Below are 57,671 nucleotides of genomic sequence, written 5' to 3' on the forward strand. Positions count from 1 at the left end.
GGCTCGCGACGGGCCTCGCCGCCAGGCCGACGGCCTCGCCGAGATCGGCGAGCGACATCCTTACCAGATCGGCGTCGTCCCGCTTCAGATCCGCCTCGTCGTCAAACCGCCCGATCGAGGTACGCAGCACGAAGAGATCGGGACCGGCGTCGCGCAGCCAGCCCCACTTGCGGCTGGAGAACGTGGCCGCCTTGATCGTCCGGCCGTCGACCGGCGGCACCAGGAAGCCGCTGCCCTCGGCGAGCGAGGCCACATCGGTGCGCCGGAAGGCCATGGTGACCAGCGCCATCGAGGCGTAGTCCACGGTGGCCAGCTCGGCGGAGGCTGCCGGGGCCCCGGCAGCCAGCAGCCGGGCGGCGGCGGGCGCGGGCACCGCCAGCACAATGGCGTCCGCCGCCAGCACGGTGGTCTCGGCCGCCACCACCGCCGGGCCGCCGGTGCCGTTCGTGCCACCCACGCCGCCCGTACGGCCGGTGCTGCCCGCACCGCCAGTCCCGTCCGTGACGCCCGCGCCGTCCGTGCCGTCGGTGACGCCCGTAAGGCCCGCACCGTCCACGCCGCCCGCGCCACCCGCGCCACCCGTACGGCCCGTACCGCCAACGCCGCCCGTACCGCCCACCGTGACGACCCAGCCGTCGGCCGTGCGCCGCAGCTCCCGTACGGGCGCCCCGGTGCGGATCTCGCCGCCCGCGGCCCGTACGGCGTCGGCGACCGCCAGCGGCAACCGCCCGATCCCGCCGTCGATGCCCATGAACACGGGACCGTCCTGCCGTCGCGCGGAGCGCTCGGCCAGTTCCCGGACGCCTTCGGTCAGCGGGCGGCCGGACTGCGCCACCTCGAAGAGGGTGGGGACCGACGCGCGCATCGAGGTGCGGTACACATCGCCCGCGTACACCCCGCCCAACAGCGGTTCCACCAGCCGGTCCACGACCTCGCGGCCGAGCCGCTCCGCCAGATACCCGCCGAGCGCCACGTCCTCGCCGACCGGCGTGGGCGGCAGCTCGCGGTCGCGGGCGATCCGGGCCAGCCCCTCCTCCGAGATCACGCCGGACGCGGCCAGCGGCTCCAGATCGCCGGGGACGCCCATCACATGCCCCTTGGGCATCGGGCGCAGCCCACCGCGCGTCCAGAGGGAGGCGGTGGCGGTCGCGGGCGGCCGCAGCCGGTCGCCGAGGCCCACGGCGCGCGCCAGCTCGACCGCCTCCGGGCGGCGAGCGAGCATCGACTCGGCGCCCAGGTCGACCGGTACGCCCTCGATCTCGCCCGAGCGCAGCTTGCCGCCGAGCCGTCCCGACGCCTCCAGGACCGTCACCCGCGCCCCGCCGTCCAGCAGCCGGTGAGCCGCCGCGAGGCCCGCGATTCCGCCGCCGATGACCACGACATGGCCGGTGCGCCCTGCCCCCGGGGTGTTCGCCGCTCTCATGCCCCCACTCTCTCACCCGCCCCCAGGGCGTGCTGCGCCGAGGCCGTGGCCAGGTCGGCCTCGATACGGGCCGCGGTGGCGCGCAGCGCCGGGAGGAGCTCGCCGCGGGCGCTCTCGGCGGTGCCGCGACCGGCGTGGGTCGCCACGTTGAGCGCGGCCACCACACGTCCGCGCGCGTCCCTGACGGGCACGGCGAGCGACCGCAGACCCTCCTCCAGCTCCTGGTCGACCAGGGCGTGCCCCTCCGCCGCCGCGCGCTCCACGACGCGCGCCAGTTCGGCCACGTCGGTCACGGTGTGCCGGGTCAGCGGCTCCGGCCGCACCCCGGCGAGGTGGGCGGCGCGGGCGTCGGCGTCCAGGCCCGCGAGCAGCACCCGGCCCATGGAGGTCGCGTAGGCGGGGAAACGGGTGCCGATGGTGATGTTGACGCTCATGATGCGGACGGTGGGGACACGTGCGATGTAGCGGATGTCGCCGCCGTCGAGGACTGCCAGGGACGCCGACTCATGGACGGTGCGGACCAGTTCGCGCATGTGCGGCTGGGCGATGTCGGTGAAGCCGAGCTCCGCCAGGGGGGCGTAGCCGAGCTCCAGCACGCGCGGCAGCGGCCGGAAGGTCCGGCCGTCGACCTCCGCGTACCCCAGCTCGACCAGGGTGAGCAGCGAGCGCCGGGCGGTGGCCCGCGCCAGCCCGGTGGCCTCCGCGACGGCGCTGAGCGTCATCCCCCCGCCCCGGCCGCCACCGGGCCCCGCGCCGACGAGGCCGTACGTCATGCCCCCGGTGGCGCCGGACGCGCCGCGCGCCGCGTCCTCCACCGCGCGGGCCTCGCCCTGGCCCGGGCCCTGTGTCCCGCCCGAGCCCTGTGTCCCGCCCGAGACCTGCACCCCGCCCGGGGCCGCCCCGCCCAGGGCCCGCAGCACGGCCAGCCCGCGCGCGAGGGACTGCAGGAAGCCCGCTCCCAGCTCCCGCTTGGCCATCCGCGCGGGGTCCTCGCCCACGGCCGTGCCGGAGTCCCCCGTAACCGGAACGACCGAAGCGACCGAGGCGACCGAGGCAGCTGAAGCGACCGAAGCACCCAAAGCGGCCAGCCGTGGCCGCCGGGCCGTCAAAGCCGCCTCCATCGCCGGGAGTTCCGCACCCAGCGGCCCCAGCACCGCCGCCCGCAGCGAGTCCACGTCATGGCGGCTGGTGTGGCTGACCACGTTGACCGCGCAGACGATACGGCCCGAGGCATCCCGCACCGGAACCGAAACCGCCACCAGGCCCGGTTCGATCAGCTGGTCGTCGACGGCCCAGCCGTCCCGGGCGGCCTCCTTGACGCGGGCCTCGAAGTCCTCGCCGGAGGCGGGCCGATGGCGGGGCGGGACGCCCGGGAACGCGGTGTCCAGGGGGTCCTCGACGCGGCGGGCGCGCCAGGCGGCCCAGTCGGCCCCGGACCACTCGGCGGCGAAGAGCGCGCCGGGCGAGCAGCGCTCGGCGGGCAGCAGATCGCCGATCCGGAAGGCGAGGGACATGGTGCGGCGGCGGGTGACCTGGACGACGAAGCGCACCCCGCCACCGTCGGGGACGGCGACCGAGACCGACTCGTCGAGCCCGTCCGCGAGCCGCTCGGCGAACGGGCCGAGCGCGGCGGGCAGTCCGCTCGCGGCCAGATACGCGTTGCCCAGCTCCATCAGCCGGACCGCCAGGCCGATGTCGCGGCCGTCGAGCGTGACGTAACCGAGCTGTTCGAGCGTGCCCACGACGCGGTCGACCACGGACCGGGCGAGCCCCGTGCCGCGCACGAGATCACCGGGCCGGACGGTGGTCCGTCCCTCGTGTGCGGCCAGCCGGGTCAGCTCGCGCAGCACGGCGAGGCCGCGCTCGAGAGGCCCGACGGGGCCATTGACAGGTGGTGGCACCGGGCTGAAACTCATCACCAGTCGATTATGAACGAAGTTTCACTCAGCGAACAAGTGGCGAAGGTGAAGCGGGCCGCATGGATCACCACGGCGGCATGGACCACCACAGCAAGGGGACGATGTGATGCGCACGACCGTCGGCATCATCGGCGGGGGGCCCGCCGGGCTGCTGCTCGCCCGGCTGCTGCACCGCGCCGGGATCGACTGTGTGGTGCTGGAGAGCCGGGACCGGGCGTATGTCGAGCGGCGCCAGCGGGCCGGGATCCTGGAGCAGGGCACCGTGGATGTGCTGCGGGAGTGCGGCGCCGGCGGGCGGCTGGACCGCGAGGGGCTGCCGCACCAGGGCGTCGAGCTGCGCTTCGAGGGCCGCGGCCACCGCGTGGACTTCCCCTCCGCCACCGGCGGCAAGTCGGTGATGGTCTACGCCCAGACCGAGATCGTCAAGGATCTGATCGCGCTCCAGCTTGAGGAGCCGGGCGGTCCCCCGCTGCTGTTCGAGGCCGAGGCGCTGGCCATCGAGAAGCCGGACTCCGCCGCGCCGGTCATCCGCTTCCGTCACAAGGGCCGCGAACAGAACCTGAGCTGCGACTACGTGGCGGGCTGCGACGGCTTCCACGGCATCGCCCGGCGCGCGATCCCCGCCGACCGGGTGCGCGCCTTCGAGCACACCTACCCCTACTCCTGGCTCGGAGTGCTGGCCGATGTGGCGCCGTCCTGCGAGGAGCTGATCTACGCCCGCCATCGGCGCGGCTTCGCCCTGCACAGCATGCGCTCTCCCCATGTCTCCCGGCTCTACCTCCAAGTGCCGGGCGGCACCAACCCCGACGCCTGGTCCCATGAGCGGATCTGGGACGAGCTGTCGGCCCGCTTCGCGCTCGACGGGGACTGGACGCTGGAGCGCGGCCCGATCACCGCCACCTCGGTCACCCCGATGCGCAGCTTCGTCCAGGAGCCGATGCGGCACGGCCGGCTCTTCCTGGCGGGCGACGCGGCGCACATCGTGCCGCCGACCGGCGCCAAGGGGCTCAATCTGGCGGTCACCGACGTGATCACGATGGCCCGGGCCCTGATCCACCACCAGGAGACCGGCTCGTCCGAGCTGCTGGACGGCTACTCGCGGACCTGTCTGCGCCGGGTGTGGCAGGCCGAGCGGTTCTCGTACTTCATGACGGACACGCTCCACCGCCGCCCGGACGAGACCCCGTTCGAGGACCGGGAGCGGATCGCGCGGCTGGAGCGGATCGCCTCCTCCCCCACCGCGTCCGCCGAGCTCGCCGAGAACTACGTCGGCCTCCCGCTGTCATGACCGCCTCCGGCCCCCTCACCCCCATCAGCCCACCGGGCACCCGCGCCCCCGACGGCCGGGACGGCGGCCGCTCGGTCGCGGGCCGGATGCTGGCGGTCCTCGACGCGTTCGACGCCTCGCACCGCTCGCTGTCCCTCACCGCCCTCGCCCGGCGCGCCGGGCTGCCGCTGGCCACCGCGCACCGGCTGGTCGCCTCGCTCACCCGCTGGGGCGCCCTGGAGCGCGACGCCACCGGCGCGTACCACATCGGGCTGCGGCTGTGGGAGGTGGCGACCCTCTCCCCGCGCGGGGTCGGGGTGCGCGAGGCGGCCCTGCCGTTCATGGAGGACCTGTACGAGGCCACCCATGAGAACGTCCAGCTCGCCGTGCGGGACGGCCTGGAGGTGGTCTATGTCGAGCTGATATCGGGTCACTCGGCGGTCCAGGTGCGCACCCGGGTCGGCAGCCGCTGGCCGCTGCACGCCACCGGCGTCGGGCTTGTGCTGCTCGCGTACGGGCCGCCACGGCTGTACGAGCGGGTGTGCACCCGCCCGCTGCGCCGCTACACCGAGATGACGATCCAGGACCCGCACCGGCTGCGGGCCGCCCTGGCCGAGGTGCGGCGCACCGGGATCGCGGTCAGCGACCGGCAGATCACCATGGACGGGCTCTCCATCGCCGCCCCGGTGCGCGGGCCGGGCGGGGAGGTGGTGGCCTCGCTGTCGGTGGTGGTCCCGGCCGCGGAGGGTCGGGCCCCGGGGCTGATCCCGGCCGTACGGGTCGCCGCGCACGGCATCTCCCGTACCCTCGCCGCCGCCCTGGGGCAAGACTCCGTCGCGGAGGCTTCCGGTCGGTGAAAGACCCGCGAACACGCCTTGCCGCGCCCGATGTCCGGCCACATTCTGTGTGGCACCAACCGCGCCGCCGGCCGACACGCCCAGGCCCGAGAGGGGACATGGAGACATGCCCGAAGTGACCGCAGAGCCCACCGCGCAGGGCCGGGAGGCGCCCCGCGGCGGCTGGCAGCCGTATCACACCCTGTGGGCCATGCTGCTGGGCGGCTGGCTCTTCAGTTACGCCGACCGCACCATCACCGGCCCGGTCGTCACCTGGCTGATCGAACACGACCACGGCATGCTGGGCTCCGCCAGCCATCCGCATGCGCTCGGCGGTCTGATCGGCAGCCTCTTCTTCGCGGGCTACATGCTCACCCAGTTCCCCGGCGGCTATCTCGGCGACCGCTTCGGGCACCGCACCATGCTCGCGGTCTCGCTGCTGTGGGCGGGGGTCGCGACGCTGGCCAGCGGCATGATGAGCGGGCTGATCGCGTTCGTGGTGCTACGGGTGCTGACCGGGCTCGGCGAGGGCGTCTTCTACTCCAACGACCGCTCGCTGATCGCCCAGCGCACCCCGCCCGCGAAGGCCGGTCTCGGCATGGGCGTGGCCATCACCGGGCTGTCCATCGGGCTGACGATCGCGACCATCAGCGCGCCGTACCTGATCGACTGGGGCGGGGAGGTGTTCGGCGAGGAGGACGCCTGGCGGATGCCGTTCCTGGTGCTGGGCGCGGCGACCCTCGCGTTCGGCTGGGCCACGGCGGTCTATATGCGCCGCATCGGCGGCCCGCTCAAGGCCACCGGCTCCACGCTGCGGCTGCTGGGGATCTCGGCGGTGCTGTGCGCCGCGGTCATGGCGGTCTATCTGATCGCCGACGGGGCGGGGATGCCGAGCTGGGGCGTGGCCATCCTCGAGTGCGTGCTGGCGTTCGTGCTCATCGGGGCCATCTTCGCCCGGCGGAGCGGCCGGCTGGGCGCGGTCTCGCGGAACCGCAATGTGCTGCTGCTCAGCTTCGCCTTCATCGCGGTCATGTGGAATCTGTGGTTCTTCAGCTTCTGGTCGGTGTCGATCGTCGCGGACGCCGCCCACAGCTCGTTCCAGAACGCCGCGCTGGTGGCCACCTTCAACGCGGGCGCGGGCATCCTCGGCTTCCCGGCCGGGGGCATGCTCTCGGACCGGGCGAAGGCCCGGGGGTGGGGGCGGCGGCCGCTGCTGATCGCGTTCACCGTGGTCCAGGGGGTGCTGGTGCTGGTATTCGCGGCGTATCTGCACACCCATGAGAAGCCCTCCCTCTGGGTGATGTCCATTCTGCTCTTCGTCTCCAGCCTGTTCTTCAACGCGCTCCAGCCGATGGCGCACGCGCTGCTGAACGACGTGGTGGACGCGGCCGAACGCGGCGCGGCCTTCGGGCTGTTCAACCTGGTCGGGGAGATCGGCGCGGTGGTCAGCCCGGCGCTCAGCGGCACCCTCTTCGACCACTACGGCAGCTGGACGAACGCGGTCTACATCGACGGCGCGCTGATGCTCGTCAGCGCCGTGCTCTACACGCTGATCCGGGAGCGGACCTCGCGCGCTTAACTTGGTGCCCTATAGCCGGACATCCAGTGGCGGAGGGGCATACATGACGGCGGCACGGCGCATGGTGGTCATCGGAGGCGACGCGGCGGGCATGTCCGCCGCGTCGCGGGCGCGCAGGCTCAGGAGCCGGGGCGAGCTGGAGATCCTCGCCTTCGAGCGCGGCCAGTTCACCTCGTACTCGGCCTGCGGCATCCCGTACTGGGTCGGCGGGCTGGTGAACGGCCCGGACGAGCTGGTCGCCCGGACGCCCGAGACCCACCGGGGCCGCGGGATCGACGTACGGACCCACACCGAGGTCGTCGAGATCGACCTCGCCGGGCAGCGGGTCCTGGCGCGGGACCTCGATCCGCGCGGCGAGGGCGAGCAGTGGTACGGCTTCGACGACCTGGTCATCGCGACCGGCGCCCGGCCGCGCCGCCCCGGGATGCCCGGGATCGACGCCCCGGGGGTCCACGGGGTGCAGACCCTGGACGACGGGCGGGCGCTGCTGGAGTCCCTGGAGGCCACCCCGGTCGAGCGGGCGGTGGTGATCGGCGCCGGGTACATCGGGGTGGAGATGGCCGAGGCGCTCATGCAGCGGGGCGCCCAGGTGACCGTCCTGGAACGCGGTGAGCAGCCGATGTCCACGCTCGACCCCGACATGGGGCGGCTGGTGCGCGACGCGATGTCGGGGCTCGGGATCGACACCGTGACCGGCGCGGAGGTCGCCGAGGTGGTCACGGGCGAGGACGGCCGGGTGCGGGCGGTGGCCACCAAGATGAGCGAATACCCCGCCGATCTGGTGGTCCTGGGCCTCGGGGTGGCCCCGGAGACCGGACTCGCCCAGGAGGCGGGGCTTCCGGTGGGCGAGTACGGCGGGCTGCTGACGGATCAGGCCATGCGGGTGCGCGGTTACGACAACGTCTGGGCGGGCGGTGACTGTGTCGAGGTTCTCGACCTGGTCTCCGGCCGCACCCGGCACATTCCGCTGGGCACCCACGCCAACAAGCACGGGCAGGTCATCGGCTCCAATGTGGGCGGCGACTACGCGACCTTCCCCGGTGTCGTCGGCACGGCCGTCAGCAAGGTCTGCGATCTGGAGATCGCCCGCACCGGACTGCTGGAGGCCGAAGCCGCCGCCGTGGGGCTCCAGTTCGAGGCGGTCACGATCGAGGCGACCAGCCGCGCCGGGTACTACCCGGAGACCCGGCCCATGACGGTGAAGATGCTCGCCGAGCGGCGCACGGGACGGCTGCTCGGCACGCAGATCGTCGGCCGCGAGGGTGCGGGCAAGCGGGTGGACGTCGCGGCGGTGGCGCTGACCGCCGGAATGACGGTGGAGCAGATGACGGCACTGGACCTGGGCTACGCCCCGCCGTTCTCACCGGTGTGGGACCCGGTACTGGTGGCGGCACGCAAGGCGGCGGCAACCGTAAGGACGGCGGAACGCCGCTGAGCCCGCCGTGCGCTCTTTTGGGTGCCCGCTGGGTGCCCGCCGCGTGTCAGGGGCCCCGCCCCTGGCCCGGGGTCTGGGGCGCAGCCCCAGGTCGGGTCCGGGGCGCAGCCCCAGTTGTGGGAAGGGGCGGGGAGGGGAACAGCCCGCCGCAGGCGGCAGGCCCCGTCGCCCCCCGCGTCGCCGATCAGCTCGCGCCGTCGATGATCCGCAGCGTCTGCCGGACCCGCTCGGCCACATGGCGGGGGCAGCCCCACTCCTCGGGGCCGAAGGACGGCTCGGGCGTGTCGTACTCCCCCGGCGCGTACAGATGGTTGAGATGGGCGCCGTAAGGATCCTCGTGGAAGCCGAAGTGACGGCGTCCCGCCAGCTCGGCCAGCACCTCCCACGGGTGCGCGTCCCCGTGCGGGCAGGCCCCGGCCGCCAGGCCGGTCCGCACCGCGCCGAGGATCGCCCGCAGATCCCGGTGGACGGCCTCGGGCGGGGCCTCCTCGCCCGAGGTCACCGACCAGCAGGCCACCAGCAGCAGCACCAGCCGCTCGCGCGGATCGGCCGGGCCCGCCGCGAACCGCCGCGCGGCCCACAGCCCGGCGTCCTCCGCGGCCTGCCCGTCCCGGCAGCGGAAGCGCACGGCGTGGGTGAGCCGTTCGATGTCGAGCCGTCCGTCGGGTCGCAGCAGCGTCTCGTCCAGGTGGGCGGTGTCCCGGAGGCCGAAGAGCCGCTCACGGCCGGAGCGCAGATGGTCCAACGCCTCGCGGGCGATCGCGGCGAGGAACGCGGGGCACAGCCATGCGTCCAGCGGCGCCGTCTCCAGCTCCTCGCGGTGCCAGTGGCAGTAGACGCCCCGGCCACCGGGGCTGAGCAGATGGATGCCCACGGTGGCCTGCTCCGCGGTGTCCCGGCCGACCTCGGGATGCTCGCCCTCGCCGTGCGCGCAGGAGGCGCCGCCGAGACCGGGCAGCACCGCCTCCAGGGCGTCCACCATGGTGTCCAGGACGCGCCGGTCGCGGATCCGGCCGCTGGCGGCGTACCAGCAGGCGGCGTGCAGGACGACCACGAGCCCGGCGCGGTGATAGCCCAGAGGGTTGGCGACCAGGTTCCTGGCGTAGGCGGACAGCTCCTGGGCGGGGTCCACCGCCGCGCTCGGGTAGTCCCAGACGATCGAACGCAGATCCTCGGCGCGGCGCGCGTCGCGGACCGGGAGCCGGGGCGGGATGCCGCCCACGCTGCCGGGGGCGATGATGTCGATGGCGACCCGCGCGTACCCGGCGATGTCGCGCGGGCACAGCCACTGCTCCTTGGTGGCGTCGTCCTCCCAGTCGGGGTCCTGGTCCTCGGCCAACCCGTTGGTGAGCAGCGGCAGATCGTCCACGAAGTGGTCGATCCGGTCGTCCAGATCGCTCTCGTACGGATGCGTCCGGTGGGCGCAGGGGGCCTCGCGCAGCCGCCGGTCCGTGGCGTGGAGCGCCTCCAGGGCCGCCGCCGCGACGTCCTTACGGGAGAACCGGCCGATGTGTGCGGCCATCATGACCAGCCCGAGCGTCCAGGCGTACGCCTCCTCGCCCGCGGGATCGGCAACCAGCCGCCTGGCACAGTCCAGGGCGACCCGGTCCGAGTCGCCGCCATAGGTCTCGTGGAGGATGCCGTGCCAGTCGTCGACGAAGTGGACACACTCCGGCTCCGGCGACTCCTGCGGGGCTGACAGCGCGGTGGCGGGCATGTCGGTCATGCCCCTCACGACGCCACGGGAGGCACGCGGGTTCCCGCTTGGTTCAGACCTTCACAGAAGGTGCGCGCGATGCGCTCTGGGTGTGCACATACTCGACGAGCCGGGTGAGCGCGTCCGGATCGGTGCTGGGCGGCACGCCGTGGCCGAGGTTGAAGATATGCCCCTCCACCCCCCGGGCCGCCTCCAGCACCTCGTCCGCCTTGGCCTCGACGGCCGTACGCGGGGCGAAGAGCACCGCGGGGTCGAGATTGCCCTGGAGCGCCTTGCCGGGGCCGACCCGCCGGGCGGCCTCGTCCAGCGGCACCCGCCAGTCGACGCCGACGACGTCCGCGCCCGCCTCGCCGAGCAGCCCGAGCAACTCACCGGTGCCCACGCCGTAGTGGATGCGCGGCACGCCGTATCCGGCGACGGCGGCGAAGACCTTCGAGGAGGCGGGCAGCACGCTGCGGCGGTAGTCGACGGGGGCCAGGGCGCCCACCCAGGAGTCGAAGAGCTGGACGGCCGACGCGCCCGCCTCGATCTGCACCTTGAGGAAGGCGACGGTGATGTCGGTGAGCCGGTCGAGCAGCGCGGCCCAGAGCGCCGGGTCGCCGTACATGAGCGCCTTGGTGTGCTCGTGGTTGCGCGAGGGGCCGCCCTCCACCAGATAGCTGGCGAGTGTGAAGGGGGCGCCCGCGAAGCCGATGAGCGGGGTCGCGCCGAGCTCACCGACGAGCGACCCGATGGCCTCGGTGACGTACTTCACATCGTCCGGGTCGAGCGGGCGCAGCCGCTCCAGATCGGCGCGGGTGCGGATCGGCCGCTCGACGACCGGCCCGACACCGGGCTTGATGTCGAGGTCGATGCCGATGGCCTTGAGCGGTACGACGATGTCGCTGTAGTAGACGGCCGCGTCCACCCGGTGGCGGCGCACCGGCTGGAGGGTGATCTCGGTGACCAGGTCGGGCCGCGTGCAGGACTCGAGCATCGCGATGCCCTCACGCAGCTTGCGGTACTCCGGAAGCGAGCGCCCCGCCTGCCGCATGAACCACACAGGCGTGTGGGGCACCGGCTCTCGGCGGCAGGCCCGCAGAAAGGCCGAATCGGCTGTGGAACTGGCCGCTGCACGGCCGGTCTGCTGCTGGCCCGAGGGCCGCTCGTTGGCGCTCATGCCCCAGATTTTCGCACGGGCCGAACGAGTGACCCGCCAACCCGGGTGTTCCTCCCCGGTTAGGGCCCTCAGTGCGCCTAGTCTTCCGGGCATGGCAGCGGTTCAAGGACACCTCTCGAACGGTGCTGACGGCCCTGACGGCACGGACGCGGGCGGTGAGGACACTCCTCCCGCCTTCCGGCATGCCGTCACCGCGCTGCGCGGTGTGCGGGTGCGGCCCGAGGTGGAGCTCGATCCGACCCCACCCCCGCGTCGGCTCGCACCCTACTCGTACGCGCTGGAGGCGGTGGTCACCGGCGCGGCGGGCGATGACGAGGAGCTGGCCGAGGGGCGGCTGATCCTGCTGCACGACCCGGCCGGACACGACGCCTGGCGCGGCACCTTCCGCCTGGTCACGCTGGTCCACGCGGACCTGGAGCCGGAGATCGCGGCGGATCCGCTGCTGCCCGAGGTGTGCTGGTCCTGGCTCACCGGCGCGCTGGAGGCACGCGGGCTGCCCTACGGGGAGCCCAGCGGCACGGTCACCCGGGCGAGCTCGCACTACTTCGGCGCGATGGGCGAGCGGGAGCCGTCCACCCGGATCGAGATCCGCGCCTCCTGGACCCCGTCCGACCACCCATCCCCCGAACCGGCCCATCCCGGCCCACGCCGCCCGGAGCCGGCGGGAGAGGGCGCCACCGAACGGCTGGGCGTGCCGGACACCGCGGGACACCTGGCCGCGTGGTGCGACCTCCTGTGCCAGATCGCGGGCCTGCCTCCGGTCGGCGCCGCGGAAGCGGGGGTCGTCTCGCTGCCGCAGCGGAGGGGCCCTCAGGCGCGTTGAGTTTCGGGATGTTCGGGATGTGATGTTCGGGGTGTCCGGAAAGAGATGCCGAGCTTCCGAATGTCCTGAAAAAGATCAGGCACGATCGATCAGTCGTCCTAATTGCCCGAATTGTTACTCACCAAATCGTGATCATTCCCTAAAGCCAGGCCGTATCGGTGCCGAAGGACGTGGTGACCCGTCCCACAACTCCCAGGAGGCCTGGTGTCTGTTCTCCTCGAGCAACCGTCCAGCCTGGTCGCCTACCGCCCGAACAAGCCGACGGCCATGGTCGTCGTCGCCGACCCCCGTGTACGTTCCACCGTCACCCGCCATCTCTGGGCCCTCGGGGTGCGCGACGTCATCGAGGCGTCGTCCATCGCCGAGGCCCGTCCACGCATCGGAAACCCGCGCGACATCTGCGTCGCCGATGTCCACCTTCCCGACGGCTCCGGCCTCACGCTGCTGTCCGAGACCCGCGCCGCGGGCTGGCCCAACGGGCTGGCCCTGTCCGCCGCCGATGACATCGGCGCCGTACGGAACGCACTGGCCGGCGGCGTCAAGGGCTATGTCGTCACCGGCACCCGCACCAACCTCGGCATCCCGGGCCGCCCCGGCGCCGCCCCGCTCGGCGCCGCCGCCCGGATGCACCGCCGCCCGCCGGGCGCCCCCGGCCATCCGGGTGGCTACCGGGAGCTGTCGGGCCGCGAGGTCGAGGTGCTGAGGCTGGTTGCGGAGGGCCAGTCCAACAAGGCCATCGGCGTCTCGATGGGCCTGTCCGCGCTCACCGTCAAGAGTCACCTCGCCCGGATCGCCCGCAAGCTGGGCACCGGAGACCGGGCGGGAATGGTCGCGGTCGCGCTGCGGACCGGGATCATCCACTGACCCGTACCGCCCGCCCGGCCGCCACGCCGCCGCCCACCACCCCCCGCGCCCGTCGACGGAACGTTCCGTCGACGGGCGCCCTGCGTACTCCCCGCACACAGCTACCCTTGACAGGTGACCGACGCCCAAGAGACCGCAGCAGAGACGACACTGCGAACCACCGGGGGCGCTCCTCCGGACGACCTCCCCCCGGCGCCGGTCCCCTTGCTGGAGCCGCGCGAGGGCATCCCGCCCGTCACCGCCGACACGGACACGCTGGCCGAGGTCATCGCGACCTTTGCCGCGGGCCACGGCCCGGTGGCCGTCGACGCCGAGCGCGCCTCCGGCTACCGCTACGGACAGCGGGCCTATCTGGTCCAGCTGCGCCGGGCCGGAGCGGGGACCGCACTGATCGACCCCGTCGGCTGCCCCGACCTCTCGGGTCTGGGCGCCGCGATCGCCGACGCCGAATGGGTCCTGCACGCCGCGACCCAGGATCTGCCCTGTCTGCGGGACATAGGCATGGTCCCGGCCCGGATCTTCGACACCGAACTCGCGGGCCGGCTGGCCGGGTTCGCCCGGGTGGGGCTCGGCGCCATGGTCGAGAACATCCTCGGATACGCCCTGGAGAAGGGCCACTCCGCCGTGGACTGGTCCACCCGCCCGCTGCCCGAGCCCTGGCTGCACTACGCCGCGCTCGACGTCGAGCTGCTGGTGGACCTGCGCGACGCGCTGGAGGACGAGCTGGAGCGGCAGGAGAAGCTGGAGTGGGCGCACCAGGAGTTCGCGGCCATCGCCGCGGCCCCGCCCGCCCCGCCGCGCAAGGACCCCTGGCGGCGTACGTCGGGGATGCACAAGGTCCGGCGGCGCCGGCAGATGGCCGTGGTGCGCGAGCTGTGGACGGCCCGGGACCGGATCGCCCAGCGCCGCGACGTCTCACCGGGCAAGGTGCTCGGCGACGCGGCCATCGTCGAGGCCGCGCTGGCCCTGCCGGGCGACGTCCGGGCACTGTCCGCGCTGAACGGTTTCGGCCATCGGATGAACCGGCGCCAGCTGGAGCAGTGGCAGGCCGCGGTGGACCGGGCGCGGGCGCTGCCGGAGGCCGACCTCCCCCAGCCGGGCCAGCCGGTGGCCGGTCCGCCCCCGCCACGGGCGTGGGCCGACAAGGACCCGGCCGCCGCCGCGCGGCTCTCCGCGGCGCGTGCGGCCGTCACCCAGCTGGCCGAACAGCTGAATCTCCCGCAGGAGAACCTGATCGCCCCGGACACCGTCCGGCGGCTTTGCTGGGAGCCGCCCGCCGAGCCGACGACGGATGCGATCGCGTCCGTTCTCGCAGGTCACGGCGCCCGGCCCTGGCAGATCGACCAGGTGACCCCGGTGCTGACGGCCGCCTTGCTGACGCCCCCGGCGTGATGTGACGCGCGTGGACTGGCGGCCCCGCCGCCGGTCCACGGCTGTGACCTTCAACCCTCCGGCGGTGGGGACTGGGCAGCTTGGTTACTCATAAGTAGCATGAGGGTGTGACGGCGCGCCCCCGGCGTGCCCGCAGCAGTGCCATCCCGCACCTGGAGGAGAGCCAACGTGCCTCGTACCGCTAGGGACGTCGTCTTCGTCGACGGCGTCCGGACCCCATTCGGCAAGGCGGGCCCGAAGGGCATCTACCACGAGACCCGCGCCGACGACCTGGTCGTCAAGTGCATCCGGGAGCTGCTGCGCCGCAACCCGGATCTGCCGCCGGAGCGCATCGACGAGGTGGCCATCGCCGCGACGACGCAGATCGGCGACCAGGGCCTGACCATCGGCCGCACCGCGGGCATCCTGGCCGGGCTGCCCCAGTCCGTCCCCGGCTACGCGATCGACCGGATGTGTGCCGGCGCGATGACGGCCGTGACCACCACCGCGGGATCCATCTCCTTCGGCGCCTACGACGCCGTGGTCGCGGGCGGTGTCGAGCACATGGGCCGCCACCCCATGGGCGAGGCAGTCGACCCCAACCCGCGCTTTGTCTCGGAGAAGCTGGTCGACGAGTCGGCCCTGTTCATGGGCATGACGGCGGAGAACCTCCACGACCGGCTGCCGCACATCTCCAAGCAGCGCGCCGACGAGTTCGCGGTGCGCAGCCAGGAGAAGGCCGCCAAGGCGTACGCCAACGGCAAGATCCAGCAGGACCTGGTGCCGATCTCGGTGCGCCGTACCTCCCCCGAGGGCGGGGAGCTGGGCTGGGGCCTGGCGACGGCCGACGAGCCGATGCGCCCGGGCACCACGCTGGAGGGCCTGGCCACGCTGAAGACCCCGTTCCGCCCGCACGGCCGGGTCACGGCCGGTAACTCCGCGGGGCTCAACGACGGCGCCACCGCCTCGCTGATCGCCTCCGAGGACTTCGCCCGGGAGCTGGGCCTGCCGGTCAGGATGCGCCTGGTCTCGTTCGCCTTCGCGGGCGTCGAGCCCGAGGTGATGGGCTACGGCCCGGTCCCGGCCACCAAGAAGGCCCTGGCGAAGGCCGGTCTGTCCATCGAGGACATCGGCCTGTTCGAGATCAACGAGGCGTTCGCCGTCCAGGTCCTGTCGTTCCTGGACCACTACGGCATCGCGGACGACGACGAGCGCGTCAACCAGTACGGCGGCGCGATCGCCTTCGGCCATCCGCTGGCCTCCTCCGGTGTCCGCCTGATGACGCAGCTGGCACGGCAGTTCGAGGAGCGCCCCGAGGTCCGCTACGGCATCACGACGATGTGCATCGGCTTCGGCATGGGTGGCACCGTGATCTGGGAGAACCCGCACTTCGAGGGGAACAAGTGACCAACACCGCAGAGCTTCTCAAGGGAGCGGCAGAGCTCTTCCCGGGCGAGGTCGTGACGCAGGCGCACGTCCGCCACCTCGATCTCCCCCAGGGCGCGGGCCGCTTCGCGCTCATCACGCTGGACAACGGCCTGGACCACACCAAGCCCACCACCTTCGGCCCGGCCTCGCTCGCCAACCTCAACACGGCGATCGACCAGGTCGAGAAGGAGGCCGCGGACGGCGAGATCACCGGCGTCGGCATCACCGGCAAGCCGTTCATCTTCGCCGTCGGCGCCGACCTCAAGGGAGTGGAGCTGCTGAAGCGCCACGAGGACGCGCTGGCCATCGGCAAGGGCGGCCATGACGTCTTCAAGCGGCTGTCCACGCTCGCCGTGCCCACCTTCGCGTACTACAACGGCGCGGCGATGGGCGGCGGGGTCGAGGTCGGGCTGCACTGCGCCTACCGCACCGTCTCCGCGGCGCTGCCCGCCTTCTCGCTGCCCGAGGTGTTTCTCGGCCTGGTGCCCGGCTGGGGCGGCTGCACCCTGCTGCCGAACCTGATCGGCGCCGACCGCGCGGTCTCCGTCATCATCGAGAACTCGCTCAACCAGAACAAGCAGCTCAAGGGCGAGCAGGTCTACGAGCTCGGGATCGCCGACGCGATCTTCGAGGGCGCGGACTTCCTCGAGCAGTCGCTGATCTGGACCGCCGCCGTCCTCAAGGGCGAGATCGAGGTCGTACGGCCCGAGATCGACCGCGGCGACGCCTGGCACGAGGCCGTGGTGCGCGGCCGCGCCATCGCCGACGGCAAGGTGCACGGGGCGGCCCCGGCCGCCTACCGCGCGCTGGAGATCATCGACGCCGCGCGCAACGGCGACCTCGCCCTGGGCTACGAGGCCGAGGAGAAGGCGCTCGCCGACCTCATCATGGGCGGTGAGCTGCGCAGCGGCATCTACGCCTTCAACCTGGTGCAGAAGCGCGCCAAGCGCCCGGCCGGCGCCCCGGACAAGTCGCTGGCGCGCCCGGTCTCCAAGGTGGGCGTCGTGGGCGCGGGGCTGATGGCCTCGCAGCTGGCGCTGCTGTTCGCGCGCCGTCTGGAGGTGCCGGTCGTGCTGACCGACATCGACCAGGAGCGCGTCGACAAGGGCGTCGGCTACGTCCACGACGAGATCGACAAGCTGCTGCTCAAGGGCCGCATCAACCAGGACAAGGCCAACCGCCTCAAGGCCGCGGTGACCGGTTCGCTGGACAAGGCCGCCGCCTTCTCCGACGCCGACTTCGTCATCGAGGCCGTCTTCGAGGAGATGGGCGTCAAGCAGCAGGTGTTCGCCGAGGTCGAGGCGGTCGTGCCGGAGCACGCCATCCTCGCCACCAACACCTCCTCGCTGTCGGTCTCCGAGATGGCGTCCCAGCTCAAGCACCCCGAGCGGGTCGTGGGCTTCCACTTCTTCAACCCGGTCGCGATCCTGCCGCTGCTGGAGATCGTCCGCGGTGAGAAGACCGATGACGCGTCGCTGGCCACGGCCTTCGGCGTGGCCAAGAAGCTGAAGAAGACCGCCGTCCTCGTGAAGGACGCCCCGGCGTTCGTGGTCAACCGGATCCTGACCCGCTTCATGGGCGAGATCCAGAACGTGATCGACGAGGGCACCCCGGTGGACGTCGCCGAGCGCGCCATCGAGCCGCTGGGCCTGCCGATGTCCCCGCTGGTGCTGCTGGAGCTGGTCGGCCCGGCGATCGGTCTGCATGTCTCCGAGACCCTGCACGGCGCGTTCCCGGACCGCTTCACGGTCTCGGAGAACCTCAAGCGCGTGGTCGAGGCGGGCAAGCGCGGCTTCTACGTCCACGACTCCGGCAAGCCGGAGCTGGACCCGGAGGTCGCCGCGCTGCTCCAGCAGGGCGACACCGTCCTGACCGAGGAGCAGGTGCGCGCCCGGGTGCTGGACGCGGTCGCGCAGGAGATCGGGCTGATGCTCGAGGAGGGCGTCGTCGCCGAGGCGCAGGACATCGACCTGTGCCTGATCACCGGCGCGGGCTGGCCCTTCCACCTGGGCGGCATCACGCCGTACCTGGACCGCGAGGGCGTCTCGGAGCGGGTGAACGGGAAGACGTTCCTGGCGCAGGGCGTGGCGAGCGTTCCCGCGTAGCGTCGGCGGCGCATGGCGTACCCGGGTGCCGGGCGGGCGAAGGCCCGTCCGGCACTTGGGCGTTCCGGGGCCCGCGCCACCGGCGGCGCCGCCCCCGCGCCCCGGCGAAGGGCGCCCGCCCGCGCCACCCGCCGCCGGGCCGCCGCCCGGCGGCGAGCACCCCCTGACGCCGTCGGTCGAACGCCGCGGTGCCGGCCAGCAGCTCGGGTGCGGTCCACACGTACCCGGGGCGGGTCACTCCCGACGGCCGGGCCACTCCCCGGGACGGGCCACTCCCGACGGCCGGGCCACTCCCCGGGACGGGCCACACCCGACGGCCGGGCCACACCCCGGGACGGGCCACACCCGACGGCCGGGCCACACCCCGGGACGGGCCACACCCGACGGCCGGGCCACACCCCGGGGCGGGAAACCGACCGGCTCCGCCTTCTCCGGGCGCCGGGCCGCCGCGCCGAACGGGCTCTCAGCGGGGCTGTGGCGCCGCTCAGCCGCTCCCCACGCGGGTCCAGGCCTGGAGTGCCAGCCCTCGTTCGTCGGTCTTCTGACGGGCCACCAGGAGCTTTCCGTCCAGCGCCAGTGCGGCCAGCACCACCCGGCCCTGGTCGTCCAGCGCCAGCGCCGGGGTGTGGGCGCCCTGCTCTCCCGAGGGCGTCCACCACACCCCCGCCGCCTCGTCCTCGCAGGGATGGGCGGCGACGGCCAGCCCGCCCGTCGCGGGGTCCTGGTGGGCCAGGACGGTGCAGTCGTGACCGTCCACCATGGCGCGCACCGCGGCGACCGGGCCGGTGCCCGTGGCCCCGCCCAGCGGCGCGGGGGCCGGGGCGTCCGGCCGCCAGGCCATGACCTCACCGCTGCGGGCGTCGCGCCAGTAGTGGGTGAGGGTGCCGGGGCTGCTCTCCACCATGGACGCCGAATCCGGCCGTGCGTCGGCGGGGACATCCTCGCCCCGCTTGGGGGCGGCGCCGGGCTTGGGCTGGTACCAGCGCAGCGCGGCGCCCTTCCCGGCCGGTGCGAGCAGTTCGAGACGGCCGTCGGCGGTCGCGGCCGCCGACATGCCGCCCATTACGTGCGTGCCCTTCCAGTCGGTCCAGCGCTCCCACGTGCCCTTGGGGTCCTGCCGCCGCGCGCTCACCCCACCCCCGGCGTTGCGCACGAAGACGCGGAGGGCGCCGGAGGAGTCCACCGCGGCGGCCGGGGGGCCGGTGCGCTCGGCCTTGCGGGCGTCCCTAGGATGCGGGGTGCCCAGCGAGTGCCACGCCGTCAGCGGGCGACCGGACTGGAACTGGGTGGCGTGGACGATGTCCACGCGCGCCGGTTCCCCGGCGCCGCCCGGCCGGTGCCGAAGCCCCACCAGATGGGCATAGCCCTCGGGGCTCTGAACGACGGTCAGCCCGGCCAGGCGGCCGGACACCTCGATCAGCCACGGCCCCGACCACTCCGCCCCTCCGGGGCGGTCCTCGGTCCAGCGGGCGACACCGCCCGTCACCGGTGCGTAGGCCGTGAGCCTGCCGTCCTTGCCGCGGAGCAACCGCAACGCCATGGCCCGCTGCCAACCCTTCCCCGAGCCCTTCCACCTGATCGAACGATGTCCATAGTAATTTGCCTGGACTATGGATGGGGTTGTGGTCGTGGACGCCGCCAATGTGGTCGGCTCGGTCCCGGATGGCTGGTGGCGTGACCGGCACGGCGCCGCCGAGCGGCTCCGCGACCGGCTGGCCGTCCTCGCCGGGGCCGGGCTCCCCGGCCGTCCGGGCGTGCCCGGCTGGGCCACCGAACCTCCGGTGGACATCGTGATGGTGGTCGAGGGCGCGGCGCGGGGCGTCGAGCCGGTGGCAGGCGTACGGGTGGAGAGCGCGCCGGGCAGCGGCGACGACCACATCGTGGCCGTGGTGGCGGCCCGTGAGGAGGGCCGCCCCTGCCTGGTGGTGACGGCGGACCAGGGGCTACGGGCGCGGGTCACGGCGCTGGGCGCGGAGACGACGGGCCCCCGGTCGGTCCGCCCGGACGGTTCGGCGTCCTAGGCCCTGGCCCTGTCAGGGCTTAGGAGATGTCCGACGGACCGTGGCGCCTGCGGCGAGCCGCTCCCCTCCCCGCCCCTCCCCGCGACCGGGGCTCCGCCCCAGACCCCGGCCAGCCGCTCGGCCACCGCGTCGCACGTGGCGTGGTCGGCGCCCCGGCCGGTGAGCCAACCGCGGCGGCGGTCGGCTCTTCCACCCCCGGGGGTCCAGGGGCGGAGCCCCTGCCACGCGGCGGACGCCCTCGCGGCCCTACCCCGTACGCGTCCCCGCCTCCGTCACCCGGCTGTGGCGGCGCCCGTAGAGGAAGTAGACGAGGAGGCCGATGGCCATCCACACCCCGAACCGCACCCAGGTCTCGGCGGGCAGGTTGAGCATCAGCCACAGCGACGCGGCCACCGACAGGACCGGCAGCACCGGGACCCAGGGTGTGCGGAAGGCGCGGGGCAGATCGGGCCGGGTGCGGCGGAGGATGATGACGCCGAGCGCGACCACGACGAAGGCGAAGAGCGTGCCGATGTTCACCAGGGCCGCCAGCTCGGAGATGGACGTGAACCCGGCGACCACGGCGATGACCACGCCCAGCACGATCGTCGAGCGGTACGGCGTCCCGAAGCGCGGATGCACCCGGGAGAAGACCCTGGGCAGCAGCCCGTCGCGGCTCATCGCGAAGAACACCCGGCTCTGGCCGAGCAGCAGGATCATGGACACGGTGGTGAGTCCGACGGCGGCGCCGAAGCTGATGAGGCCCGCGTAGAACGGATGGCCGGTCGCCTTGAAGGCGTCGGCGAGCGGGGCGTCCACCGACAGCTTGGTGTACTTCTGCATGCCGGTGACCACGATGGACACCGCGACGTACAGCACCGTGCAGATGAGCAGCGAGCCCAGGATGCCGCGGGGCATGTCCCGCTGCGGATTCCGGGTCTCCTCCGCCGCGGTCGCCACGATGTCGAAGCCGATGAAGGCGAAGAAGACCACGGCGGCGCCGGTGAAGATGCCCTGGACGCCGAAGGTCGTCGGTTCGTAACCGAACATCAGCTGGATCAGCGGCGCCTTCAGCCCGGAGCCGGAGATCGAGCCCTGGGCCTCGGGGATGAAGGGGTGGTAGTTCTCCGGGTGGATGAAGAAGGCGCCCGCGATGATGACGAGCAGCACCACGGCCACCTTGATCGCCACCACCGCGGAGGTGACCCGCGCGGACAGCTTCATGCCGAAGACCAGGATCGCGGTGATCACCAGGACGAGCAGGAAGGCCAGCAGGTCGAAGGAGAAGCCGTGCGCGGCATCGGGCCCGGACAGGGCGTCGGGCAGATGCCATCCGGCGTTGTCCAGCAGCGAGCGGATGTACCCCGACCAGCCCACCGAGACCACGGCGCAGGCCAGCGCGAACTCCAGCACCAGGTCCCAGCCGATGATCCAGGCGGGCAGTTCGCCGAGCGAGGCGTACGAGAAGGTGTACGCGGATCCCGCGACCGGAACCGTCGAGGCGAACTCGGCGTAGCACAGCGCGGCCAGGGCGCAGGCGATACCGGCGGCCACGAAGGACAGCGCGGTGGCGGGCCCCGCCTGCTCCTTGGCGACCGAGCCGGTGAGCACGAAGATGCCGGTGCCGATGATGACGCCGACGCCGAAGACCGTGAGGTCCAGGACGGACAGGGACCGGGTGAGGGCGTGGTCGGGCTCCTCGGTGTCCTGGATGGACTGCTCGATGCTCTTCGTCCGCAGGTAGCGCGGCCGGACTCTGCCTCCGGTGCCTCCGCCTGGTTCCGATACGTTCACCGGTGCCACCTCCACGCCTGCCGTGCGGTTCATGCTTCTGGTTACCGATCGGCGGCGAGGTATGCACGCTCAGGGCCGTCCCCGATTCACCCGATGGGGGCGGGCGGCGCGACGCACGCTGGGCCGGTCGGAGCAGGAAGCGCTCCGGCCGGCCCAGGCGGAAAGGGGCGGTGGCTCAGTCGCGCACCGGTTCGGCCGTCGTCGACCGGGTCACATCGGCGCCCCGGGAGCCCGCGTCCGCGGACTCGTGTCCGTAGCGGCCGCCGATCCTGGAGACCAGCCCGGTGACCTGCCGGGCGATGTCCGGTGCGGTCAGCCCGATCTCCGCCATGACCTCCTTACGGGAGGCATGGTCGAGGAAGCGCGGCGGGATGCCGAAGTCGCGCACCGGCATGTCGACGCCCGAGTCGCGCAGCGCCTGGGCGACGGCGGAGCCCACCCCGCCGACCCGGCTGTTGTCCTCGACGGTGACGACGACGCGGTGGCGCTCGGCGAGGGCGGGCAGCTCCTCGTCGACCGGCTTGACCCAGCGGGGGTCCACCACCGTTGTGGAAATGCCCTGTTTGTCGAGAAGGTCGGCGACCTCCAGACACATCGGGGCCAGCGCGCCCACCGAGACCAGCAGCACATCGGGCCGCTCGCGGTCGGCCGCCGCGGGCTCCCGCAGTACGTCCATGCCGCCGATCCGGCCGACGGCCGCGACCGCCGGGCCCACCGCGCCCTTGGAGTAGCGCACCACGGTCGGCGCGTCCTCCACCTCCACGGCCTCGCGCAGCTGGGCGCGGACCTGGTCGGCGTCGCGCGGGGCGGCGATCCGCAGACCGGGCACCACCTGAAGGAGCGACATGTCCCACATGCCGTTGTGCGAGGCCCCGTCCGTGCCGGTGATACCGGCGCGGTCCAGGACGAAGGTGACCCCGCATTTGTGCAGCGCCACATCCATCAGGACCTGGTCGAAGGCGCGGTTGAGGAAGGTGGCGTAGACCGCGAAGACCGGGTGGACGCCGCCGGTGGCCAGGCCCGCCGCCGAGACGGCCGCGTGCTGCTCGGCGATGCCCACGTCGTAGACCCGGTCCGGGAAGCGCTTGGCGAACTCGGTGAGCCCCACCGGGTGCAGCATGGCCGCGGTGATCGCGACGATGTCCTCGCGCTCCTCGCCGAGCTTGACCATCTCCTCGCCGAAGACCGAGGTCCAGTCGGCGCCGGAGGCCGAGATCGGCAGCCCGGTGTCCGGGTGGATCTTGCCGACGGCGTGGAAGCGGTCCGCCTCGTCCTGGAGGGCGGGCTGGTAGCCGCGGCCCTTCTCGGTGAGGCAGTGCACGATGACCGGCCCGCCGAAACGCTTCGCCCGTTGCAGCGCCGACTCCAGCGCCTCGATGTCGTGGCCGTCGATCGGGCCGACGTACTTCAGCCCCAGATCCTCGAACATGCCCTGCGGGGTGATGAAGTCCTTCAGCCCCTTCTTGGCCCCGTGCAGCGTCTCGTACAGCGGCCTGCCGACGACCGGGGTGCGCTCCAGCAGATCCTTGCCGCGGGCCAGGAAGCGCTCATAGCCGTCGGTGGTGCGCAGGGTGGCGAGGTGGTTGGCCAGGCCGCCGATGGTCGGGCCGTAGGAGCGCTCGTTGTCGTTGACGACGATGACCAGCGGGCGGTTCTTGGCGGCGGCGATGTTGTTGAGCGCCTCCCAGGCCATACCGCCGGTCAGCGCCCCGTCGCCGATCACGGCGACCACATGGTCCTGCTTGCCCAGCAGCTCATTGGCCTTGGCGAGGCCTTCGGCCCAGCCGAGGACGGTCGAGGCGTGGCTGTTCTCGATGACGTCGTGCTCGGACTCGGCGCGCGAGGGATAACCGGACAAACCGCCCTTGCTCTTGAGCTTGGAGAAGTCCTGGCGGCCGGTGAGCAGCTTGTGCACGTAGGACTGGTGGCCGGTGTCCAGCAGCACCTTGTCCCGGGGCGAGTCGAAGACCCGGTGCAGGGCGATGGTCAGCTCCACCACGCCGAGATTGGGGCCGAGATGACCACCGGTCTTGGAGACGGCGTCGACGAGGAAGGAGCGGATCTCCGCGGCCAGCTGGTCCAGCTCCTCCGGAGTGAGCCGGTCCAGATCGCGCGGTCCCGTGATGCGGGTCAGCAGCACCCGTGCCTCCTTGCTTCGAGCGTCTCCATGGAGCTTGCCGTCCGCCCGAGTCTAATGTTCCGCCCTCCGGCGCAGACCTCCCCCCATGCGATCTCCGTCACGCGTGTTCTTTTCAGACAGCTGCCCGGTGCCTTCCGTGAAGGCACCGGGCAGCCGGGTGAGCGGATGAGGCGTCCGGGGTCAGCCGCGACCCGCGGACCGCTGTGTCCTGCGCGACACCGAGTCGATGACGACGGCGGCCAGCAGCACGCCACCGGTGATCATGTACTGGACGGAGTTCGCGACGCCCAGCAGGTTCATCCCGGACGAGATCGAGCCGATGACCAGCATGCCGAGCAGCGCCGACCAGACCGAGCCCCGGCCACCGAAGAGGCTGGTGCCACCGATGACCGCGGCCGCGATGGCCTCCATCAGCAGGTTGCCGGTGCCGGCCTGCTGGCTGGCGGAGCCGATCCGGGAGGCGATCATGATGCCGCCGCACGCGGCCATCAGCCCGGCCAGCGAGTAGACCGAGATCCGGATGGCGACGACGTTGATGCCCGCCCGGCGGGCGGCCTCGACGCTGCCGCCCAGGGCGATCACCTTGCGCCCGTAGGAGGTGCGGCGGACCACGAAGTCCAGGATCACCAGGACCGCCACGAAGATCACCAGAGCGAGGGGCAGACCCTTGTACTCGTTGAGCCGCCAGGCCGCGGTGAAGAGGATCAACGCGAGCACGCCCGTACGGACCAGGATCTCGCTCAGCGGCCGCGAGGGTATGCCGACCGCCTTACGGCGCCTGCTGTCCAGGAACTGGGCGAGGAAGAAGCCCGCCGTCGCCACCGTGGCCGCCCCGTACGCGGCGATGAGCTGGCTGAAGTAGTGCGCGGTGAGATCGCGCACGAAGCTGTCGTCCGCGATGCTGATGGTGCCGGTGGTGCCGAGCACCTGGAGCATCAGACCGTTCCAGGCCAGCAGACCGGCCAGGGTCACCACGAAGGCCGGTACGCCGATCTTGGCGAAGAAGAAGCCGTGCACCGCGCCGAGGGCCGCGCCGCTGGCGAGCGCCGCGAGCACCGCGATCCCCTCGGGCACCCCGTGGTTGACGTTGAGCACCGCCAGGGTCGCCGCGGCCAGACCGCTGAGCGAGCCGACGGACAGGTCGATCTCCCCGAGCAGCAGCACGAAGACGATCCCGACCGAGATCATGCCGGTGCCGCCGAGCAGGATGGAGAGGTCGGAGAGGTTCTTGGGCGAGAGGAAGGCACTGTCCTTCGCCTGGAAGACCGCCCAGATGATGGCGATGCCGACGATGACCGGGACCGCGCCCAGATCACCGCTGCGCATCTTGCGGCCGAACTCCGTCAGATAGCCCTTGAAGCCCTCCTGACGGACCAGCAGCCGGGGGTCGACGACGGTGACCGCGTCCTTGGCGACGGGGTTGGCGTCGGCCGGGCCGCTCGCCTTGTTGGCGCCGTTCGACGGGCCGCCGTTGGTCTTGTCGACGTTCGTGGTCACTTCGCGACCTCCCCGCTACGCGCCTTGCGGCGGGTCACGGCGTTGTCCGTGGCGCCGGTGATGGCGGAAATGATCTCTTCCTGAGAGGTGGTCTTCACATCGAAGATGCCGTTGTTGCGACCCAGCCGCAGCACCGCGACCCGGTCCGCGACGGCCTTCACGTCGGCCATGTTGTGGCTGATGAGGATGACGGCGAGGCCGCGGTCGCGCAGCCGCTCGACCAGGTCCAGGACCTGAGCGGTCTGCTCGACGCCGAGGGCGGCGGTCGGCTCGTCCAGGATCACCAGCTTGGGCTCGCCGAGCATCGATCGGGCGATGGCGACGGTCTGCCGCTGGCCGCCCGAGAGCGAGGCGATCGGGATCCGCACACTGGGGATGCGGATTGACAGGGTCTGGAGCAACTCACGGGAGCGCCGCTCCATTTCGACCTCGTCGAGCACCCCGGCGCGCAGTATCTCGCGGCCGAGGAAGAGATTGCCGACGACGTCGATGTTGTCGCAGAGGGCGAGGTCCTGGTAGACGGTCGCGATGCCCAGCTGCTGGGCATCGTGCGGCCGGGTGACCTGGACGGGCTTGCCCTGCCACTCGACGACGCCCTCGTCGGCGGGGCCGACTCCGGCAATGCTCTTGACGAGGGTCGACTTGCCGGCGCCGTTGTCGCCCACCAGGGCGACGACTTCACCGGCGTGGACCTCCAGATGGATGTCGGTGAGCGCCTGGACGGCGCCGAACCGCTTGGAGATCCCGCGCAACGCCAACACGGGTCCGTTCGGCACGATGGCCATCTCCGTTCCGGGCAGGGTGGTCCCTGCTGTGTGACGGAGGGGAGAGCGCGCTCTCCCCTCGGATGGGGGGTGAGTCAGGGGGCGGGCGGGCCGTCCGCGAGGATTCGGACGGCCCTGCTCCACCCTTTGCCGGAGACCGGCCGTTACTTCAGACCGATCTCTGCGCACGCCGCCTTGATCTTGGCGGTGCAGATCTGGTCGACCTTGTAGATCCCGTCCTTGATGACGGTGTCCTTGATGTTCTTCTTGGTCAGCGAGACCGGCGTGATCAGCGTCGCCGGGATGTCCTTGGTGGTCGGGCTGTCGACCGTGTTGGACTCGTTGACCTTCTCCCCGCGGCCGAGCGCGATGGCCATCTCCGCGGCGGCGGTGGCCTCGTCCAGGTAGGACTTGTAGACGCTCATGTACTGCTCACCGGTGACGACCCGGCGCACACCCTCGATTTCGGCGTCCTGTCCGGTGACCGGGGGCAGCGGGGTGAGGCCGCCGCTCTTGAGCGCGGTGATCGCGCCGCCGGCCATGCTGTCGTTGGCCGAGTAGACGCCGACGATGTTGTCCTTGCCGAGCGAGGAGATGGCGCCCGTCATAGCCTCGTTGGCCTTGTCCGCCAGCCAGCGGTCGATGTCGTACGACTTGCCGACGTCCACCTTGCCCTTGAGGACGGACATCGCGCCCTTCTTGAACATGGCGGCGTTGGGGTCGGCCTCCCAGCCGTTGAGCATGACGATCTTGCCGCTCTTGGCCTTGTCGCCCAACGCCTCGAGCAGAGCCTTGCCCTGGACCTTGCCGACCGTCTCGTTGTCGAACGAGGTGTACGCGGAGACCGGTCCCTCGGCGAGCCGGTCGTAGGCGATGACCGGGATACCGTCCTCGTCGGCCTTCTTGACCGAGCTGGCGATGGACTTGGAGTCCACCGAGTCAAGGATGATCGCGTCGACCTTCTTGGTGATCATCGAGTCGACCTGCTGCTGCTGGACCGAGGGGTCCGACTTGGCGTTGACGTACAGAACCTTGCAGTCGGCGCAGAGTGCCTTGATCTTCTTGGTGACGAAGGGCCGGTCGAAGTTCTCGTATCTGGCCGTCTGATCCTCGGGCAGCAGCAGCCCGATCGTGAGCGGACCGGTCTTCTTCTTGTCGTCCTTCTTGTCGTTGTCGGCTTCCTTCGCCGAGCCACAGGCGGCGAGGGCTACCGTCATCGACATGACAGAAGCGGCAAGAGCGACGCGACGCATCGTTGCGTTCATTTAGGGGTGACCTCCCTGACGAGGCCGCGTCATTGCGGCCGAGGTGGCTGGAAGTCAACTCGGCCGCCCGCATGGCGTCAAGAAGTAAATCCTTAACGAGATGGCAACGGTGCCATTCGTTATCTGAGTGAACGCAGCCGGACAGGCCGGATAGACGGAGCGTGACCGGACAAAGCCTCTCAAGGCCTGCCCACGGCCCACCAGCCCCCGCCCGGTGGTCAGGTGAGGGCGGGAGCCCCCGCCGAGAGCGCGCCGTCCAGCAGCGTCGAATCGCCCATCTCGCTGAGCACCAGCGCGAGCGCGCCCAGCACCTCGGCCCGGCCGCCCAGCGCCCCCGGCATGACCGACAGCTGATGGGCCGCGCTCGGGATCGCGTACCGCGCGACCGACTCCCGGATCGGTCCCAGCACCAGCTCCCCCGCCTCGGCGAGCTGGCCGCCCAGCACCATCCGGCTCGGGTTGATCAGATTGCAGAGGCTGGCCACCCCGCTGCCGATGTGCCGGCCGACGTCCCCGATCACCCGCCGGCAGCCCGGGTCGCCCTCACGGGCGAGCTGCACCATGCGCTCCACGGTGAGGTCCGCCCCATGGCTGGAACGCAGCAGCGGCAGCACATAGCGGGCCGCGGTGAAGGTCTCCAGACAGCCGCGGTTGCCGCAGCGGCACACCGGGCCCGACTCGTCCAGGGTGATGTGGCCGATCTCGCCCGCCGTACCGCCGGGGCCGCGGTAGATCTTCCCGCTGATCACCAGCCCCGCGCCGACACCGTCGGCCACCTTGATGTACGCGAGGTCGCCGACCCCGCGGCCGGAGCCCCAGACCAGCTCGCCGAGCGCGCCGAGGTTGGCGTCGTTGTCCACGTGCACCGGCACCCCGAGCCGCTGGGCCAGGTCGTCGCGCGGATTGGTGCCCGCCCAGCCCGGCAGGATCGCGGTCGAGCCCAGCGTGCCGGTCTCCACGTCGATCGGGGCGGGCACGCCGAGCCCGACGCCGACCACCTTGTCCTGGCTCAGCCCGCTGGCCGTGATCAGCCTGCTGACCAGCTGCTCGGCCCGGTCCAGACCCTGTGAGGAGGAGGCGTCCACATCCAGCGGCTCGGCCTCCTCGGCCAGCACCTGATGGGCGAGGTTGCCAATGGCGACACGCAGATGCGTATGGCCGAAATCCACCCCTACGACAATGCCCGCGTCACCGCTGAGCGAGACGCTGCGCGCCCGGCGGCCGCCCGCCGAGGTGGGCGTGACCTCGACCGTTCCGCCGTCCTTGAGCTCGCGCACGATGTTGGAGACGGTGGCGGCGGACAGCCCGGTGGACCGGGCGATCTCCGCCTGGGTCAGCGAGCCCGCCATCCGCACCGCACGGACCACCCGCTCGAGATTGGCCCGGTGCAGCGACGACTGCGATCCCGGAGTCTCCACGCCCATCCACTCCCGCCTTCGCGGGCGGCACGACGGCCGCTCCGCCCGACCGGACCGCAGCAATGAGGCCCGGCTGTGTCTCCAACATGTGAACTCTAAGCTGAGCCGCCACGGTTGTCCCACGTCAAGCCCCCGACGGCCGTGGGAACGCTCGCGGTACCCTTCGCCGCCCACAGCGGCACGGTCCCGTCCTTTCCGCGAAACGGAAAGGACGGGACCGTGAAAAAACCCTCCGCGAGATGCTCCTATTTGAGTGCGCCCGCGGTCAGACCCGCCTGGACCTGCCGCTGGAAGAGGATATAGACGGCGAGTACGGGAAGCATGGCCAGCACCAGACCGGCGAAAAGCGCTGACCAGTCGCCCTTGTACTGCTGGCTGGCCGCGAGCTGCACAAGGCCCTGGGTGAGCACCCGCTTGTCCTCATCGGTGTTGAGCACCGTGGGCAGCATGTACTGATTCCACTGCCCGAGGAAGTTGAAGATCCCCACGCTGATCAGCCCGGGCTTCGCCATCGGCAGCATGACCTGGAAGAACGTCCTGGTATGGGACGCCCCGTCGATCAGGGCCGCCTCCGCGACCGAGGACGGCAGCGTCTTGAAGAACGAGGTGAGGAAGAAGACCGTGAACGGCAGCGAATAGGCGATATAGACCAGAATGAGCCCATGGAAGGTGTTGAGCAGGCTCATGTTCTTCATCACGAAGAACAGCGGCACCAGCGCCAGGATGATCGGAAAACTCATCCCGCCGACGAACATGAAATAGATGAACCGCTTTCCCGGGAATTCGAAGCGGGCCAGGATGTACGCCGCCATCGAGCCCAGCAGCATCGTCCCGATCAGGGAGCAGCCCACCACCAGGATCGTATTGAGGAAGAAGTCGCCGATGTTCGACTTGCTCCAGGCCCTGCTCCAGTTGTCGAAGTGCAGGGCCGAGGGCAGCCCCCAGGGCGAGGTGAAGATCTGCTTGTCGGTCTTGAGGGAGCTCATCACCGCCCACAGCAGCGGCAGCGTGACCAGGAGTCCCCAGACCACCAGGATGCCGTGCGAGAAGACGTTGAGGACCTTGCCCTCGCTGCCGATCCGGCCCTCGGGAGTGAAGCCCGGCGGCTGCTTGGCGACGGGCCCGGTGGCCGGTGCCTCGTCCTCCTTGGTGACGCCCGGGAGCTCCGAGGGCTCTGCGTGCGAGGTCACTGTGGTACCCCCAGATCGGCGGTCGGGCGGCGGTGGCCGGGTGCGGTCGGTGTGATCGGCATCAGTACTCCAGCCGTTCGCGCCGGCCGAGCCTGGTCACGATGACCGCGAAGATCAGGGTGACGATGAGCATCGCGACGCCGATCGTGGTGGCCCGTCCGGCCTGCCCGTCGTGGAAGGTCTTGGTGTAGACGTAGTAGCCCATGACCTGGGTGGAGTCGGCGGGGCCGCCCGGCCCCACGGTCATGATCTGCACCACGGCGAACGCGTCGAGCGCGATGATGCCCATATAGATCCAGCCGGTCTGGACCGTGTCCCACAACAGCGGCAGGGTGATCTTGAAGAAGGTCTCGATCCGGTTGGCCCCGTCGAGCAGCGCCGCCTCGTAGAAGTCCCTCGGGATGGAGCTCATCCCGGCGGAGAAGAGGACGACGTAGAAGCCGACGTTGCTCCAGACCATCACCGCCATCAGGCACCACAGCGCCAGCTTCGGATCGGCCAGCCACTGCTGCTGGAGCGAATCCAGGCCGACTCCGTCGAGGAAGGAGTTGATCGCGCCGTTGCGCGGGTTGTAGGTGAACTGGAACAGCAGGGCGACGATCGCGATCGACAGCACCTGCGGGAAGAAGTAGATCACCTTGTACAGGCTCGACCCGCGCACCCCGGAGATCGCCGCGTTCTTACGGCGCCGGCCGCCCACATTGAGCATGAAGGCGAAGAAGAGTCCGAGGCCGAGCGTCACCAGCGGCACCACCAGCAGCAGCACGACATTGTGCCCGACCGCTTTCCAGAAGAGGTCGTCGTGCAGCAGCCAGTTGTAGTTCTTGAACCCGACCATCTTGAAGTCGGAGCTCAGACCCGTCCAGTCCGTGAAGGAGTAGTAGATGGCCTGGACGAACGGCGAGATCACGAAGACCGCGTAAAGGATCACCGGCAGGGCCAGGAACCCCGCGATGAACCGGTACTTCCCATGCTGCATTTCTACCGACCTCGGTCTTCCCCTACGGATAATGCCGCCGGCGACGCGTGGACCCGCATCAGACGTGCTTGTACTTCTTGACGGCGTCGTCCTTGGCCGTGTCATCGGCGAACTTCTGGCACTTCTTGATCGTCTCGGCGGGGGTCATCCGGCCGGCCATCATCTCGCCGAGCGCGCCGACGCCGATCTGCTGCTTCTGCAGCGTCACGTACCAGTCCTGCATCCGCGGGTTGACCACGTTCTTGCCCGCCTTGGTCAGCGCCTCCTGCGCCGACGCCAGACCCGGCGGCAGGCTGAGCCCTTCGGTGCCGCCGTTGAGGGAGGAGAGCGAGGAGACCTGCTTGATGAAGTTCTTGGTGGACTTCTCACCGAGCATGATCCGCAGCAGCTCCATGCCGCCCTCGGGGTTCTTCGCCGACTTCGGGACGATGAAGGGCTCACCGCCGGAGGCCCACAGGGTGCCGAACGGCATCTTGTCGCTCTTGTCCAGGCTGGAGGGCGCGGCCACCGCCATCTGGAAGTCCTTCGGGGTGGTCTTCTTCGCCTCGTTCTCCACCCAGGAGCCGTTGGGGATGAACAGCGCCTTGCCCTGGTTCCACGCGGTCTGGGACTCGATGTGGGTCAGGCCCGGGGTGCCCCTGAGGATGTAGCCCTTCTTGTAGAGCTCGTAGTACGCCTCGAAGGCGGCCTTGACGGCCGGGTGCTTCCAGGCGTTCGGCTCCAGGTTGTCGATCGAGTCCAGGACGTCCCGGCCGCCGATCTTGGCGATGAAGGGGTAGAGGCTGAACGGCAGGTAGTAGGGGTACTTGCCGGGGTAGGTCCAGCCCGCGATGTTCTTCTTCTTGGCCTTCTCGCAGACCTTGAGCATGTCGTCCCAGGTCTCGGGGTACTCCACGTCGAGCTTGGCGAGGTTGCTCTTGGAGTACCAGACGCCGTAGACGGTGTAGGCGTAGTAGAGGATCCACACCGGCTTGCCGTCGAACTGGCCCATCTCCACGACACCGGGGCGCAGCGTCTCGCGCACCGTCTTGTTCGGGTCGTCGAGGGAGGGCGCGTCCAGCAGCGGGGTGAGGTCGGTCAGCTGGTTCTTGGCGACCAGGGTGCCCATGTCCATCTGCTCGGCGCCGGAGTTGTCGACGAGGTCCGGCGGGGTGCCGCCGTTGAAGCGCGGCTGGAGCACGGTCTGGATCTTCTGGGTGGCGGCGTGCTTGACCTTGCCCTTGGTCTTCGGGAAGGCCTTGGCGTACTCCGCCTCGGCGTCCTTGGCGTACTGCTGGCCGAAGCCGCCGTCGAAGATGACGACGTCGAGCGCGGCGCTCTCGTTGACCGCGAGCGGGTTCTTGGCGCTCTTCTTGCCCTTGTCGACCTTCTTGGAGTCGTCGTCACCGCCACTGGCACAGGCGGACAGCGCGCTCATCGCCGGCACGGTGATCAATCCGAGCGCCGCCGAGCGCTTGATCAGATCGCGACGGCCGACATCTGAGGTGGATCCCATGCTCAAGTCCTCGCCTTCGTCAGGACTCAGGCGGTGTAACGGTCTCCCGTACATACTCGCCTCCGGCGAGGGGCCCGACACCGCGGGTCAGTTGAAGCGTCAAGCGGAGTATTGCTGGGTGTACGCCGGGGAGAGCGGATGACCCGCCGAGGCCCTCCGATATGGGCCGCGGTGCGGCCTTCCCCCTGGGGCGACAGGTATAGTCCACTGGGCCTCATATGGGCAAGATCGAGAGGTCATCGGGTGCCAGTCTTTCCCGAGTTGAGACCTGCCCGACATACCGTAAGGGGAGACATGCCGCGCGGCACGCCGCCGTGCGCGCTCCCCGAAAGGCGGTTCCCGTGTCCCGGAAGCAGCTCACCCTCGCCACCAGCATTGTCGTGACCGCGACACTCGCGGCCACCGCGGGGTGTGGCTCCGGCAGTGGGGGCTCGTCCGCCGGGGACAGCAAGGGCGGCGCGGCGATCGGCAAGGGCATGGCCCAGCTGCCGGTGGAGCCCACCCAGGCGCCGACCGAGGAGCCCACCGACGATCCCTACGACGACCCGTATGACGAGCCGTCGGACTCCCCCACCGGCGGCTCAGGACTGGTCACCCCGGACGCCAAGATGGGCACCTGCGGTTGGGGTTCGAACGGCAAGCCCTACGCCAATGTGAAGATCAGCAACTCCGGCTCCGGCACGGCCTACTACTCGCTGCTGGTCGGCTTCGTGGACAGCTCCGAGGAGGTCGTGACCACCGGGGTGGAGTCCGACGCCTCCGTGGCGGGCGGCTCCGAGAAGACCATCAAGGTCACCGGGCTCAAGGCGGACAGCTCCCACACCGCGAAGAAGTGCCGGCTGTCGCTCGCCACCAAGTCCGACAAGGCGGGCTGACGACACGCCAGGAGCAACCTCGAGGGGCGCACGGAATCGCCCCCATGGACGCGGGCCGTACCGCCGACAGGGGGACGGCCCGCGGCGTACCACCCGCCGCACGGGCGCCCATTGAGGGTTGTCCGCAACCTTGACACCACCCTCCCCCTGCCTCCCTACTTATCTCTGCCCGAACCAGTGGACAACGTTGTCAGACTCGTTGAGAGGCTGAGTATGCGACAGAGACGACCCCAGAGACGATGGCGTGGGATCGGACGGTCGGCCGCCCTGGTGGCGGCCGTCCTGCTGGCGGTGACGGCCCAGGGCGGTGCGGTCGCCGCCCCCGCCGGCCCGGACTCCGCGCACCACGCCGACCGCACCTTCGCCTCGTCCTTCGAGTCGGGCGATCCCCAGCCCGACTGGCGGAATACGGTCGAGACCGGCCCCGACGGCAAGAAGAAGGCGTCGGGAGTCGACGGAGGCTACTCCTCCGGGATCCCCGGCAATGTCACCGACAAGGTCACCGAGGTCCGCGCGAGCGGCGAGAACACCGACGGCGGGGAGATCAAGGAGAACCTCGTCGACGGCGAGGTCACCAGCAAGTGGCTGGCCTTCGAGACCACCGCCTGGCTCGAGTTCGACCTGAGCGAGCCGGTGGAGGCCGTCCGCTACGCCCTCACCTCCGCCAACGACGCCCCCGGCCGGGACCCGAAGGACTGGACCCTCAAGGGCTCGGCCAACGGCTCCGACTGGACGACGCTGGACACCCGTGAGGACGAGACGTTCTCCTCGCGCCAGCAGACGCGGGAGTTCTCTTATCGCAATTCGACGGCCTTCAAGCACTTCCGGCTGGAGATCACCCGCAACGCCGGGGACGACATCGTCCAGCTCGCTGAGGTGCAGTTCGCAACCGGCGACACCACTCCGCCCGCGGCCTCCGACATGCGGACCCAGATCGACCGCGGCCCGACCGGCTCCCCCACCGCCAAGGCCAACGCGGGCTTCACCGGCACCCGAGCCCTGGCTTACGCGGGCACCCACAAGCCGGACGGCCGGGCGTACTCGTACAACAAGGTCTTCGACGTCGACACGGCCGTCACCCGGGACACCCAGCTGTCCTACCGGATCTTCCCGTCGATGACCGAGACGGACCTCGACTACCCGGCCACCCATGTCTCCGTCGACCTCGCCTTCACCGACGGCACCTACCTCAGCGAGCTGCCCGGCGCGGTCGACCAGCACGGCGCCCGGATGAGCCCGCAGGGCCAGGCCGCCTCCAAGACGCTGTACGTCAACCAGTGGAACCACAAGGAGTCGCGGATCGGCGCGGTCGCCGCGGGCAAGACCGTCGACCGGATCCTCGTGGCCTACGACTCCCCCAAGGGCCCCGCACAGTTCCGCGGCTGGGTGGACGACATCTCCATCGCCCCCAAGGCGCCCGAGAAGCCGCTGGCGCACCTGTCGGACTACGCGCTGACCACCCGCGGCACCAACTCCAGCGGCAGCTTCTCGCGCGGCAACAACTTCCCGGCCACCGCCGTCCCCAACGGCTTCAACTTCTGGACGCCGGTGACCAACGCGGGCTCCACCGACTGGCTCTACCAGTACGCCCGCGCCAACAACGCCGACAACCTCCCCACCATCCAGTCGTTCAGCGCCAGCCATGAGCCCAGCCCCTGGATGGGCGACCGGCAGACCTTCCAGGTGATGCCGTCCGGGGCGGGCGGCACCCCCGACGCCGGGCGCACCGCCCGCGCGCTCCCCTTCCGCCATGAGAAGGAGACCGCCCGTCCCTACTACTACGGGGTGACCTTCGAGAACGGCCTCACCGCCGAGATGGCGCCCACCGATCACGCCGCGGCCATGCGCTTCACCTACCCGGGCGAGGACGCGAGCGTCATCTTCGACAACGTCAACAACAACGGCGGGCTGACCCTCGACGCCGAGCACGGCGTCGTCACCGGCTACTCCGACGTCAAGAGCGGACTGTCCACCGGCGCCAGCCGGCTGTTCGTCTACGGCGTCTTCGACACCCCGGTGAGCGCGAGCGGCAAGCTGGACGGAGGCGGCGGCAAAGACGTCACCGGCTACTTCCGCTTCAAGCCGGGGAAGGACCGCACGGTCACCCTCCGACTCGCCACCTCGCTGATCGGCGTCGACCAGGCGAAGGCCAACCTCGACCGGGAGCTGCCCGCGTCGCGGTCGTTCGGGCAGGTCAAGCGGGCCGCCCAGGCGGAGTGGGACAACATCCTGGGCCGGGTCGAGGTCGAGGGCGCGGACCGCGGCCAGCTCACCTCGCTCTACTCCAGCCTCTACCGGCTGTACCTCTATCCCAATTCCGCTTTCGAGCACACGGGCACGGCGGCGAAGCCCCGCAACCAGTACGCGAGCGCCTTCTCGCCGGCCACCGGGGAGAACACCCCGACCCACACCGGCGCGAAGATCGTCGATGGCGAGGTGTACGTCAACAACGGCTTCTGGGACACCTACCGCACCACCTGGCCCGCCTACTCCCTGCTCACCCCGAAGCGGGCGGGCACGATGGTCGACGGCTTCGTACAGCAGTACAAGGACGGGGGCTGGATATCCCGCTGGTCCTCACCGGGCTACGCCGATCTGATGACCGGCACCAGCTCGGACGTGGCCTTCGCCGACGCGTATCTGAAGGGTGTGCGGTTCGACGCCGAGGCCGCCTACGAGGCCGCGCTGAAGAACGCCACCGCCGTGCCGCCCACGTCGGGCGTCGGCCGGAAGGGCATGGCCAGCTCGCCCTTCCTCGGCTACACCAGCACCGAGACCCATGAGGGGCTGTCCTGGGCGCTGGAGGGCTATCTCAACGACTTCGGCCTCGCCAACATGGGCAAGGCGCTCTACGCGAAGACGAAGAAGGCCCGCTACAAGGAGGAGTCCGAGTACTTCCTGCACCGTGCGCAGGGCTATGTCTCGCTCTTCGACGACAAGGCGGGCTTCTTCCAGGGCAAGGACGCCAATGGGAAGTGGCGCGTGCCCTCCGACAAGTACGACCCCCGGATCTGGGGCTACGACTACACCGAGACCAACGGCTGGGGCTATGCGTTCACCGCGCCCCAGGACAGCCGGGGCCTGGCCAACCTCTACGGCGGCCGCGCGGGTCTGGCGAAGAAGCTGGACACCTATTTCTCCACCCCGGAGACCGCCTCGCCGGAGTTCGCCGGTTCCTACGGCGGCGTCATCCACGAGATGACCGAGGCGCGGGACGTCCGCATGGGCATGTACGGCCACAGCAACCAGGTCGCCCACCATGTGGCGTACATGTACGACGCGGCGGGACAGCCGTGGAAGACCCAGGAGAAGGTGCGCGAGGTGCTCTCCCGCCTCTACACCGGCAGCGAGATCGGCCAGGGCTACCACGGCGACGAGGACAACGGCGAGCAGTCCGCCTGGTACCTCTTCAGCTCGCTGGGCTTCTATCCGCTGGTGATGGGCGGCTCGGAGTACGCGGTCGGATCGCCGCAGTTCACCAAGGTCACGGTGCATCTGGAGAACGGCCGCGACCTCGTCGTCAAGGCCCCGCGCAACAGCGCGCGGAACGTGTACGTCCAGGGTCTGAAGGTCAACGGCAAGGCGTGGAACTCCACCGCGCTGCCGCACTCGGTGATCGCCAAGGGCGGCACCCTGGAGTTCGCGATGGGCCCCGAGCCGTCGGCCTGGGGCACCGGCGCGAACGCCGCGCCGTCCTCCATCACCAAGGACGACAAGGTGCCCACCCCGCGCCACGACCTGACGGTGCCGAGCGGCGGTACAGCGCTGCTGGACAACACCTCGGGCACCGAGACCACCTTCGAGTCGGCGGAGCTGCCGGTCACGGAGCCGGGCCGCGCGGTGCAGTACACCCTGACCTCGTCGGACCGCGGCAAGGCCCCGGCGGGATGGGTGCTCCAGGGCTCCGCGGACGGCGAGAAGTGGCGGGACCTGGACCGCAGGTCGGGCGAGTCCTGGTCCTGGGACAAGCAGACCCGCGTCTTCTCGGTACGGACGCCGGGTACGTACGAGCACTACCGCTTGGTGCCGGACGACAAGTCGACACTGGCGGAGGTGGAACTCCTCGGCTGAGCCGTTGGGTGGGCCGGGCCCGTATCCGCGGACCCGGCCTGCCCGGCCCTGAGGGCGGCTCACGCGCGGCGAGCCTGGGCGGCCCGATACGGTGAGTCCATGTCACATACCCCCGCGCTCCTCGTCATCGACATGCAGAACGCCCTGGCGGCGATCTCGCACCGGGCCACCGAAACCGTCGCCGTGATCGCGGGGCTGCGCGAACGTGCCAAGGCCGCGGGCGTGCCGGTGGTGACGATTCAGCAGCAGGGCGTCGAGTTGGAGCCTGGTACGGAGGGCTGGCAGGTCGTGCCCGAACTCAGGCCCTCCGCCGACGAGGTGATCGTCCACAAGACCAGTGCGGACAGCTTCCTCGACACGGATCTCGACAAGACCCTCAAGGCGCTGGGAGTCACCGAGGTGGTCGTCACCGGGTTCGCGACCGAGATCTGCGTGGACACCACGGCACGGCAGGCGCTGAGCCACCAGTACGACGTGGTGCTGGTCGCCGACGGGCACACCACATCCGAGCGGCCCGACACCGGCGACTTCGCCTCGCCGGAGCGGTCGATCGCCCATCACAACGAGATTTTCCGGCACATCGACTTTCCGGGGCGTCGCGTCCGCGTGGTGCCCGCGGCCGAAGTGGATTTCGCCGCCGCCTAGCGCTGTCCTCGACTTGCGGCCCGCCGGACGGCAAGGGCGCGGGCCCCGCGGCGGGAACGTCATGATCATTCACCGAGGGGCGGTAGGGGCCGTCTCCGCACCGTCGTAATCCAGCCGGGCCCGCTCGACCTTGGCCAGGTTCTCGGCCGACCAGGTCGCGAGCGTGGCGAAGAGCGGGCCGAGGCTCCGGCCCAGCTCACTGATCTCGTACTCCACCCGGGGCGGGACCTCCGGGTGGTACGTGCGCCGCACCAGCCCGTCGCGCTCCATTTGCCGCAGCCGCTGGGTCAGCACCTTCGGGGTGATGGTGCCGATATGGCGTTGCAGCTCCACGAAGCGCTGACGGCCGTGTTCCCGCAGCGTCCAGAGGATGGGGGTGGTCCAGCGGCTGAAGACGATGTCGACCACCGGTGCGATCGGGCAGGCCAGTTCCGGTTCCAGTTCCTTGGACATAGCCACTTTCCTCTAGGTACCTACTATCTCCATGATGCTAGCTTCACCGTGCCGCGGCAAGGACAACGTCTGACACTGTGAGAACGGGGAGCTGCACATGATCGTGGTAACCGGAGCGACCGGGAATGTCGGCCGACCGCTGGTGGAGAAACTCGCCGCACTCGGCGAGCGCGTGACGGCGGTCTCGCGGCGGCCGTCGGCCGGGGCCGCCGGGGAGCCGCCGCAGGGGGTACGGGGCCGACAGGCCGATCTGGCGCACCCCGAAGGGCTGCGGCCCGCGCTGGAGGGAGCCGACGCGCTGTTCCTGCTCTTCGCGGGGGAGTTGCTCGCCGGGACGCCGCGGACCGGCGAACTCCTGGACGTCGCGCGGTCGGCCGGCGTACGGCGTGTGGTCCTGCTCTCCTCCCAGGCCGCCGGGACCCGCCCGGACGCGGTGTCCCACGCCCCCCTGTGGGCGTTCGAGGACGCCGTGCGGCGGTCGGGTCTCGACTGGACGATCCTGCGGCCCGGGGGCTTCGCCTCGAACGCCTTCGCCTGGGCCGAATCCGTCCGTGAGGAGCGCGTGATCGCGGCACCCTTCGCCGATGTCGCACTGCCGGTCGTGGACCCCGCGGACATCGCGGAGGTCGCCGCCGCGGCCCTGCGGGAGCCGGGCCACGCGGGACGTACGTACGAACTCACCGGCCCCGCCCCCGTCTCCCCACGCGGACAGGCGGACGCGATCGCCGACGCGCTGGGCGAGCCCGTGCGGTTCGCCGAGCTGAGCCGGGAGCGGGCGCGGGCGGAGATGCTGCGGTTCATGCCGGGGCCCGTCGCGGACGGCACCCTCGACATCCTGGGCGAACCGACGGCGGCCGAACAGCGGGTGAGCCCCGACGTCGAGGCCGTCCTGGGCCGCCCACCGCGGTCCTTCGCGGAGTGGGCGCTGGGCCATGTCGCCGCCTTCGCTTGAGCGGCGACCGTCCCCGCTCGTCCGACCGCTGCTGGGCCGGGAGCGGTTCATCGATGTCTCCCCTCCCGGGCCCGCGACGCCAACTGTCGGCGAAGAGTTCCTCCGCACGTGAGACGGTCACCGCACGGTCAAGCCACGTGTCGAGAAGGTCCCTGGGCTTCGGCCCGGGTGAAGAACTGACCACGCGTCGAACGCCGGAGAGATGAGGGCAAGTGCTGGTGGCACTTGCCCTCATATCACTCCATGGTGTGCGCCGGACTCAGCCGCGGGCGACCGCGAAGACGTGGAGATCCGCGTTGTCGGGGAGGGTGACGCTCTTGACCGTCTTGCCCTCCGGCGCCCGGAACGCCTTCGTGGCGAAGATGTAGGCGTCCACCACATCCTTGTCGCCGCCGCTGATGTTGCGGTACGGGGTCTTGGCGAGGGTCACATTGCCGTATTGGACGGTTCCGGCGCCGCCGCCCACCGTCCAGTCGGTGAAGGACAGGTCCGCCTCGTCCGAGCCGCCATCCGTGTAGGTGACCTTGGCGGTGGCCTTCTGGTTGCCGTTGACTGCGCTGCCGATGAAGGAGAGGCCGGTGGACGGGGGCAGGGCGATGGTCTGGCCGGTGGCGGAGGCGTTGTCGGGGCGGCCGGACGGGGAGGCGGGCCAGGTGTAGTCCAGGCCCTGCGTGGTCCCCTTGGCGCCCGGCTCGAGGCCGGCGGCGGCGAGGGCCTGGCGGGAGTAGCTCCAGCCGCCGCCGTCGTAGTCGCCCTCGTCGTGCTCGCCGGCGTCCTCGGTCGCGCCGACGTTGTTGTACGCGGCGAGCAGCGAACCCGGGGCGGCCACGGTCAGCGTGATCGGCTGGACGACCTCGGTGCCCTCGCTGGTCACCGTCACCTTCGCGTCGTAGAACCCCTCGGCCGTGTCCTTCCCCGCGCGCAGTGCGATCTCCGCCGTGCCGTCCGCGCCCACCGTCCCGGAGGCGGGCGAGGCGGTGATCCCGTCGGGGGCGTCGGTGGTGAAGCGCACCTCGGGGCGGTCGCCCTCGCTGACCGGGACGGCGGCCACCTTCACGGTCAGGCTGTCGCCCGGGGCGAGCGTGCCCGTGGTCGGGCCCACCCCGATCTGGTACGGCTGCTCGCCCTCGCGGAAGGAGGGCGGGGCGTCGGACGGGGCCGAGCCCCAGGCGCGGTCGGGGGCGTCGGACAGGGTGTAGTCCAGCGTTCCGCCGTGCCGTACGAAGGACTCGGGCAGCCAGGGGCGGTCGCTCGCCCGCCCGTTCACCTTCAGCGCCTGGACGTAGGGCGCGCCGGGCGCGGCCTGCGGGGCGCGGATGGAGATGTCCCGGCCGCCGCGGTCGATCTCGATCCGCGGGAAAAGGGGCGAGGCCAGCACCAGTTCGGCGCGGGAGGGTACCTGCGGATACATGCCGAGGGCCGAGAAGACGTACCACGACGACATCTCGCCGAGGTCGTCGTTGCCGGGGATGCCGTCGGACTTCGTGGTCCACAACTGGCGCATCGCGGCGCGCACGGTCTCCTGTGTCCTGTACGGCTGTCCCGCGTAGGCGTACAGATAGGGGACGTTGATCGACGGCTCGTTGTCCAGCTCGGACTTCTCGCCGCCCGCCCCCGTGAGCGCCCAGCCGCCGTCGGCGTCGTGGAAGAAGGCGTCCAGACGCTTCACCGCGGCGTCCTTACCCCCCATGGCGGCGAAGAGACCCGCGGGGTTGTGCGGGACCATCCAGGTGTACTGGGCGCTGGTGCCCTCGACGAAGCCGTTGCCGGTGGCCGGGGTGAAGCCGGTGACCCAGCTGCCGTCGGCCTTGCGGTTGGCGGCATAGCCGCCGGTCTCCGGGTCGGCGGCGGCGTTGAAGTTGTTCTGCCACCACTGGGCGCGGCGCGCGAAGGTCTCGGCGGTGTCCTTACGGCCCGCGGCCCGCGCCAGCTGGGAGAGGGCGAAGTCCGCGCCGGACATCTCCAGGGTCTCGGCCGCGCCGCCCCAGGCGTTGGAGACGGACGGCATGTAGTGCAGCTTCAGATACTTGTCGAGGGAGGGCCGCTGACCGGCCGACATGATGGGCTTGCCCGCCGGGCTGAGGTCCTTCTCGGTCGGTTCGGTGGCCGCCTTGACGAGCGAGTCAAGGGCGGCGTCGAGGTCGTAGTCGTCGCCGCCGAATGCCCGGATCCCGGCGAGGGCGGCGGCCGACGGGTCGCCGTTCATCACATGCGTCCCCGAGGCGCCCTGGAGCCAGCGGTCCCAGACGCCGCCGTTCTGCTGGGCGAGGTTCAGCAGGGACTGGGCGATGTCGGAGCCCTTGTCCGGCTCCAGCAGGGTGAGCAGTTGGAGCTGGGAGCGGTAGACGTCCCAGCCGGAGAAGGTGCCGTACTGGGCCCGGTGGCCCCGGCTCACCCGGTGCACCTCACCGTCGCTGCCCCGGTAGCGGCCGTCGGTGTCACTGATGACGTTGGGGTGCAGCAGCGAGTGGTAGAGCGCGGTGTAGAAGGTGGTGCGGTCCGCGTCCGCGCCGCCGCCGACCCGGATGGCCGACAGCTGCCGCCGCCAGGCGTCGTACGCGGCGCTCCGCACCTGGTCGAAGCCGCGCCGCGGCGGGTTCTCGGCGGCGAGGTTGGCCCGGGCGCCCTGGTCGCTGACGTAGCTGATGCCGACCTTGACGCCCACCCGGCGGGTGCCCGGGGCGAATTGGAGATAGCCGCCGGAGCCCTTCCCGGCCACCGGGCGGCCGTCGCCGCCATAGCCGCCGGAGCCGCCCTGGGCGCTGGTGGTGCCGGGCCGCAGGGTGCCGTCCCGCCAGGTGCCCTGGGCGGTGAAGGCGGTGTCGAACGTGGCGGTGAAGTGCAGCGTGTAATAGCTGCGGCGCCCCTCGGGGTCGAGATAACCGCAGAAGTTGCCGCTGGTGACCGAGCCGGAGACGGTGCGGTGCGCCGGGTCGATGGTGAGGTCGGCGTCCGAACTGCCGACCTCGGAGGAGGAGGTGCGGATCAGCAGGGAGGCGGTCTTGTCCGCGGGGTAGGTGAAGCGGGCCGAGCCGGTGCGGGCGGTCGCGGTCAGCTCCGCACCGGCGCCGGAGGCGAGGGAGACCTTGTAGCGGCCGGGTTCGGCGGTCTCGTCGGAGTGGCTGAAGTCGGAGGCGTAGACCTGGTCCTCGGTGTCGGCGGCGGGTGAGGAGGTGACCTCGCCGACGTGAGGGAAGAAGGGGATGTCGCCCGCGCCGCCCGCACAGCCGGTGCCGGACATATGGGTGAGGCTGAAGCCGCGGACGCGGGTGGCGTCGTAGTGGTAACCGCCGGGCGCGGCGGTCCGGGTGGCGTCGCCGCGGGTGTTCTCCGGGCTCCACGCCAGCATGCCGAAGGGCGTGACGGCACCGGGGAAGGTGTTGCCGCCGGCCGAGCTGCCGATGAGCGGGTCGACGTACGCCGCCGGGTCCTTGACCAGCGTCGGCGGCGGGGCGGCCGACGCGGGCGCGGTGGCCGCGGTGGCGAGGAGCCCCGCGGTCAGGGCCGCGGCCGCCAGGGCGGCCAGGGGTCTTGAGGGCATTGCGGTCCCACCTTGTTCGGAAGGGCCGCGATCGCCGGGTCGAGCAAGCCGTGGGGACCGTACCGCACGGGGGCCGTCGGCCGTAAGGGTGCGGTGACGGTCTTGACAGGGACACCTGGTTGGCGGCGTACTGATCGTTACAGTCAGCCTGACAACGTTGTCGCGTTCGCCGGTCGAGCAAGCCGCTTCCGCGTACCGACAATCGCTCATCGGACGCGCCATCATGGGCGCATGATCCTCCGCCAGCTACGTGACACCGACGAGGACGCCGAGGCGGCATGGGAGGTGGTGGCCGCCGCCTTCGGGGACTCCGCCGCCCTCCGGGACTCGGCCGCCCTCGGGGACCCGGCCGCCCTCGCGGGCAAGGACGGATGGCCGCCGGGATACGTGGCCGAGGTCCATGAGCGGAACCGCCATCTGGCCCGCACCGACCCGGGCGGCTGCTGGCTCGCCCTGGACGAGTCCGGGATGCCGCTCGGCGTGACGCTGTCGGCCCGGCGCGAGGGCACCTGGGGGCTGTCGATGTTCGCGGTGCTGCCACGGGCCCAACGGCAGGGCGTGGGCCGGGAGTTGCTGGCCGCGGCGCTGCTGTACGGACGGGGATGTCTGCGCGGCATCATCTGCGGATCGGAGGACGCGCGCGCGGCGAGCACCTACCGGCGCGCGGGGTTCGCGCTGCATCCGGCCATGCGGCTGCGCGGCACGGTCGGACCGGAGACCAAGGAGCGGCTGTCCCCGCCGGACGGCGCGGTGCACGAGGGCGTGGCCCGCCACCGGGACCTGCTGGACTCGGTGGACCGCCGCACCCGGGGCGGCGCGCACGGCGCCGACCACGAACTGCTGCTCACCCAGCGGCGGTTGCTGGTGGTGGACGACCTCGCGGGCAGCGGCTACTGCTACGTCGGCGAGGACGGCAAGGTCGAGATGCTGGCCGCGACCTCGCGGCGGCTGGCGAAACGGCTGCTGACCGCCGCGCTGCTGTGCCTTCCGGAGGGCACCGACGCGCGGGTCGCGGGGCTGACGGCCGAGCAGCAGTGGGCGGTGGACGTGGGGATCGAGGCCGGGCTCGAGCTGTCCACCGGCGGCTATGTGTGTCTGCGGGGGATGCCGCCGCCGATGCCGTACATCCCTTCGGGGACGTTTCTCTGACCGCGGTGCCACCCGGCACGCGAACGGGCCGCACCCCCGCCCGGGGGTGCGGCCCGTCGTCGCCGTGAGCCGCTGGGCCGCGCTTACTTGCGGATCAGCGAGCGCAGCACGTACTGCATGATGCCGCCGTTGCGGTAGTAGTCCGCCTCGCCGGGGGTGTCGATGCGCACCTTGGCGTCGAACGCAACTTCCCCTCCGCGGTCGTCCCTGGCCTTGACCTTCACCGTCTCCGGGATGCCGCCCTCGTTGAGCGCGGTGACGCCGGTGATGTCGAAGGTCTCCTCGCCGGTCAGGCCCAGCGACAGCGCCGAGGCGCCCTCGGGGAACTGGAGCGGCAGGACGCCCATGCCGATGAGGTTCGAGCGGTGGATGCGCTCGTACGACTCGGCGATGACGGCCTTGACGCCGAGCAGCGCGGTGCCCTTGGCGGCCCAGTCGCGGGACGAGCCGGAGCCGTACTCCTTGCCCGCCAGGATGACCAGCGGGGTGCCGGCGGCCTGGTAGTTCTGCGAGGCGTCGTAGATGAAGGAGACCGGCCCGCCGTCCTGGGTGAAGTCGCGGGTGAAGCCGCCCTCGGTGCCGGGCGCGATCTGGTTGCGCAGCCGGATGTTGGCGAAGGTGCCGCGGATCATGACCTCGTGATTGCCCCGGCGGGAGCCGTAGGAGTTGAAGTCGCGACGCTCGACACCGTGCTCGGTGAGGTACTTGCCCGCCGGGGTGTCTGCCTTGATCGCACCGGCCGGGGAGATGTGGTCGGTGGTGACCGAGTCGCCCAGCTTGGCCAGGACGCGGGCGCCGGTGACGTTCTCGACCGGCGCCGGGTCCATGGTCAGGCCCTCGAAGTACGGGGGCTTGCGGACGTAGGTGGACTCCGCGTCCCACTCGAAGGTGTTGCCGGTCGGCACGGGCAGCGCCTGCCACTGGGCGTCACCGGCGAAGACGTCCTGGTAGGACTTGTTGAACATGTCCTCGCCGATGGCGTTGGCCACGACCTCGTTGACCTCGGCCTCGGTCGGCCAGATGTCCTCGAGGAAGACCGGCTTGCCCTCCTGGTCGGTGCCCAGCGCGTCCGTGGTGATGTTCACCTTCATCGAACCGGCGATGGCGTACGCGACGACCAGCGGCGGGGACGCCAGGTAGTTCATCTTGACGTCCGGGTTGATCCGGCCCTCGAAGTTCCGGTTGCCGGAGAGCACCGAGGTGACGGCGAGGTCGGCCTCGTTGACGGCCTTGGAGACCTCGTCCGGCAGCGGGCCGGAGTTGCCGATGCAGGTGGTGCAGCCGTAGCCGACCAGGTTGAAGCCGACCTTGTCGAGGTAGGGGGTCAGGCCCGCCTTGTCGAAGTAGTCGGTGACGACCTTCGAGCCCGGCGCCAGGGTGGTCTTGACCCACGGCTTGCGGGTCAGCCCCTTCTCCACCGCCTTCTTGGCCACCAGCGCGGCGGCGACCATGACGTACGGGTTCGAGGTGTTGGTGCACGAGGTGATCGCGGCGACGGTCACGGCGCCGTGGTCGATCTCGTACGTGGACCCGTCGGGGGCGGTCACCAGGGTCGGCTTGGTGGGCACGCCGTTGGAGACGGCAGGGGCGTCGGAGGCCGGGAAGGACTCCTTGCCCGCCTCGTCCTCCTCCGCGTCCGGGACGTAGTTACGGACGTCCTGCGCGAACTGCTGCGCCGCCTCGGCGAGCACGATGCGGTCCTGCGGGCGCTTCGGACCGGCGATCGACGGGACGACCGTCGACAGGTCCAGCTCCAGCTTCTCGGAGAAGTCCGGCTCGGCGGCCGGGTCCAGCCACAGGCCCTGCTCCTTGGCGTACGCCTCGACCAGCGCGAGCTGCTGCTCGCTGCGGCCGGTGAGCTTCAGGTACTTGATCGTCTCGTCGTCGATCGGGAAGATCGCGGCGGTGGAGCCGAACTCCGGCGACATGTTGCCGATGGTGGCGCGGTTGGCGAGGCTCGTGGCCGCCACGCCCTCGCCGTAGAACTCGACGAACTTGCCGACGACACCATGCTTGCGCAGCATCTCGGTGATGGTCAGCACGAGGTCGGTGGCCGTGGTGCCGGGCTTCAGCTCACCGGTCAGCTTGAAGCCGACGACGCGCGGGATGAGCATCGACACCGGCTGGCCGAGCATCGCGGCCTCGGCCTCGATGCCGCCGACGCCCCAGCCGAGCACGCCGAGGCCGTTGACCATGGTGGTGTGGGAGTCGGTGCCGACCAGGGTGTCCGGGTACGCCTGGCCGCCCCGGACCATGACGGTGCGGGCCAGGTGCTCGATGTTGACCTGGTGGACGATGCCGGTGCCGGGCGGGACGACCTTGAACTCGTCGAAGGCCGTCTGGCCCCAGCGCAGGAACTGGTAGCGCTCCTTGTTGCGGCCGTACTCCAGCTCCACGTTCTGGGTGAAGGCGTCCGGCGTGCCGAAGCGGTCGGCGATCACGGAGTGGTCGATGACCAGCTCGGCCGGGGCCAGCGGGTTGATCTTCGCCGGGTCGCCGCCGAGCTCCTTGACCGCCTCACGCATGGTGGCGAGGTCGACCACGCAGGGCACACCCGTGAAGTCCTGCATGATCACGCGGGCCGGCGTGAACTGGATCTCCTGGCTGGGCTGGGCCTGCGAGTCCCAGCCGCCCAGCGCGCGGATGTGGTCGGCGGTGATGTTCGCGCCGTCCTCGGTGCGGAGCAGGTTCTCCAGCAGCACCTTGAGGCTGTAAGGGAGCCGGGCCGACCCCTCGACCTTGTCCAGCCTGAAGATCTCGTACGATTCGTCGCCCACCTGCAGGGTGCTGCGGGCGTCGAAGCTGTTCGCCGACACGACAGTCTCCTTCATGCATGATTTCGCGCGTACCACCGCAATGCTGCCGTCACATGCCCGCGCCGATCCGCTAAGGTATGGCTAAGTTAGGTAAGCCTTACCGGCGCGGGGCGGCTGTGCGCCTTCCAGCAGATATCTCGATGTCGAGATAACTCTAGTACATCGCCCCCGCACGGTCATGTCCTGCCCGGGTGCGGGCGCGGTCGGGGCATCGATGTTCACCCGTGTTCACTCGTGTTCACCGGTAAGGGTGATCGCCGACTGAGCCGCCCCCACCACCGCGATACTGCTGCCATGGACCCGCATCTGCTCCGCACGTTCATCTCCGTGGCCCGCTGCGGATCCTTCTCCGACGCCGCCCATGAGCTGGGCTTCACCCCCGCGGCGGTCTCCGAGCACATCGCGTCCCTGGAAGCGGATCTGCGGACGACGCTGCTGACCCGGCGGCCGGTCATGCTCACCAGCGCGGGCGCCCGGCTGCTGGAACACGCCGGTCCGCTGCTGCTCCGTCTGGACGCGGCGCGGGCCGACGTCGAGCGGCTGTCGGGGTCGGGCGGCGCCCGGCTGGTCGTGGGGGCCTCGCCGCTGGCGATGACCCCGAGAATCGCCACGGCCCTGGACCGGGTGCGCCAGGCGCATCCGGCCGCCAAAGCCTCCCTGCGGATCCTCGGCCGCCGGGAGATCCCGGCCGCGGTGGCGTCCGGAACCCTGGACCTGGGACTGATCGACGGCCCGGCCACCCCCGCCGACGCCCTGCCGCTGCCCGAGGTGGGCCCGCTCACCGCGGTCACGGTCGCGGAGGCCCCGCTGGTGGTCGCCCTGCCCACCGGCCACCCCCTGGCCCGCCGCCTCGGCCTGCGACTGGCCGACCTCGCCGACACCCACTGGCTGGATGCCCCGGACGCCGCCATGCCGCTCGAGCAGCTGCGCGCGGTCAGCCGGACCGACGGCTTCCGCGCCTCGCTGACGTACGAGGGCACCGACGTCCGCGGCCTCCTCACCCTCACCGCCGCCGACCACGGCCTGGCCCTCCTCCCCCACCCCGCCACCAAGGGCACCCCCGGCATCGTCACCGCGCCCTTGATCGCCCCCCGCCTCCTCCACCGCACCGAGCTCCTCCACGGCCCCGCGGTCGACGGCCCGGCCCGGACGCTGGCGGCGGTGGTGACGGGGGATCGTCACCGGTACGGGTGATCCCCGGGCCGTGACCCCGCACACCGCGTATCGGCCGCGATAGACCTCGCGTTCCGAAACCCGGTGGAGGACCGATGAGCACACGACCACCCGCGTACCCGGCCGACGATCCCGAGACCGCCCTCAAGTACGCGGTCCAGCGCATCCGCGGTTTCGACCGCGTACAGATCATCGAGGGGTTCATCGAACCGCTGTCGCCGGCTTGGGATCACGAGACCACGATCGGGAAGGTCCGGGAGCGCATGGCGCCCAAGGTGAACGCCCTGGGCTGCATGGCGGGATCAGGCGATCTGGACTTCCCCGGCACCCCCAACTGGTTTGTGCCGGACCTCGCCGTCGTCCCCCGGGAGCTGACCAAGGACGCCGGGGTCCTGCTCCCCGACCAGACCCTGCTGATCGTCGAGGTGACCTCCGAGTCGAACGGAGACACCGACCGGGTCGTCAAGCGGCGCCGCTACGCCGAGTACGGCGCCCCGCTGTACCTCCTGGTCGACCGGCAGCAGCGCGCCTGCACGCTCTACTCCGCGCCTGGCAACCTCGGCTACACCAAGGTGGACGGTCCCCACCCCTTCGGCACCCCGCTCCCGCTCCCCGAGCCGTTCGACCTGGAGCTGGACACCTCCGAGTTCTGACGGGCCTCAGCCGCCCGCGAGGCGGGTTCTGACCAGGGTCAGGACCTCCTCGTCGGAGAGGCCCAGGGCGCGGGCCTGGTCCACCAGGCCCTGGACGCCCTCCAGGAGCCGGGCGCGGGCCGTGGGCTGGTCGCCGGTGACGACCGCGCCGCGGCCTCGGCGGAGTTCGATCAGGCCCTCCTCGCGGAGCCGTTGGTAGCCGCGCAGGACCGTGTGGACGTTGACGCCGAGGGATTCGCCGAGCGCGCGGGCGGCGGGGAGGCGTTCGCCGGGGCGTACGGTGCCGTCGGCGATCGCGCCGCGTACGGAGGCGGCGATCTGGTCGGCCAGCGGGACCGCGGAGCCGGGGTCGACGCGGAAGAGCATCTCAGCCGCGCTCCCCCGCCGCGGGGCGGTCGCGCTCGATCAGGGTGTTGAGCAGCGCGGCGGCGGTGGCGGCGTCGTCCACCGTCACCGCGAACTCCCGGCCCGTGGCGAGCGTCAGGAACAGCGCGTCGCCGGAGCGGAACACCAGGGCGCTGCCGCCGCCGCGGACCCGATAGCCCCAGCCGCCGAGACTCAGCGCGGCGGCCTCGCGGCTGGTGGCCCGCTCGATCCGGTCCAGCGGTATCCGCATCCGGGGCCGCGGGGCGAACCATAAGGCCACGGCCAGGCCCCGGCGGTCGACGGTCACCCGGCAGCGGGCCAGTGCCGTGCAGACCAGCCCGATGACGATCAGCCACGCCTCCGTCCCCAAGCCCACGGCGAACAGCACCGCGCCCAGCAGCGTGGTCCCCACGCCCACGGTGAGCAGCACGGGCGATCCGACGGTGCGCGTCCAGATGGCCACTTCGCCCGTGGCCAGCGGGAGCCGGGGCGCGGCGGCCCGCCGCCCGGCATCGGTCTCCGGCGCCGCGTCCCGGCTCGCGAGCAGCCGGCCCAGCGCGCCCATGAGGGCCGCGACGGCCAGGGCGATGCCCAGTTGCCACAGGGGCTGGGAGACCCGGGAGGCGCGGGTGGCGTCGGCGTTGGCGAAGAGCAGGGCGGCGAAGGCGTAGCCCAGCAGGCCGGACACGCCGTAGCCGAGGGCGACCGCGAGCCGCTGGGCGCGGAGGCCCTTGGTCAGGCGGAGGGTGGGTACGAGGGTGAGGAGGCCGGAGCCGAGGAGGACGGCGGTGGCCACCGAGAGGAACGCACCCGTACCGGTGAATCCGTCGGCCTTCCCGTCCGCGCCGAAGTGCGTGGCGAGCGGGTCCGGCAGCCGGTCGCGCAGCCCGGCGAAAGTCGCCACGACCACCGCCCACGCCAGCACAAAGGGCAGTGCGACGACCAGCGCGCGACGTCGGACAGGACGCATATCGACCCCTCACTTCACTCCGTGTTTCCCCACTTGTTCGCATACTAATAGAACAATGCCCGAGTGGAGAGCCGTCACTCCTTCCGCCCCTCACGTCGCGTGCGCATCTCATATGTGAGATAGCCTCTTCTCCATGACTGACGACTACCTCTCACGTATCGGCAAGCTCATCCGTGACGCCCGTCAACACCGGGGCTGGACCCAGTCCCAGCTCGCGGAGGCCCTCGGCACAAGCCAGAGTGCGGTCAACCGCATTGAGCGGGGAAACCAGAACATCAGCCTTGAGATGATCGCCAGGATCGGCGAGGCCCTGGACAGCGAGATCGTCTCCCTCGGCTACGCGGGCCCGATGCACCTCCGGGTGGTCGGCGGCCGCCGGCTGTCCGGGGCCATCGACGTCAAGACGAGCAAGAACGCGTGTGTGGCGCTGCTGTGCGCCACGCTCCTCAACGCGGGCCGTACGACGCTGCGGAGGGTCGCCAGGATCGAGGAGGTCTACCGCATCCTCGAGGTTCTGGGCAGCATCGGCGTCCGCACCCGCTGGATCAACGACGGCGCCGATCTGGAGATCGTGCCGCCCGCCGTGCTGGACCTCGAGTCCATGGACACCGAGGCCGCGCGCCGGACGCGCAGCGTCATCATGTTCCTCGGCCCGCTGCTGCACCGGATGGACCGCTTCCGGATTCCCTACGCGGGCGGTTGCGACCTCGGCACCCGCACCGTGCAGCCGCATATGACCGCCCTGCGCCACTTCGGCCTCGAAGTAACCGCCACCGACGGGATGTACCACTCCCACGTCGACCGCTCGGTCACCCCCACCCGCGCCATCGTACTGACCGAACGCGGCGACACCGTCACCGAGAACGCGCTGCTGGCGGCCGCCCGGCACGACGGCGTCACGGTGATCCGCAACGCCTCGTCCAACTACATGGTCCAGGATCTCTGCTTCTTCCTGGAGGAGTTGGGCGTCAAGGTCGAGGGCGTGGGCACCACGACGCTGACCGTCCACGGCGTGGCCCACATCGACCGCGATGTCGACTACTCCCCCTCCGAGGACCCGGTCGAGGCGATGAGCCTGCTGGCCGCCGCCGTCATCACCGAGTCGGAGCTGACGATCCGCCGGGTGCCGGTGGAGTTCCTGGAGATCGAGCTGGCCGTCCTGGAGGAGATGGGGCTGGACCACGAGCGCGGCCGGGAGTACGCGGCGGACAACGGCCGCACCCGGCTGGTCGATCTGACCGTGCGCCCGTCCAAGCTGCAAGCCCCCATCGACAAGATCCACCCGATGCCGTTCCCCGGCGTCAACATCGACAACGTGCCCTTCTTCGCGGCGATCGCGGCCGTCGCCCAGGGCTCGACGCTGATCCACGACTGGGTCTACGACAACCGCGCGATCTACCTCACCGAGCTCAACCGCCTAGGCGCCCACGTCAAACTCCTCGACCCGCACCGCGTCCTGGTCGAGGGCCCCACCCGCTGGCGCTCCGCCGAGATGATGTGCCCGCCCGCCCTGCGCCCCGCCGTGGTCGTACTGCTGGCGATGATGGCCGCGCCGGGCACCTCCGTGCTGCGCAACGTGTACGTCATCAACCGCGGCTACGAGGATCTCGCGGAGCGGCTGAACTCGATCGGCGCCCAGATCGAGACCTTCCGCGACATCTGACGAGCGGCAGCAGATCGCGCGTCGGGACAGCACCGGCTCGGTGCGCTACCGGCGCGCGATGATGCTGTTGGCCCCGGCGGGCGACAACCGGGCGCCGGTGATCGCCCTCAAGGCCGCGGCCTGACCCGCCCGGCATCGCGAAATTGTCTGGGTGAGGAGCCGACCACGCGACGGAATGCGGTGCTGAACGCGCTCTCGGATTCATAGCCGGTCGCGAATGCCAGTTCGGAGATCGATTGAGTGCCGCGGCGCAGGGCATCGCGGGCAAGGCTCATTCTCCATTCGATCAAGTAGGTCAGTGGTGCGGTTCCGACCTGCTTCTTGAAGGATGCGGCGAACAGCGAGCGTGACATGCAGCTGATACTGGCGAGCTCTTTGAGTGTCCAATGGTGCGCCACGTCCGCGTGCATGGCGCGAAGTGCGGCACCGATGCCGTCGTCGTTGAGCGCCCCCAGCCAGCCAGTGGGCCGGCCGGATTGGTCGGCGTGGGCGCGCAGCATATGGACGAACAGGATCTGTGCGAGATGGTCCAGGACCAGAGAGCCGCCGACGGCGGTGGTCTCGGTTTCGGCGACCATCAGTTCGCTCAGGTGCGCGAGCAGCCGGCCTCGGGGATCCGCGGCATGGACGTGCACGAGCGGCGGCAGAACATCGATCAGGATTGAGGCGTTCATGTCGTCGAACGAGAAGTGCCCGCCGCACAGGTAGGTGTCTTCCTCGTCCTTGGGTCCGATACGCACAGCGCCGTTCACAGCGCTGTCCCACAACGGCTTCGCAGAGCGGGGTTTCACGGTGGGCGAGCTGGCCAGTACGTAGGGCGGAGGGTTGCCCAGCAGATAGAAGTCGCCCTCGTTCAGCCGAACGGGCTCGAGCCCTTCGATGGCCAGCCAGCATTCGCCACGCACGACGACGCCGAGCTTCACGTGGGGGAACGGGTCGAAACGCACCGCCCACGGTCCCGCGGCGTGGAGGCCGGCTTCGACCACGGTGCGGGGCCGCAGAAGGCCGATGGCATCAGCGATCGGATCGCTGGAGCCGAGCACCGATCCATTCGTGGACGATGCATAAAGAATCGGAGACTTCACATGATGCATCGTACCGCTTTGGTACCGCAGTATCGAGATCATGAACACCGCGAAGCAAACGGCGCTTATCACAGGCGCCAACAAGGGCATCGGATTCGAGACCGCACGTCAGCTCGCGCAGCAGGACTTCACGGTCTGGCTGGGGTGTCGCCATCAAGGGCGAGGTGAAACCGCGGCAAAGGAACTCTCCCAGGATGGAGACGTTCGATTTGTCAGCCTCGATGTGACCGATACGGAAAGCGTCAGGGCCGCCGCAATGCACATCGGCGACGAAACCGGCGCGCTGGACGTGCTGGTCAACAATGCGGGCGTCGCGATCGGGGAAGGTGAAGGTCTTCCCGGTGCGGTGCGGCTGGAAACGATCCAGCACACGTTCGACGTGAACTTCTACGGGGCTCTGCGCGTCACGCAGGCATTCTTGCCGCTCGTACAGAAGGCGAGGGCCGGACGCATCGTGAATGTGAGCAGCACGGTGGGGTCGATCACCACGCTCGTGTCTCCGGGCAACCCGCTGGCGCAGTTTCCGGCCTTCGCCTACCCCGCGTCGAAGACCCTCATCAATGCGCTCACCGGATGGTTCGCCGTCGAACTCAACGATACGCCAATTAAGATCAACTCCGTGTGCCCCGGGTACGTCGCCACCGATCTGAACAACCACCTCGGAACGGAGCATCCAGCACAAGGCGCGAAGGTCGTCGTGCGCGCCGCCACGCTCCCGGCGGACGGTCCCAGCGGCAGCTTCTTCGACGTGAACGGCCCCGTGGGCTGGTGACCTTCAGGGCGCCGGCGGGCAGCTCCGCCACTTCCACGCAGGTGCCGTGCGGCATGTCCCGCCCGACCTCGGCGCGGCGGAGGGCTGTTTAAATAAATTAGGAATAATTCTTGACAGGGTTTCGGCCACGGGCCACAGTCTTCGCCGTGACGCCGACGACGCCCTGTCCGAGGGCGGCCGCGTCATGTCTTCCTCCTGCTTCCCAACCCTCGGGAGAGGCACGTGACTTCACCCCCGCCCGCGCGGAGACCCCGCCACCGCACCCTCACCCGCGGCGCCGTCGCGACCGCGATCGCCGTGGTCCTGGCGACCGCCGCGGGCCCCACGGCCACGGCCGCACCCGCCATGGACCAAGGGGCACCCGCCGTGGACCAGGGGGCGCCCGACTACTACGAGAGCGGGCTCGCCCCGACGCCCTACATGGGCTGGAACACCTACTACGGACTGGGCGCGCCCACCGAGAAGGAGGTGCGGTCGGTCGCCGACCGGCTCGTCAGCAGCGGGTTGCGCGACAGCGGTTACGACATCGTGTGGCTGGACGGTGGCTGGCAGGCCGACGACCCGCGTGACGCGCGGGGGCGGCTGGCGGCTCACCCGGACCGCTTCCCGTCCGGTATCCCGGCCCTCGTCTCCTTTCTGCACCAGCGCGGTCTGCGGGCCGGTATCTACACCGACGCCGGCACCTACGACGGCGGCAAGAGCTGCGGCCTCGGCAGCCGTGGCCACTACACCGAGGACGCACGGCAGTTCGCGGACTGGAAGATCGACGCGATCAAGGTCGACTTCCTGTGCGGCATCGGCGAGAAGCTCGATCCGGGCCCGGCCTTCAAGGAGTTCGGCGACGCGGTCGCGAAGTCCGGGCGCCGGATGCTGCTGAACCTGTGCAATCCGCTCACCGACGACTGGGGCCTGCCGCACACGCCCGAGCAGGACGCGCACAACGCCTTCGCCTACGCCCCGACCATCGCGGACTCCTGGCGCACCGGCACCGATATCGCCTGGGGCACCCCGAGCCCCGGCCAGTGGCCCAATGTGCTGCGCACCATGGACGCCAACGCCTGGCACCCCGAGGCGCAGGGGCCCGGTCACTACAACGACCCCGACTACCTCATCCCCATGCGCCGCATGGCCGACGGCTCGCTGGAGCTGACGGAGGAGGAGTCCACCACGCAGCTGGTGATGTGGGCCGAGATGGGCTCCCCGCTCGTCATCGGCTCCGACCCCCGCACGCTGTCCGATTCGATGCTCCGGACGCTGCGCAACCCGGAGATCATCGCCGTCGACCAGGACCCGCTGGCCGTCCAGGGCGTGCGAGTGGCCACCGACTCCGTCGGCGACGTCTACAGCAAGGCCCTCTCGGGCCACGGCCGGCGCGCCGTCGTCCTGCTCAACCGCTCGGACCGGCCCGCCGAGCGCACGGTGACCTTCTCAGACGTGGCGCTGGGCGGCCCGGTCACGGTCCGCGACCTGCGCGCGCGTACCGGCCGCGGGACGCACACCGGGTCGTACACGGTCGAGGTGCCGGCGCACGGCACCGCGTTCCTCACGCTCACCGGCGAGGACGCCCTCCCCGGCGCGGACCTGGGCCGGCAGACCTCGGCGAGCCCGGCCGTCGTACGCGACGGCGACACGCTGACCACCTTCTTCCGCGGACCGGGCGGCACCCTCGTCCAGCACACGGACGACGGCGGCGACGGCGGGCCGCGGACGAGGGATCTCGGCGGCCCGGCGAGCGGGCGGATCCTCGGGCAGCCCGCCGCCCACGCCTCGGCGGGCGGGCGGATCGACGTCTTCGTGCGGGGCGCCGACTCCCGGGCGTACCGGCGGGTCTTCGCGCACGGGCGCTGGGGCGGCTGGGAGGGCCTCGGCGGGAGGCTGACCGACGCGCCGTCGGTGGCGTTCACCGACGGGACGCACTGGACGCTGACCGCGCGCGGCGCCGATGGGCGGATCACGCAGCGGGGGCCGTCGTCCGGCTGGTCGTCGCTCGGCGCGCCGGGCGACCGGCCGACGTACGGCAGGCCGTCGGCCGTCGTGGACGCGCGGGGGCGGATCCATGTGGCCGGCCGGACCTCGGCGGACGAGGTGTGGACGCGGTCGCGCGACGCCTCCGGGCAGTGGTCGGAGTGGAGTTCGCTCGGCGGGACGGTGAGCGGCAGCCCGACGCTGGTCGCCATGGGCGACGCGGTGGTGCTGTACGCGCGGGCCGGCGACTACACCCTCTGGCAGCGGCGGTACGAGAACGGCGGCTGGCAGGGGTGGACCAAGCGGCAGGAGTTCCCCGGCGCCGCGTTCGACGGTGCGCTCGGGGCGGTCGCGGGTCCGGACGGCGCGGTCGACGCCGTGTACCGCGGGGTCGATGGTTCCGTACACCGAACCCAGTTCAAATAAATTAGGAATTAATATTGACGTGGTGCGAGCGCCACGCGAACCTGGACCCGCCGCGAGCGCGCCCCGGCCCCGTCAGCGGGGCCGGGCCCCGCCGGGTGGATCCACAAGGAGCGCTTCATGAGACACGCACACCCCAGCCGACGGCTGTTCCTCGCCGGCCTCGGCGCCGCCGGGACCACGGCGCTGCTCAGCGGCTGTGTCACCGCCGGCTCCTCCGGCAAGAGCTCCTCCGGGGGCGGAGCGGTGACCTTCCAGTCCAACCTGTCCGCGCCGCAGGCGAAGGCGGCGATGGAGGACCTCGTCGCCGCCTACGCCAAGGAGGGCGCCGGGCGCGCCACCCTCAACACCGTCGCCGCCGAGACCTTCCGCACCCAGCTGCCCACCTATCTGACCTCCGCCAACCCGCCCGATGTGTACACCTGGTACCCGGGCTCGGTGGCGGACGCCTACGCGCGCAAGAACCTGCTGCTCGACCTCGGCGAGGTGTGGTCATCCTCGCCCGACCTCAAGCGCTACTCCAAGGCGCTGACCACCCAGTGCACCTCGACCGCCGGAAGGAAGGTCTTCGTGCCCAGCACCTACTACTGGTGGGGCATGTTCTACCGGAAGTCCCACTTCGCCAAGTGGGGCGTCAAGGAGCCCAAGAGCTGGGACGACTTCCTCGACCTGTGCGACAAGCTGAAGGCCGAGGGCGTGACGCCGATCGGCCTCGGCGCCGGCAGCAATACCCCGTGGGTGGCCTCCGCCTGGTTCGACTACCTCAACATCCGCGTCAACGGCGCCGACTACCACCGCCGGCTCCTCGCCGGAAAGCAGCGCTTCGACGACCCCGAGGTGCGCGAGGTCTTCGACCGCTGGCAGGAGGTACTTCCCTACTTCGACCCCGACGGCACCGCCCTCGCCTTCCAGGACGCCACGACCGCCCTGCTCGCCGGCCGGACCGGCATGATGCTCATCGGCACCTTCTTCGCCGACGCCGCGCCCAAGGGCGCCCTCGACGACATCGACTTCTTCCGCTTCCCGGTCATCGACCCCAGGGTCCCGCTCGCCGAGGAGGCGCCCACGGACGGCTACTTCGCCAGCGCCCGCACCGGACACCGCGACGGGGTCTTCGAGCTGCTGCGCTACCTCGCCACGGCCGAGGCACAGGAGATCTACATCAAGGGCTCGTCGGGCACGGTCCTGCCCTGCCACCCCGACGCCGAGGACGCCGGGACCGCGCTGGTCAAGAAGGGCCGCAAGCACGTCGAGGAGGCCGCCGAGATAACCCAGTTCTTCAACCGCGACTCGAGCGACGCCCTTCAGCCCACCGCGGACACCGCGCTGACCAAGTTCCTCGCCAAGCCGAAGAGCATCGGTTCGATCCTCACCGACTGGCAGCGCGACGCCGAGAAGGTCTGGAAGGCGTGACGTGGCCGTCCTCACCGCGCCCGAGCGCACCTCCCCTGCGCCGCCCCCGCCCCGCGGCAGGTGGGCCCGGGGGCCCCGGCGCACGCCCCCGCTGGTGCTCGCCTTCCTCCTCGTCCCGCTGCTCGCCGAGTCACTGTGGGTGTTCTGGCCCGCGCTCCAGGGCTTCTATCTCGCCCTGACCAAGTGGGACGGGGTGTCGGCACCCGAGTTCGTCGGCC

The 57,671-nt window shown here is 71.0% G+C and carries 42 protein-coding genes (2 of these 42 cut by a window edge); 22 read left to right on the plus strand and 20 right to left on the minus strand.

Going from position 1 to position 57,671, the window contains the following annotated elements; translation table 11 throughout:
* Together hemG and ACMTAK_RS14855 are read right to left on the minus strand one after the other, a co-directional pair.
* Positions 1-1,423, minus strand: partial view of a protoporphyrinogen oxidase gene (gene hemG, locus ACMTAK_RS14850; RefSeq protein ID WP_413806684.1) — the 5' portion only. Its footprint begins 233 nt before the window's first position; 1,423 of the gene's 1,656 nt are visible here — the first part of the coding sequence; its start codon is at positions 1,421-1,423; the stop codon falls past the left edge of the window.
* A complete protein-coding gene (locus ACMTAK_RS14855; RefSeq protein ID WP_413812895.1) occupies positions 1,420-3,339 on the minus strand; it encodes an IclR family transcriptional regulator domain-containing protein in 1,920 nt (639 codons plus the stop codon). Before ACMTAK_RS14855 ends, hemG begins: the two co-directional genes overlap by 4 nt.
* A 109-nt stretch (positions 3,340-3,448) precedes the next feature.
* Between ACMTAK_RS14855 and ACMTAK_RS14860 the strand changes: the two genes are divergently transcribed.
* The 4 genes from ACMTAK_RS14860 (at position 3,449) to ACMTAK_RS14875 (ending at position 8,459) form a co-directional block, all read left to right on the plus strand.
* Positions 3,449-4,630, plus strand: coding sequence for a 4-hydroxybenzoate 3-monooxygenase (locus ACMTAK_RS14860; RefSeq protein WP_413806685.1), 1,182 nt, complete (start codon positions 3,449-3,451; stop codon positions 4,628-4,630).
* On the plus strand, positions 4,627-5,466 hold the full coding sequence (locus ACMTAK_RS14865; protein WP_413806686.1) for an IclR family transcriptional regulator: 840 nt from the start codon (positions 4,627-4,629) through the stop codon (positions 5,464-5,466). The genes ACMTAK_RS14860 and ACMTAK_RS14865 overlap by 4 nt, the downstream gene beginning before the upstream one ends.
* Before the next feature lie 106 nt (positions 5,467-5,572).
* Positions 5,573-7,024, plus strand: a complete 1,452-nt coding sequence (locus tag ACMTAK_RS14870) for an MFS transporter (protein WP_413806687.1) — start codon at positions 5,573-5,575, stop codon at positions 7,022-7,024.
* Between the two features lie 43 nt (positions 7,025-7,067).
* Positions 7,068-8,459, plus strand: a complete 1,392-nt coding sequence (locus ACMTAK_RS14875; RefSeq protein ID WP_413806688.1) for an FAD-dependent oxidoreductase — start codon at positions 7,068-7,070, stop codon at positions 8,457-8,459.
* Between the two features lie 184 nt (positions 8,460-8,643).
* On the opposite strand, the gene ACMTAK_RS14880 is transcribed toward ACMTAK_RS14875, so the two are convergent.
* Positions 8,644-10,185 (minus strand): hypothetical protein, encoded by a 1,542-nt coding sequence (locus tag ACMTAK_RS14880; RefSeq protein WP_413806689.1) that lies wholly within the window; start codon positions 10,183-10,185, stop codon positions 8,644-8,646.
* 43 nt (positions 10,186-10,228) lie between these two features.
* Entirely contained in the window at positions 10,229-11,335 is a 1,107-nt protein-coding gene (gene hemE / locus ACMTAK_RS14885) for a uroporphyrinogen decarboxylase (protein ID WP_413806690.1), read from the minus strand.
* Between the two features lie 91 nt (positions 11,336-11,426).
* Here hemE and ACMTAK_RS14890 point away from each other — a divergent pair, with 91 nt between their 5' ends.
* From ACMTAK_RS14890 to ACMTAK_RS14910, 5 genes are all read left to right on the plus strand, one after another.
* Positions 11,427-12,158: a DUF3000 domain-containing protein gene (locus ACMTAK_RS14890; protein WP_413806691.1), complete on the plus strand. Its 732-nt coding sequence runs from the start codon at positions 11,427-11,429 to the stop codon at positions 12,156-12,158.
* A 204-nt stretch (positions 12,159-12,362) separates the two neighbouring features.
* Positions 12,363-13,022, plus strand: a complete 660-nt coding sequence (locus ACMTAK_RS14895) for a response regulator transcription factor (protein WP_014175686.1) — start codon at positions 12,363-12,365, stop codon at positions 13,020-13,022.
* Between the two features lie 114 nt (positions 13,023-13,136).
* Positions 13,137-14,414 carry a ribonuclease D gene (locus ACMTAK_RS14900; protein ID WP_413806692.1) on the plus strand — a complete coding sequence of 426 codons (1,278 nt, stop codon included), beginning with the start codon at positions 13,137-13,139 and terminating at the stop codon, positions 14,412-14,414.
* 168 nt (positions 14,415-14,582) lie between these two features.
* A complete protein-coding gene (locus tag ACMTAK_RS14905) occupies positions 14,583-15,800 on the plus strand; it encodes a thiolase family protein (protein WP_262699347.1) in 1,218 nt (405 codons plus the stop codon).
* Positions 15,797-17,926, plus strand: a complete 2,130-nt coding sequence (locus ACMTAK_RS14910; protein ID WP_413806693.1) for a 3-hydroxyacyl-CoA dehydrogenase NAD-binding domain-containing protein — start codon at positions 15,797-15,799, stop codon at positions 17,924-17,926. Before ACMTAK_RS14905 ends, ACMTAK_RS14910 begins: the two co-directional genes overlap by 4 nt.
* A gap of 484 nt (positions 17,927-18,410) precedes the next feature.
* Here ACMTAK_RS14910 and ACMTAK_RS14915 read toward each other — a convergent pair whose 3' ends face one another.
* Positions 18,411-19,466 carry a PLL family lectin gene (locus ACMTAK_RS14915; protein ID WP_413806694.1) on the minus strand — a complete coding sequence of 352 codons (1,056 nt, stop codon included), beginning with the start codon at positions 19,464-19,466 and terminating at the stop codon, positions 18,411-18,413.
* Positions 19,467-19,536: 70 nt separating this feature from the next.
* Here ACMTAK_RS14915 and ACMTAK_RS14920 point away from each other — a divergent pair, with 70 nt between their 5' ends.
* A complete protein-coding gene (locus tag ACMTAK_RS14920; protein ID WP_413806695.1) occupies positions 19,537-19,947 on the plus strand; it encodes a PIN domain-containing protein in 411 nt (136 codons plus the stop codon).
* A gap of 246 nt (positions 19,948-20,193) precedes the next feature.
* Here ACMTAK_RS14920 and ACMTAK_RS14925 read toward each other — a convergent pair whose 3' ends face one another.
* The 9 genes from ACMTAK_RS14925 to ngcE all read right to left on the minus strand — a co-directional run bounded on the left by ACMTAK_RS14925 (position 20,194) and on the right by ngcE (position 32,468).
* Positions 20,194-21,666 carry an amino acid permease gene (locus tag ACMTAK_RS14925; RefSeq protein ID WP_413812896.1) on the minus strand — a complete coding sequence of 491 codons (1,473 nt, stop codon included), beginning with the start codon at positions 21,664-21,666 and terminating at the stop codon, positions 20,194-20,196.
* 229 nt (positions 21,667-21,895) lie between these two features.
* The gene (gene dxs, locus ACMTAK_RS14930) at positions 21,896-23,860 is read right to left on the minus strand and encodes a 1-deoxy-D-xylulose-5-phosphate synthase (RefSeq protein ID WP_413806696.1); all 1,965 of its coding nucleotides are present in this window, start codon (positions 23,858-23,860) and stop codon (positions 21,896-21,898) included.
* A 180-nt stretch (positions 23,861-24,040) separates the two neighbouring features.
* Entirely contained in the window at positions 24,041-25,357 is a 1,317-nt protein-coding gene (locus tag ACMTAK_RS14935) for a sugar ABC transporter permease (protein WP_413806697.1), read from the minus strand.
* Positions 25,354-26,142 carry an ATP-binding cassette domain-containing protein gene (locus tag ACMTAK_RS14940; RefSeq protein WP_413806698.1) on the minus strand — a complete coding sequence of 263 codons (789 nt, stop codon included), beginning with the start codon at positions 26,140-26,142 and terminating at the stop codon, positions 25,354-25,356. Before ACMTAK_RS14940 ends, ACMTAK_RS14935 begins: the two co-directional genes overlap by 4 nt.
* Positions 26,143-26,285: 143 nt before the next feature.
* Positions 26,286-27,386 (minus strand): substrate-binding domain-containing protein, encoded by a 1,101-nt coding sequence (locus tag ACMTAK_RS14945; RefSeq protein WP_413806699.1) that lies wholly within the window; start codon positions 27,384-27,386, stop codon positions 26,286-26,288.
* A 218-nt stretch (positions 27,387-27,604) separates the two neighbouring features.
* Complete coding sequence (locus ACMTAK_RS14950) at positions 27,605-28,804, minus strand: ROK family transcriptional regulator (protein WP_413812897.1); 1,200 nt, start codon at positions 28,802-28,804, stop codon at positions 27,605-27,607.
* Between the two features lie 245 nt (positions 28,805-29,049).
* The gene (locus ACMTAK_RS14955) at positions 29,050-29,883 is read right to left on the minus strand and encodes a carbohydrate ABC transporter permease (protein ID WP_413812898.1); all 834 of its coding nucleotides are present in this window, start codon (positions 29,881-29,883) and stop codon (positions 29,050-29,052) included.
* A gap of 172 nt (positions 29,884-30,055) precedes the next feature.
* A complete protein-coding gene (locus ACMTAK_RS14960; RefSeq protein WP_413806700.1) occupies positions 30,056-30,973 on the minus strand; it encodes a carbohydrate ABC transporter permease in 918 nt (305 codons plus the stop codon).
* Positions 30,974-31,031: 58 nt separating this feature from the next.
* Entirely contained in the window at positions 31,032-32,468 is a 1,437-nt protein-coding gene (gene ngcE / locus ACMTAK_RS14965) for an N-acetylglucosamine/diacetylchitobiose ABC transporter substrate-binding protein (RefSeq protein ID WP_413806701.1), read from the minus strand.
* A gap of 341 nt (positions 32,469-32,809) precedes the next feature.
* Here ngcE and ACMTAK_RS14970 point away from each other — a divergent pair, with 341 nt between their 5' ends.
* The 3 genes from ACMTAK_RS14970 (at position 32,810) to ACMTAK_RS14980 (ending at position 38,059) form a co-directional block, all read left to right on the plus strand.
* Positions 32,810-33,343, plus strand: a complete 534-nt coding sequence (locus tag ACMTAK_RS14970) for a hypothetical protein (RefSeq protein ID WP_413806702.1) — start codon at positions 32,810-32,812, stop codon at positions 33,341-33,343.
* Positions 33,344-33,556: 213 nt separating this feature from the next.
* A complete protein-coding gene (locus tag ACMTAK_RS14975; RefSeq protein WP_413806703.1) occupies positions 33,557-37,414 on the plus strand; it encodes a GH92 family glycosyl hydrolase in 3,858 nt (1,285 codons plus the stop codon).
* A 99-nt stretch (positions 37,415-37,513) separates the two neighbouring features.
* Positions 37,514-38,059: an isochorismatase family protein gene (locus ACMTAK_RS14980; protein WP_413806704.1), complete on the plus strand. Its 546-nt coding sequence runs from the start codon at positions 37,514-37,516 to the stop codon at positions 38,057-38,059.
* Between the two features lie 69 nt (positions 38,060-38,128).
* On the opposite strand, the gene ACMTAK_RS14985 is transcribed toward ACMTAK_RS14980, so the two are convergent.
* Complete coding sequence (locus tag ACMTAK_RS14985) at positions 38,129-38,512, minus strand: winged helix-turn-helix transcriptional regulator (protein WP_413806705.1); 384 nt, start codon at positions 38,510-38,512, stop codon at positions 38,129-38,131.
* A gap of 97 nt (positions 38,513-38,609) precedes the next feature.
* Here ACMTAK_RS14985 and ACMTAK_RS14990 point away from each other — a divergent pair, with 97 nt between their 5' ends.
* On the plus strand, positions 38,610-39,464 hold the full coding sequence (locus ACMTAK_RS14990; RefSeq protein ID WP_413806706.1) for an NAD(P)H-binding protein: 855 nt from the start codon (positions 38,610-38,612) through the stop codon (positions 39,462-39,464).
* Positions 39,465-39,723: 259 nt separating this feature from the next.
* Here the strand turns inward: ACMTAK_RS14990 and ACMTAK_RS14995 are convergent, their stop codons facing one another.
* A complete protein-coding gene (locus ACMTAK_RS14995) occupies positions 39,724-43,005 on the minus strand; it encodes a GH92 family glycosyl hydrolase (RefSeq protein ID WP_413806707.1) in 3,282 nt (1,093 codons plus the stop codon).
* 231 nt (positions 43,006-43,236) lie between these two features.
* On the opposite strand from ACMTAK_RS14995, the gene ACMTAK_RS15000 reads away from it, so the two are divergent.
* Positions 43,237-44,154: a GNAT family N-acetyltransferase gene (locus ACMTAK_RS15000; protein WP_413806708.1), complete on the plus strand. Its 918-nt coding sequence runs from the start codon at positions 43,237-43,239 to the stop codon at positions 44,152-44,154.
* 83 nt (positions 44,155-44,237) lie between these two features.
* Here the strand turns inward: ACMTAK_RS15000 and acnA are convergent, their stop codons facing one another.
* Entirely contained in the window at positions 44,238-46,970 is a 2,733-nt protein-coding gene (acnA, locus tag ACMTAK_RS15005) for an aconitate hydratase AcnA (protein ID WP_413806709.1), read from the minus strand.
* Positions 46,971-47,264: 294 nt separating this feature from the next.
* Here acnA and ACMTAK_RS15010 point away from each other — a divergent pair, with 294 nt between their 5' ends.
* Positions 47,265-48,164: a LysR family transcriptional regulator gene (locus ACMTAK_RS15010; RefSeq protein WP_413806710.1), complete on the plus strand. Its 900-nt coding sequence runs from the start codon at positions 47,265-47,267 to the stop codon at positions 48,162-48,164.
* A gap of 74 nt (positions 48,165-48,238) precedes the next feature.
* On the plus strand, positions 48,239-48,796 hold the full coding sequence (locus tag ACMTAK_RS15015) for a Uma2 family endonuclease (RefSeq protein WP_413806711.1): 558 nt from the start codon (positions 48,239-48,241) through the stop codon (positions 48,794-48,796).
* Positions 48,797-48,802: 6 nt separating this feature from the next.
* Here ACMTAK_RS15015 and ACMTAK_RS15020 read toward each other — a convergent pair whose 3' ends face one another.
* Complete coding sequence (locus tag ACMTAK_RS15020; protein ID WP_020867895.1) at positions 48,803-49,162, minus strand: GntR family transcriptional regulator; 360 nt, start codon at positions 49,160-49,162, stop codon at positions 48,803-48,805.
* Between the two features lies 1 nt (position 49,163).
* Positions 49,164-50,132: a hypothetical protein gene (locus tag ACMTAK_RS15025; RefSeq protein WP_413806712.1), complete on the minus strand. Its 969-nt coding sequence runs from the start codon at positions 50,130-50,132 to the stop codon at positions 49,164-49,166.
* A gap of 133 nt (positions 50,133-50,265) precedes the next feature.
* On the opposite strand from ACMTAK_RS15025, the gene ACMTAK_RS15030 reads away from it, so the two are divergent.
* Positions 50,266-51,795 (plus strand): helix-turn-helix domain-containing protein, encoded by a 1,530-nt coding sequence (locus tag ACMTAK_RS15030; protein WP_413806713.1) that lies wholly within the window; start codon positions 50,266-50,268, stop codon positions 51,793-51,795.
* Between the two features lie 107 nt (positions 51,796-51,902).
* Here the strand turns inward: ACMTAK_RS15030 and ACMTAK_RS15035 are convergent, their stop codons facing one another.
* On the minus strand, positions 51,903-52,880 hold the full coding sequence (locus tag ACMTAK_RS15035) for an AraC family transcriptional regulator (RefSeq protein WP_413806714.1): 978 nt from the start codon (positions 52,878-52,880) through the stop codon (positions 51,903-51,905).
* Between the two features lie 40 nt (positions 52,881-52,920).
* On the opposite strand from ACMTAK_RS15035, the gene ACMTAK_RS15040 reads away from it, so the two are divergent.
* The 4 genes from ACMTAK_RS15040 to ACMTAK_RS15055 all read left to right on the plus strand — a co-directional run.
* The gene (locus ACMTAK_RS15040; protein ID WP_413806715.1) at positions 52,921-53,652 is read left to right on the plus strand and encodes an SDR family oxidoreductase; all 732 of its coding nucleotides are present in this window, start codon (positions 52,921-52,923) and stop codon (positions 53,650-53,652) included.
* A gap of 222 nt (positions 53,653-53,874) precedes the next feature.
* A complete protein-coding gene (locus tag ACMTAK_RS15045) occupies positions 53,875-56,043 on the plus strand; it encodes a glycoside hydrolase family 27 protein (RefSeq protein ID WP_413806716.1) in 2,169 nt (722 codons plus the stop codon).
* Positions 56,044-56,160: 117 nt separating this feature from the next.
* On the plus strand, positions 56,161-57,453 hold the full coding sequence (locus tag ACMTAK_RS15050) for an ABC transporter substrate-binding protein (RefSeq protein ID WP_413806717.1): 1,293 nt from the start codon (positions 56,161-56,163) through the stop codon (positions 57,451-57,453).
* A 1-nt stretch (position 57,454) separates the two neighbouring features.
* Positions 57,455-57,671: the start of a carbohydrate ABC transporter permease gene (locus ACMTAK_RS15055; RefSeq protein WP_413806718.1), read on the plus strand. It continues 719 nt past the right edge of the window; the window shows 217 of its 936 coding nt (coding positions 1-217); its start codon is at positions 57,455-57,457; its stop codon lies beyond the right edge, outside the window.

The sequence above is a fragment of the Streptomyces lacaronensis genome (assembly GCF_047337785.1).
Lineage (GTDB): Bacteria > Actinomycetota > Actinomycetes > Streptomycetales > Streptomycetaceae > Streptomyces > Streptomyces lycopersici.

What these genes read in the sequence shown, in the direction of transcription:
- ACMTAK_RS14980 (WP_413806704.1), top strand. Translation starts at nt 37,514, where the DNA reads ATGTCACATACCCCCGCGCTCCTCGTCATCGACATGCAGAACGCCCTG.
- ACMTAK_RS14995 (WP_413806707.1), bottom strand. Translation starts at nt 43,005, where the DNA reads ATGCCCTCAAGACCCCTGGCCGCCCTGGCGGCCGCGGCCCTGACCGCG.
- ACMTAK_RS14960 (WP_413806700.1), bottom strand. Translation starts at nt 30,973, where the DNA reads ATGCAGCATGGGAAGTACCGGTTCATCGCGGGGTTCCTGGCCCTGCCG.
- ACMTAK_RS14915 (WP_413806694.1), bottom strand. Translation starts at nt 19,466, where the DNA reads ATGGCGTTGCGGTTGCTCCGCGGCAAGGACGGCAGGCTCACGGCCTAC.
- ACMTAK_RS14865 (WP_413806686.1), top strand. Translation starts at nt 4,627, where the DNA reads ATGACCGCCTCCGGCCCCCTCACCCCCATCAGCCCACCGGGCACCCGC.
- ACMTAK_RS14920 (WP_413806695.1), top strand. Translation starts at nt 19,537, where the DNA reads ATGGATGGGGTTGTGGTCGTGGACGCCGCCAATGTGGTCGGCTCGGTC.
- ACMTAK_RS14880 (WP_413806689.1), bottom strand. Translation starts at nt 10,185, where the DNA reads ATGACCGACATGCCCGCCACCGCGCTGTCAGCCCCGCAGGAGTCGCCG.
- ngcE (WP_413806701.1), bottom strand. Translation starts at nt 32,468, where the DNA reads ATGGGATCCACCTCAGATGTCGGCCGTCGCGATCTGATCAAGCGCTCG.
- ACMTAK_RS15000 (WP_413806708.1), top strand. Translation starts at nt 43,237, where the DNA reads ATGATCCTCCGCCAGCTACGTGACACCGACGAGGACGCCGAGGCGGCA.
- ACMTAK_RS15010 (WP_413806710.1), top strand. Translation starts at nt 47,265, where the DNA reads ATGGACCCGCATCTGCTCCGCACGTTCATCTCCGTGGCCCGCTGCGGA.
- ACMTAK_RS14855 (WP_413812895.1), bottom strand. Translation starts at nt 3,339, where the DNA reads ATGAGTTTCAGCCCGGTGCCACCACCTGTCAATGGCCCCGTCGGGCCT.
- ACMTAK_RS15015 (WP_413806711.1), top strand. Translation starts at nt 48,239, where the DNA reads ATGAGCACACGACCACCCGCGTACCCGGCCGACGATCCCGAGACCGCC.
- ACMTAK_RS14875 (WP_413806688.1), top strand. Translation starts at nt 7,068, where the DNA reads ATGACGGCGGCACGGCGCATGGTGGTCATCGGAGGCGACGCGGCGGGC.
- ACMTAK_RS15050 (WP_413806717.1), top strand. Translation starts at nt 56,161, where the DNA reads ATGAGACACGCACACCCCAGCCGACGGCTGTTCCTCGCCGGCCTCGGC.
- ACMTAK_RS14870 (WP_413806687.1), top strand. Translation starts at nt 5,573, where the DNA reads ATGCCCGAAGTGACCGCAGAGCCCACCGCGCAGGGCCGGGAGGCGCCC.
- ACMTAK_RS14860 (WP_413806685.1), top strand. Translation starts at nt 3,449, where the DNA reads ATGCGCACGACCGTCGGCATCATCGGCGGGGGGCCCGCCGGGCTGCTG.
- ACMTAK_RS14945 (WP_413806699.1), bottom strand. Translation starts at nt 27,386, where the DNA reads ATGAACGCAACGATGCGTCGCGTCGCTCTTGCCGCTTCTGTCATGTCG.
- hemE (WP_413806690.1), bottom strand. Translation starts at nt 11,335, where the DNA reads ATGAGCGCCAACGAGCGGCCCTCGGGCCAGCAGCAGACCGGCCGTGCA.
- ACMTAK_RS15025 (WP_413806712.1), bottom strand. Translation starts at nt 50,132, where the DNA reads ATGCGTCCTGTCCGACGTCGCGCGCTGGTCGTCGCACTGCCCTTTGTG.
- ACMTAK_RS14890 (WP_413806691.1), top strand. Translation starts at nt 11,427, where the DNA reads ATGGCAGCGGTTCAAGGACACCTCTCGAACGGTGCTGACGGCCCTGAC.
- ACMTAK_RS15040 (WP_413806715.1), top strand. Translation starts at nt 52,921, where the DNA reads ATGAACACCGCGAAGCAAACGGCGCTTATCACAGGCGCCAACAAGGGC.
- ACMTAK_RS14990 (WP_413806706.1), top strand. Translation starts at nt 38,610, where the DNA reads ATGATCGTGGTAACCGGAGCGACCGGGAATGTCGGCCGACCGCTGGTG.
- ACMTAK_RS14975 (WP_413806703.1), top strand. Translation starts at nt 33,557, where the DNA reads ATGCGACAGAGACGACCCCAGAGACGATGGCGTGGGATCGGACGGTCG.
- ACMTAK_RS15020 (WP_020867895.1), bottom strand. Translation starts at nt 49,162, where the DNA reads ATGCTCTTCCGCGTCGACCCCGGCTCCGCGGTCCCGCTGGCCGACCAG.
- ACMTAK_RS14985 (WP_413806705.1), bottom strand. Translation starts at nt 38,512, where the DNA reads ATGTCCAAGGAACTGGAACCGGAACTGGCCTGCCCGATCGCACCGGTG.
- ACMTAK_RS14940 (WP_413806698.1), bottom strand. Translation starts at nt 26,142, where the DNA reads ATGGCCATCGTGCCGAACGGACCCGTGTTGGCGTTGCGCGGGATCTCC.
- ACMTAK_RS15030 (WP_413806713.1), top strand. Translation starts at nt 50,266, where the DNA reads ATGACTGACGACTACCTCTCACGTATCGGCAAGCTCATCCGTGACGCC.